Raw genomic sequence first — 56,309 nt, forward strand, 5'->3', positions numbered from 1 at the left:
GCAGACCGCCATGGATGAGCTTGGTGGCACCCGACGACGTGCCCGAGGCGAAGTCGTTCATCTCGGCCAGCGCCACCGAATAGCCGCGGCCAGCCGCATCCCGGGCGATCCCGCAGCCGTTGATACCGCCGCCGATCACGAATAGGTCGAAGATCTGCCCGCTCACACACGTTCTCCAATGATTTAGTGCTTAAAAACGAAATTTGTTAAGCGCTAAAACGAAAGAAAGTGAATGTCAAACGAACCTTTTGCGACGGTCAAAGATTTAATCTTTGGTGCTGTCATTCCGGTTGGTTTCGACCAGATTGATAGCGCCCTCGGAACAGATGCGACGGAGTGAATCCAAAGGGCATTCGTCGGTGACGAAGGTGTGGACCTGCGACAGATGGCCAATACGGACGGGCGCGGTGCGCTCGAACTTGGTGGAATCGGCCACCAGGACCACGTGCCGGGCGTTGGCCATGATTGCCTGGGCAACCTTGACTTCGCGGTAGTCGAAATCGAGCAGCGCGCCATCGGGATCGATCGCGGATGCGCCGATGACGGCATAATCCACTTTGAACTGCCGGATGAAATCGACGGCCGCCTCGCCGACGATGCCGCCATCGGAATGGCGCACGACACCGCCAGCGATCACCACCTCAATCGAGGGGAAGAGCCGCAAGCGGCTGGCGACGTTGATGTTATTGGTGATGACCATCAGCTCATGATGCTCGATCAGTGCTTCGCCAACGGCTTCGGTCGTCGTGCCGATATTGATGAACAGAGAGGCATTGTTGGGGATGAGGGCTGCGGTTGCCCGGCCGATCGCCGTCTTCTCGTTGGCGGCGATCGAGCGCCGTGCCTCGTATTTGACGTTCTCCGTGCCACCCGGAAAGATCGCGCCGCCATGGATGCGGGTCAGCACACGACTGTCGCAGAGATCGTTGAGATCCTTGCGGATGGTCTGCGGGGTCACCGAGAAACGGGCCGCCAGATCTTCTACCAGCACGCGGCCCTCGGACTTGGCGATATCGAGGATCTCGGTCTGCCGTCCGGACAGAAACATGCTGCGCCTCCCTTTCTTTCGTTTTTTGCGATCATATGTTAAAGCGAAAATTGCGCAATCGGCGACTGAAAGCCGACGCCGGGAGGGCCATCGCGTGTTTGATCCAAAGCTTTTCGAAAACCGCAATGTTGTTGTCACCGGCGCGGGCCGCGGCATCGGCCTCGAAGTCGTCCGGCAATTTCTTGATTGCGGTGCGCGCGTTGCCGTTCATACCGGCCGGGGCACCAAACGGCAGCTGCCAGACTTCCTGACGGCTGCGGAAGCGGACGGCCGTGCGGTGCTGATCGCTGGCGATTTTACCGCTTCCGGCGGTACCGCAAAATTTGCGGATCAGGTTCTTCGGGCGTTCGGCAGCGTCCACGTGCTGGTCAACAATGCGGGCACGATGGTTGGCCGGTTTCCGGCAGGCGAGCTGACCGACAGCGAATATGAAGCGATCACCCGGCTCAATCAGACATCCGTCGTCGAGGTGACGCGTGCGCTTATCCCGGCGTTGCGGGCCGCCAACGGCGCGGCGATCGTCAACACCGTGTCGATTTCGGCCCTGACCGGCGGCAGTCCGGGATCGGCGATCTATTCGGCTTCGAAAGCCTTCGTTTCCACCTATTCCAAGGCGTTGGCGCGCGAGCTTGCGCCCGATGCGATCCGTGTCAATTGCGTGTCGCCAGGGACGATCGAGACGGATTTCCACGAGCGTTATTCGTCGCGCGAAAAGCTGGAGCAGACCCGCAAAACCATTCCGCTGCAGCGGCTCGGAACCGCTGCGGACTGCGCCCCTGCCTATCTTTTCCTGGCGGCGCCCGAACTCTCCGGCTACATCACCGGCCAAGTCTTGGAAATTAATGGCGGCCAGCTTATCTGCTGATTTACTTGGACTATTTTTGGTATTTTAGTAAAATTGCGCAGTATAACGGTGCGAATATGCTATCGCTTGGGCCCGTCCTAACGCGTCCATCAGAGAATCCGAATGCCTTTGCCTACAACTGCGCCGGGAACAGCTGGTCAGGAATTGAAGAAGCTTGCTGAGAAAGCTCATGAAGCAAGCAGCCTCCTCAAGGCAATGGCGCACCAGACGCGGCTCCTCATTCTCTGCATTCTTGCCGAAGAGGAAAAGACCGTCAGCGAGATCGAAGAGCTGCTCGGCGTGCAGCAGGCGATGGTCTCGCAGCAGCTGGCGCGACTGCGGATGGAAGGTCTGGTCAATACCCGTCGTGAGGGACGTCTCGTCTATTACAGCCTCGGAAACGAGAGTGTCGCCTCCTTCCTGGATTCGCTTTTCGCGCTGTTTCCTGGAGCCGCAGCGGCCCGATAGCCGCTCTTGCTAAGCGTGTGTTCTCCGGCCAAAGATGCCTGAACAGGAAGTTCGGCGGGAGACCGGATGATCGATAAGCTGGAATTCTTCATAGCCCTTGCCAATGAAAAGCATTTCGGCCGCGCGGCCGAGGAATGCGGCGTTTCGCAGCCGACGCTCTCGGCGGCGATCCGCCAGCTGGAGGACCAGCTGGGCGTCATGCTGGTGCAGCGCGGTTCGCGCTTCCAGGGGCTGACACCCGAGGGGCAGCGGGTGCTGGAATGGGCGCGCCGCATCGTCGGCGACACGCGCACCATGCGCGAGGAGATGCGCACCGCCCGCAAGGGGCTTTCCGGTCATCTCCGGATCGCTTCCATTCCAACTGCGCTTGCGATGCTGCCGCGGATCACCACGCCATTTCAGGAGCGGCACCCCGACGTGACGTTTTCGATCGTGTCGCGCAACTCGCTCCAGGTTCTGAGCATGCTCGAAAATCTCGAGATCGATGCCGGGATCACCTATCTGGAGAACGAACCGCTTGGGCGGGTGACGACGGTTCCGCTTTACGCCGAGCGCTACAACCTGATTACCGCTGCCGGCAGTCCGCTTTCCGATCGCGAAACTGTGACGTGGCGCGAGGTGGGCCATCTTCGGCTTTGTCTATTGACTGCGGACATGCAGAACCGCCGCATCATCAACCGGCATCTGGCCGAGGCCGGTGCGACGGCGCATCCGACTTTGGAGTCAGGGTCGATGATCGTGTTGTTTTCTCACGTGCGCACCGGCCGCTGGGCAAGCATCATGCCGCGGAATGTGGCCGAATCCTTCGGTTTTCCGGCTGAAATCCGCATGATCCCGATTGTCGAGCCGGAGGCCGATCATCTTGTCGGTCTGGTCGCGACACATCGCGAGCCGTTCACGCCACTCGTCTCTGCGCTGTTGCATGAGGCAAGGATACTCGCGGAGAGCGAAGATCTTCGATAGGAAAAACCTATCAATCGACGGAACAGCTTTATTGATCGCCTGCATGTTCCCTGAGACACTTCCTGTCACAATGTCATACCAAGCTGGGGGAGGCTGGTGTGGCGGCTGAAACGGGAAGCCCTGGGAGGCCTGCCAAAATGAATGCCCATGTCGCCACCGGCGATATTGCCGCGCGTACGCGCGCGATCGTCTCGAGCCTTCGGTCTCTCGAAGGTCCGCTTCTTCCTATCTTGCATGAAGTCCAGGATGAGTTCGGTTATGTGCCGCAGGAAGCCCTTCCTGTCATCGCGCACGAACTGAACCTGTCGCGCGCCGAAGTGCATGGCGTGATGACCTTCTATCATGACTACCGGGATCATCCGGCCGGGCGCCATGTTCTGAAGCTCTGTCGGGCCGAGGCCTGTCAGTCGATGGGCGGAGATGCCATGGCTGAGCGGGTCAAGTCGCTTTTGGGTATCGATTTCCATCAGACGACGCTCGATGGCAACGTTACGCTGGAGCCGGTCTATTGTCTCGGGCTCTGCGCCTGCGCACCGGCGGCGATGCTGGACGGCGAGCTTTACGGTCGCGTCGATGACGAGACGGTTGCCGAATTCGTTGCGGACGTGCGGCGATGACCGTCAAGATTTTCGTTCCCCGCGATGCGGCGGCGCTTTCGCTCGGCGCCGACAAGGTTGCCAAGGAAGTGGCCGCGCAGATTGCGGCTCGCGGCCTCGATGTGAAGCTGGTGCGCAACGGTTCGCGCGGCATGCTGTGGCTGGAGCCGCTTGTCGAAGTCGAGATCGAAGGCAAGCGTATCGGCTATGGTCCGGTGAAGTCCAAGGACGTCGAGGGCTTGTTCGAGGCCGGTCTGGTCTCCGGCGGCGATCACGCGCTCTGTCTTGGGGAGGTCGAAAGCCTCCCATTCCTCAAGGAACAGACCCGATTGACCTTTGCCCGCTGCGGCATCACCGATCCTCTGTCACTCGAAGATTATGAAGCGCACGGCGGTCTTGCCGGGCTTAAGCGGGCTGTCGCCATAGCGCCTGCTGATATCGTCAAGGAAGTCACCGATTCAGGGTTGCGTGGCCGTGGTGGCGCTGGCTTTCCGACCGGTATCAAGTGGAAGACGGTTCTCGACGCTTCGGGTCCTCGCAAATATATCGTCTGCAATGCTGACGAAGGCGATAGCGGTACCTTTGCCGACCGGATGATCATGGAAGGCGATCCCTTCGTGCTGATCGAGGGGATGGCAATTGCCGGGCTTGCGACAGGCGCCACCAAGGGCTTTGTCTACACCCGCTCGGAATATCCGCATGCGATCGCGGCGATGACCGAGGCGGTCGAGATCGCCCGCAAGGCTGGGGTGCTCGGTCCGTCGGTCATGGGCTCTGGCAAGGCCTTCGATATCGAAGTGCGCATGGGCGCCGGTGCCTATGTGTGCGGCGAGGAAACGGCGCTGCTGAACAGCCTGGAAGGCAAGCGCGGTGTCGTACGCGCCAAACCGCCGCTGCCTGCTCACAAGGGCCTGTTTGCGTCTCCGACCGTCATTAACAACGTCATTTCGTTGGCATCGGTACCTGTCATTCTCGACAAGGGTGCAGCCTTCTACCGTGATTTCGGCATGGGCCGCTCGCGCGGCACGATCCCGCTGCAGATCGCCGGAAACGTCAAGCATGGCGGTCTCTACGAGACGGCCTTCGGCCTATCGCTCGGCGACATCATCGACAGGATCGGTGGCGGCACCGCGAGCGGACGCCCGGTCAAGGCGGTTCAGGTCGGCGGTCCCCTTGGGGCTTATTTCCCGCGGGCGCTGTTCGATACGCCGTTCGACTACGAAGCTTTCGCCGCCAGAGATGGTCTGATCGGCCATGCGGGTGTCGTCGTCTTTGACGACAGCGCCGACATGCTGAAGCAGGCGCGGTTCGCGATGGAGTTCTGCGCGGTCGAAAGCTGCGGCAAGTGCACGCCCTGTCGTATCGGCTCGACGCGCGGCGTCGAGACGGCAGACAAGATTGCCCAGGGGATCGAACCGGAGAAGAACCGGGCGCTGCTCACCGATCTCTGCAACACGATGAAATTCGGCTCGCTCTGTGCGCTGGGCGGCTTCACCCCATATCCGGTGATGAGTGCGATGACGCACTTCCCGGACGATTTCGCTCCAACACCCCTTATCGAAGCGGCGGAGTAAAGACCCATGTCTCTCGTTCATGAAATTGACTACGGAACGCCGGCTTCGAAATCCGAAGCGATGGTGACGCTGACCATCGATGGCCGCGAGATCACCGTGCCCGAGGGCACCTCGATCATGCGTGCGTCGATGGAGGCAGGGATCCAGGTTCCGAAGCTTTGCGCTACAGATATGGTCGATGCTTTCGGCTCCTGCCGTCTCTGTCTCGTCGAGATCGAAGGACGCAACGGCACGCCGGCCTCCTGTACGACGCCGGTTGCGTCGGGTCTCGTCGTTCATACGCAGACGGGGCGGCTCAAGGATATCCGCCGTGGGGTGATGGAGCTCTATATCTCCGACCACCCGCTCGACTGTCTCACCTGTGCCGCCAACGGCGATTGCGAATTGCAGGACATGGCGGGTGCCGTCGGCCTGCGTGACGTTCGCTATGGCTATGAAGGCGATAATCACGTCAAGGCGCGCAGCAATGGCGAGATCAATCTGAAATGGATGCCGAAGGACGAGTCGAACCCGTATTTCACCTATGACCCGTCGAAATGCATCGTCTGCTCGCGCTGTGTGCGGGCCTGCGAAGAGGTGCAAGGCACCTTCGCGCTGACGATCGAAGGCCGCGGTTTCGGCTCGCGCGTTTCGCCCGGCATGCATGAGCATTTCCTTGATTCGGAATGCGTCTCCTGCGGCGCCTGCGTGCAGGCCTGCCCGACGGCGACGCTGACGGAGAAGTCGGTCATCGAGATCGGCCAGCCGGAGCATTCGGCGGTCACCACCTGCGCCTATTGCGGCGTCGGCTGCTCGTTCAAGGCGGAAATGCGCGGCGAAGAGCTGGTGCGCATGGTGCCGTGGAAGGATGGTCAGGCAAACCGCGGGCATTCCTGCGTCAAGGGCCGCTTCGCCTATGGCTATTCGACCCACAAGGATCGCATCCTCAACCCTATGATCCGCGAGAAGGTCTCGGATCCGTGGCGGGAAGTCACCTGGGACGAGGCCTATGCGCATGTCGCTTCCGAGTTCAAGCGCATCCAATATCAGTATGGCCGCGAAGCGGTTGGCGGCATCACGTCGTCGCGCTGCACCAACGAGGAGACCTTCCTCGTTCAGAAGCTGATCCGGGCCGGCTTCGGCAATAACAATGTCGATACCTGTGCCCGCGTCTGCCATTCGCCGACCGGCTATGGTCTGGGACAGGCTTTCGGCACCTCGGCCGGTACGCAGAATTTCGACAGCGTCGAGCATTCCGACGTCGTGGTCGTCATTGGTGCGAACCCGACGGATGGTCATCCGGTCTTCGGCTCGCGGCTCAAGAAGCGGTTGCGTCAGGGTGCCAAGCTGATCGTCATCGATCCGCGCCGCATCGATCTGGTGCGCACGCCGCATGTCGAGGCGGCCTATCATCTGCCGCTGAGACCGGGCACCAACGTTGCCGTCATGACGGCGCTGGCGCATGTCATCGTCACCGAAGGTCTGTTCAACGAGCGATTCATTCGCGAGCGTTGCGACTGGTCGGAATTTGAGGATTGGGCGGCCTTCGTTTCGGAGCCGCAGCACAGCCCCGAGGAGACCGAGAAGTTCACCGGCGTTCCCGCTGCCGATCTGCGCGGCGCGGCCAGGCTTTATGCACTCGGCGGCAATGGCGCGATCTATTACGGCCTCGGCGTTACCGAACACAGCCAGGGTTCGACGACCGTGATGGCGATCGCCAACCTGGCGATGGTAACAGGCAATATCGGCCGCGAAGGGGTCGGCGTGAACCCGCTGCGCGGCCAGAACAATGTGCAGGGCTCCTGCGACATGGGATCGTTCCCGCACGAGCTGCCGGGCTATCGCCATATCTCCGACGATGCGACGCGCGATGTCTTCGAAAAGCTGTGGGGCGTAAAGCTCAACAACGAGCCGGGCCTGCGCATTCCGAACATGCTGGATGCGGCTGTGGATGGCACCTTCAAGGGGCTCTACATCCAGGGTGAGGACATCCTGCAATCGGATCCGGATACCAAGCATGTCGCGGCCGGTCTGGCGGCGATGGAATGTGTCGTCGTCCAGGATCTCTTCCTCAACGAGACTGCCAACTACGCGCATGTCTTCCTGCCGGGCTCGACCTTCCTGGAGAAGGACGGAACCTTCACCAATGCAGAGCGGCGCATCAACCGCGTGCGCAAGGTGATGACCCCTAAGAACGGCTATGCCGACTGGGAAGTGACGCAGAAGCTCGCCCAAGCGATGGGTCTGAACTGGAACTACAAGCATCCGTCCGAGATCATGGACGAGATCGCGGCGAGTACGCCGAGCTTCGCGATGGTGTCCTACGACTATCTGGAAAAGATGGGCTCGGTTCAGTGGCCGTGCAACGAGAAGCATCCCGAGGGATCGCCGATCATGCATGTCGATGGCTTCGTTCGCGGCAAGGGCAAGTTTATCCGCACGGAATATGTAGCGACCGACGAACGCACCGGCCCGCGCTTTCCGCTGCTGCTCACCACCGGCCGTATTCTCAGCCAGTATAATGTGGGAGCGCAGACGCGCCGCACCGAGAACGTTGCCTGGCACGCGGAAGACCGGCTGGAAATCCATCCGCACGATGCAGAACAGCGCGGCATCCGCGATGGCGACTGGATCAAGCTGCAGAGCCGCTCCGGTGATACGACACTGCGGTCGCTGATCACCGAGCGCGTTGCGCCCGGTGTCGTCTATACGACCTTCCATCACCCGACAACGCAGGCCAACGTTATCACCACCGATTTCTCCGACTGGGCGACCAACTGCCCGGAATACAAGGTGACGGCGGTGCAGGTTTCGCCCTCCAACGGGCCGACCGAGTGGCAGCTCGAATATGACGAGCAGGCCCGCCAGAGCCGCCGTATCTCCGGCAAGATGGAGGCCGCGGAATAATGTCCGAACGGCACACACGCCTCCCCGTCAGCCGCATCGCCCGCAAGGGCGGTGTGGTGATGCCGGGCGAGCGCATCGTGCCGGAGGAGGTGCCGATCGCCTTTTCCTATGGCGGCAGTTCGCATGCCGTTATGATGGCGACGCCCGATGATCTTGAGGATTTCGCCGTGGGCTTCAGCCTGACGGAGGGGATCATCAGTTCGATGGCGCAGATTTCCTCGATCGAGACCGTCGATAGCGAGATCGGCATCGATGTGCAGATCATGCTCGCGGATGATGTCGAAGACGCTCTGCGCGCCCGGCGCCGCAGCATGGCTGGACCCGTCGGGTGCGGGCTTTGCGGTATCGAATCGATCGAGCAGGCCGTTCGCAAGGTGCCGGATGTTTCCGGTTCTCTCTTGGCACTGACGCACGGCGATATTGTGCGCGCTGCAAACCTGCTAAACGAGGCGCAGCCGCTGCATCGCGAAACCCGTGCCGTCCATGGCGCAGGCTTCTATATTCCTGGGCAGGGGCTCTCGGCCGTTCGTGAGGATGTCGGGCGGCACAATGCGCTGGATAAGCTTTGCGGCGCCGTGATCCGGTCGGGCAATACCGGCATCGGCGGTGCCGTAGTCGTCACCAGCCGTATATCCGTCGAGATGGTGCAGAAGACGGCAATTCTGGGCGCATCGATCCTGATTGCGATTTCGGCGCCGACGGCACTCGCCATCCGCACGGCCGAGGACGCCGGCATGACGCTCGTTGCCCTGGTTCGTGGCGATGATTTCGAGATTTTCACCCATCCCCACCGCATTTCGCCGGAAAGCATCGCCGATGTCGCATGATACGCGTTCCAAGCTCGTCTACATGGCCAATCAGATAGCCACTTTTTTCAAGACCCAGCCCGCCAGCGAAGCTGTCGAGGGCGTCGCAACACATATCAATAAATTTTGGGAGCCGCGTATGCGGCGGCAGTTTTTTGAAATTCTGGAACAGGAAAACAATGGATTCGATCCCTTGGTGATCGAGGCCTCTTCCCTGATCCGCAAGCCCGAGCCGGCGGAGCCTATCCGGCACTAAACATCGTTTCGCGCGAGGGGGACGCAGGTTGTTTTTGCCTGTTCGAGCGCGATTCATGGCAGCAAGGTCAGATCCAGGAGGAACTCATTCATGACCGCAGCGGATACATCAGGAGCAGGGGTACTGGCGGGCGCTGGCCTGCTTGATCGTGAGCGAATTATTGCGCAGCCGGGCTTCAACCGGTGGCTCGTGCCGCCAGCCGCACTCGCCATTCATCTGTGCATCGGCATGGCATACGGCTTCAGCGTGTTCTGGCTGCCGCTGTCGAAATCGCTGGGGATCAGCACCTCGACGGCCTGCCCGGATCTGACGCTGGCTTCGGCCCTTTTCACCACGACCTGCGACTGGCGCGTTGCCGATCTCGGCTGGATCTATACGCTGTTCTTCGTGCTCCTCGGCTGCTCTGCGGCCATCTGGGGCGGCTGGCTTGAGCGGGTCGGTCCGCGCAAGGCCGGTTTCGTTTCCGCCTGCTGCTGGTGCGGCGGTATTCTCGTCGCTGCCGTCGGCGTCATGACCCATCAGCTCTGGCTGATGTGGCTCGGTGCCGGTGTGATCGGCGGTATCGGCCTCGGTCTCGGCTATATCTCGCCGGTTTCGACGCTGATCAAGTGGTTCCCGGACCGTCGCGGTATGGCGACCGGCATGGCGATCATGGGCTTCGGCGGCGGCGCGATGATCGGCGCTCCGCTCGCAAATCTGCTGATGAACTACTTCAAGACCGACACGTCGGTCGGTGTCTGGCAGACCTTCGTGGTCATGGCCGTCATCTACTTCGTCTTCATGATGGGCGGTGCCTTCGGCTACCGCATTCCGCCGGCCGGCTGGCGTCCTGAGGGCTGGACGGCCCCTGCTGCCAAGAGCAGCATGATCACCACCAAGCACGTGCACCTGCGCGATGCGCACAAGACCAAGCAGTTCTGGCTGATCTGGGCGGTTCTCTGCCTCAACGTCTCTGCTGGTATCGGCGTTATCGGCATGGCATCGCCGATGCTGCAGGAAATCTTTGCCGGTTCGCTGATCGGTCTGCCTGACGTCGGCTTCGCGCAACTCGATGCGGGCCAGAAAGCATCGATCGCAACGATCGCGGCGGGCTTTGCCGGTCTGCTCTCGCTCTTCAATATCGGCGGACGCTTCTTCTGGGCCTCTCTGTCGGACAAGATCGGCCGCAAGAACACCTATTATACGTTCTTCCTGCTTGGTATTGTTCTCTACGCTGTGGCGCCGACGCTCGCCGACATGGGCAACAAGGCACTCTTCGTTCTGGCCTTCGGCATCATCCTGTCGATGTATGGCGGCGGTTTCGCGACAATCCCGGCCTATCTCGCCGATATCTTCGGTACGCAGTTCGTCGGCGCCATACATGGCCGTCTGCTTACCGCATGGGCTACCGCCGGTATCGTCGGTCCTGTGGTCGTCAATTACATCCGCGAGGCGCAGATCTCGGCGGGCGTGGCGCCTGGACCGGCGCTCTATACCGGCACGATGTATATCCTGGCTGGTATGCTGGCACTCGGCCTGATCGCCAACCTCTTCGTCCGGCCGCTTGCCGACAAGTGGTTCATGTCGGACGCAGAAGTGGCATCGCTGCAGGCGAAATCGGCTGCCGCAAGCGCTGGACCGAGCGGCTCGTTCGGCATTGGCAGAGGCGGCTTCGATGGCAAGGCAGCTCTGGCCTGGGCCGTCGTCGGCATTCCGCTGCTGTGGGGCGTCTGGGTAACGTTGAAGGCGACGTTTGCCTTGTTCGGCTGATCGGAACCTTGGTGGATATAAGGAAAGGCACGCGTCTCAGCGCGTGCCTTTCTCATGAAAAAGGCGCCTCTGGGGAGAGGCGCGAATTCCGGAGTGGGGCGCTTTCACCACCAGGGCCGCATCCGGCCTCTCGCGCCGGACACGGTCCCGGGGGAGGAGGTCAGCGCATCGCGATGACCATGCGGCAGAGCTTGACGAGGCTTGCCTCGTAGCCGCCCGAGCCGAGAATGTCCCGGCAGCGAAGCTTTACCTTGGCACGCTCGGCTGCCGACATGTCATTGTAGGAGTAGGACGGCCCATTCAGACCACGAGGGCCATTGGGACCATTCGGCCCGTTCGGCCCATTGGGACCGTTAGGGCCAGTCGGATCATCCGGATCGATACCGGGCACACCGAGGGCGATATCGACCAGCGTGTTGCCGCCCAAACCAGCTTTCGCCCTGGCGCTGACGAGGCCGCTGCCGCCGACATTGGCATTGACGTCAGCATTCAGACCTTTGCTGCCGCCGACGCTTGCTGTCGTGCCGACTCCGAGCCCCTTTGTTCCGCCGCCGATGCTCGTCTTGCTATTGATGCCGCCGGATCCGCCAACGGATGCGTTGACGCCAAGCCCACCCTTCGATGTGCCGCCGACGCTGGCATTGACGCCGCTGGAGCCACCGATGGACGCGCTGAGGCCGCGCCCGCCATTGTTGCCGATGCTGACGCCGTTGCTACCGCCTATGCTAAGACCGCCGCCGCCACTGCTTTTGCTGCCGCTGCTTGTACTCCCGCTGCTCGTACTGCTCTTGGAGCCGCCGCTGAGGGCGTTTCCGAGGCCGCCGAGAAGGCCTTCGGTGCTAGCCTGGGACGGCATGATCAACGCTGCACAGCTGATGGCGAGTACAGTGATAGCCGATTTGTGATACTGCATTTCCAACCTCCAAAAGCGATTCCGCCAGGACCCCATGCCCAGGCTTGGAAATCAAAATCGGAAGCGCGCGCTTTCCGTATCGGATAGCAGCAACCAAAAGTGGTTATCAGGTCTCCGATCGATACAGTATCAGAATATACGTAGATTCTAATATTGTGTAGGAGTTTCGCGCTAAGGTTGGTTCTGACTACTTGTACAGCTAAGAATCTGTAAACGAAATCGGCAAGACTGCGTCTATAATATTTTCTATTGCGTAATTTCTGGAAAGTACCGAATTCTATAGTGATTGTTTTCATTGTGATTTCGGAGAATTTCCTTGCCTGAAAGCATATGTGGCTATTCTCGTAGAATAGGTGCGAAGGGCGAGGCGTCAAATCGATGCTTATCTATGATGATATTCTAATTCAATCAAAAATTAGGGGCGCCGGCTGATTTTGGCAGCACGCCTTGCTTGCAGAGATGCAAAGAAAAACCGGCCCTGCAAGCAGGGCCGGAGTGCAGGTGTGCCTGAGTGGAGATCAGAATTCTTCCCAGTTGTCGGCGGCCGGTGCGGCTGAACCGTGCGCTCTGGCAACACGGGAGACAAGCTGCAGAGCCGGAGAGGTATGTCTCGCAGCTGGACGATGCTGCATCTCGTTGCCGAGGCGGAACTGGCTGAGCAGGGCTCTGAGCACCTCTGCCTCGGAGGTCAGCTTGTGGCTTGCTGCGGTGCTTTCCTCGACCATGGCGGCATTCTGTTGTGTCGCCTGGTCCATCGAATTGACAGCCTGATTGATTTCCTTGATGCCTGTCGCTTGTTCGCGTGATCCTTCGACGATGGCCGCGACATTGGTATTGATGTCGGCCACCTGGCTGACGATCTCTTCGAGCGCCCGGCCAGTCTGGCCGACGAGATCGACGCCATTCTTGACGAACTCGCTGGACTGGTTGATCAGCGCCTTGATTTCCTTGGCAGCACTTGCCGAGCGCTGGGCGAGTTCGCGCACTTCCTGGGCGACGACGGCAAAGCCCTTGCCGGCTTCCCCGGCGCGTGCGGCCTCGACACCGGCATTCAGCGCCAGCAGATTGGTCTGGAAGGCGATATCGTCGATGACGCCGATGATGTTGGTGATCTCGCGGGACGACTGCTCGATCTGCCCCATCGCCGAGACTGCATTGCGCACGACGATACCGGATTGCTCGGCGCCATGCTTCGTCTTGGCCACGAGCTGACCGGCCTCGCCAGCGCGGTGGCTGGAGTCGTTGACGGTGGTGGTGATCTGCTCCAGTGCGGCGGCCGTCTCTTCAATGGACGCGGCCTGCTGTTCCGTGCGTTTCGAGAAGGAATCGGCTGCAGCACCGATCTCGTGAGACCCGGCGGCGATCGCGGCCGTGTTCTCGCCGATCGTCACCATCGTATCCCGCAGCTTTTCCAGCGCAGTGTTGAAATCGTGGCGCAATTGCTCCATCGATGGGACGAAGGCGGTATTGACCGTCTGCGTCAGGTCGCCCTCCGCGAGATGTTTCAAAGCGCTGCCGAGCTGGCTGATCGCGCTCATTCGCTCGGTCACGTCGGTGGCGAACTTGACGACCTTGTAGACACGGCCATCGGCGCCGATGATCGGGTTGTAGGCGGCCTGGATCCAGATTTCCTTGCCGCCCTTGCCATAACGAACGAACTCGTTGGCGATGAACTCGCCGCCTGCCAGCCGCCGCCAGAAATTGGCATAGTCTTCGGTGCGGGCATAGGCGGGATCGCAGAACATGCTGTGATGCCTTCCAGCGATTTCGGAGAGGCTGTAGCCCAGGCCTTTACAGAAATTCTCGTTGGCCGTCAGGATCTCGCCGTTCGGCTTGAATTCGATGACGGCCTGAGACCGGGAGATCGCATCGAGCTTGCCGGCGTCGTCGATCGCCTGACGCTTGGCCGCGGTGATGTCGGTGGCAAACTTGACGACCTTGAAGGGCTTTCCGCCCTTGAGCACGGGATTATAGGTTGCCTGGATCCAGATCTCACGGCCGCCCTTTGCCAGCCGCTTGTAAGCGCCAGCATCATGTTCGCCGCGGCCAAGCCGGGTCCAGAAATCGCGGTATTCCGCGGTTGCCACCAAGGCCGGATCGCAGAACATGCTGTGATGTTTGCCGGTGATCTCATCGAGACTGTAGCCGAGCGCCCGGCAGAAGTTCTCGTTGGCCTTCAGGACATTGCCTTTCAGATCAAATTCGATAACGGCTTGAGATTTCGAAATGGCATCAAGAATGTATTTTGCATCGGAAGATAAACCCAGCATCCCCGTTCCCCAATCATGTGCCGACGCCCTCGCCAGGCAAAGTTGATGAACTTACAGCTTTTGGATTTGAGGCCGGATTAATCGCGCTATACGCGAAAATCGCAACTATCAGAAATCGTAATACTGTCAGTTCGCAACCCATGATGATGGTGCGAAGGTTAATTTAGGGTATAAAAGAGATTGCTAATAAGATTTGTTTTTACGCCAAGTTCTTATGGGTGATTTCTACTGGGCACAAAAAAGCCGCCTCGACGGCGGCTTTGATTTCGTGTGGCGCTGCCTTCCGTTAGGCGGCAACGAGTTCTTCGGCTTCGCTTTCCTTGAACATTTTCGCGAGGTTCAGGAAGCAGATCATGCCGTTTTCGGAGGCGATGATACCTTCGCAATAGGCGCGATCGAAGGAGGCGGTGACCTCAGGAACGGGCTGAACCTGGCCGGAAGAAATCGTCAGGATGTCCGAGACGCGGTCGACGAGCATGCCGATGACCATGCTGTGGACTTCGGCAACAACGATGGCGCTGCGTTCATTGGCGACCGTGCTCTTCATACCAAGCTTGTAGGCAAGGTCGATGATCGGGATTACCGAGCCGCGCAGGTTCATCACTCCGATGACATCCGATGGTGCATGCGGGATCGGGGTGGAGGGCGCCCAGCCACGGATTTCGCGGATGGTCGTCGTCTTCACGCAGAATTCCTGATCGTGCAGCCGGAAGGCAATGATCTCGAGTGTGTCGCCACTGAAACTATTGGAATTAATGGTGCTCATTAGAAATCTTCCCAATTCTCGTAAGCCAGAGCGGCTGCGCCGCCATTGGCGCGAACATTCGTTACGCGTTGACCACGTGGCGTTGCGCGTGTGGCAGGCGCTTCTGTGGCTTTGGTGTTGAGCTTAGCGAAAGAGTGTTGCGCAAATCTAAATTGCGACAGCAGCACCCGGAGGTTTTCGGCTTCCTTCGAGAGTTTGCCGCTGGCAGCCGTGGTCTCCTCGACCATAGAGGCATTGTCCTGCGTGACCTGGTCCATTGCGTTGACGGCCTTGTTGATCTCCGTCAGCCCGGTGGACTGCTCGCGGGCAGCTGTAACGATCGCCACGACATTGCCGTCGATCTCGGTGACCTGCGAGACGATCTCTTCCAGAGCGCTGCCGGTTTCACCGACCAGCGTTACGCCGCTCTTGACGTGTTCGGACGAGGCGGTGATCAGCGTCTTGATCTCCTTTGCCGCGTTTGCCGAGCGTTGGGCGAGTTCGCGGACTTCCTGCGCGACAACAGCAAACCCCTTGCCAGCTTCGCCGGCACGGGCAGCCTCGACACCGGCATTCAGGGCCAAAAGATTGGTCTGGAACGCGATTTCGTCGATGACGCTGATGATGTTGCTGATCTCGCGCGACGAATTGGCGATCTGATCCATGGCGCCGATCGCCTTGCGGACGATGCTGCCGGAATGGCCGGCGCCAAGCTTCGTCTTGGCCACCAGGTCGCCAGCCTCACCGGCGCGCTTGGCGCTGTCGGCCACTGTCTGGGTGATCTGCTCAAGGGCGGCGGCTGTCTCCTCAACGGTTGCTGCCTGCCGCTCCGTCCGTCTGGACAATTCGCCGGCAGCGGTCGTCATTTCGCGGGAACCGTGCGCGATGGCATCGGTGTTTTCAGCAACGGTGCGCATGGCGCCGCTCAGACGTTCGACAGCGCTGTTGAAATCGACGCGAACCTTGTCGAGAGCCGGAAGGAATGGGGTCTCAATGGCGCCGGTCAGGTCGCCGGCGGCAAGGCGCGTCAGTCCTTCGCCGAGCTCATCGACGGCCTGCACGCGGCTGGTGATATCGGTCGCAAACTTGACAACCTTGAAGACGCGACCGTTCATGTCGAAGATCGGGTTGTAGGACGCCTGGATCCAGACGACTTTACCGCCCTTGCCGACCCGCTTGAACTCTTCGGCAACGAACTGGCCGGCGGCAAGCTTGGTCCAGAATTCGCGGTAGGCAGGCGAGGCCGTATAGGCCGTTTCGCAGAACATGCTGTGATGCTTTCCGCGGATTTCCTCCAGGCTGTAGCCGAGGACGGAAAGGAAGTTGCCGTTTGCGGTCAAGATCTCGCCGGACGGGGTAAACTCGATGACGGCCTGTGCCCGGGAGATCGCTTCGATCTTGCCGATGGCATTTGCCGAATCGAGCTTGGCCGCGGTCACGTCAGTTGCGAACTTGACGATCTTGTAAGGCTTGCCGTTGGAGAGCAGGGGATTGTAGGTCGCCTGAATCCAGACGTCCCGGCCGCCCTTGCCGATGCGGCGGTATTCGCCGGAATCGAACTGGCCCTTGCCGAGCTTGGCCCAGAAATCCTTGTAGGCCGCAGACGCGACATAGTCAGGATCGCAGAATATCCGGTGGTGTTTGCCGGCGATCTCCGAAAGGTCGTAGCCGAGCGTCCGGCAAAAGTTTTCGTTGGCCGTCAGAATATTGCCCTGCAGGTCGAATTCGATCACGGCCTGCGATTTGTTGAGCGCCGAGAACATGGCCTTGGCGTCGGAACCTGAAATAACTGAAAATAGCGGCATCGTCGTCCCTCTAAGGACTGCAGCACTCCAAAGCGGTGCGGGGCGAGGGCGATTGCCAAAAACAGGCACACAGATCGCCGCGCCTGCGGCGCATTCGATGCGGCAGGTCAGATCTCAAATAAAGCTGAAAACCCGGACGCTGCCCCCACAATACGCCCGGGTGTTTCTGCTGAAATAATATGATTAGTTAGATTAAAAATGAGTAACTGACTGAATATACTGATGTATATTAGCGTTTAATGCGTGAGTTCACGCAAACATACTTCGTGTTGGTTGCGGCCTCCGAAGAGGCCGCTCACCTCAGGTAATTGTCTTCTCGATTTCGGAGACGGCCCATTCGACCTGGTCCTTGGTGATGACCAGCGGCGGAGCGAGGCGGATCGTGTGCTCGTGTGTATCCTTGGCGAGCAGACCGCGCTCCTTGAGAGCGTAGCAATACTGACGCGCGCCACCTGCTTCGGGCTCGAGCTCGATCGCCAGCATCAGGCCGCGGCCACGTACGTCCTTGACGATGTTCGAGCGGATGGAGCGCAGACCTTCGAGGAAATAGTTACCCATCTTCTCGGCATTCTCAATCATGCCCTCCTCAGTGAGCACCTTGAGCGCGGTGCGGGCAACGGCGCAGGCGAGCGGATTGCCGCCAAAGGTGGAGCCGTGCTGACCGGGCTTAAGGACGCCAAGGACCTCGGTATTCGAAAGAACGGCGGACACCGGATAGAAACCACCGGAGAGCGCCTTGCCGATCAGCGTCACGTCGGCTTCGATGCCTTCGTGTTCTTCTGCAAGCAGCTTCCCGGTGCGGCCGAGACCGGTCTGGATCTCGTCGAGGATCAGCGTGACGTTGTGCGTAGTGCAGAGCTCGCGGACGCGCTTGAAATAACCGGCCGGAGGAATGATGACGCCGGCCTCGCCCTGGATCGGCTCGATCAGCGCGCCGACGGTGTTTTCGTTGATCGCCGCAGCAAAGGCATCGGCATCGCCGAAGGGAATGGTGCGGAAGCCCGGCGTATAGGGTCCGAAGCCGGTGCGTGCATCCGGGTCGGTGGAGAAGCTGATGATGCTGAGCGTCCGGCCGTGGAAATTGTCGGAGCAGACGATGATCTCTGCCTTGCCCTCCGGCACGCCCTTCACCTCGTAGCCCCATTTGCGCACAGCCTTGATCGCCGTCTCGACGGCTTCGGCACCGGAATTCATCGGCAGGATCTTGTGCGATCCGGTCAGTGCCGCGAGCTCTTCATAGAGATGGGCCAGCTGGTCGTTGCGGAAGGCGCGGGAGGTGAGTGTCAGCTTGCCGGCCTGTTCGACCATCGCGGCCAGGATCTTCGGATGGCAATGACCCTGGTTCACGGCGGAGTAGGCCGAGAGGCAATCGAGATAGCGGTTGCCGTCGGTATCCCAGACGTAAACGCCTTCTCCGCGGGTCAGCACGACGTCGAGCGGCTTGTAGTTATGGGCGCCAAGCCGCTGTTCGGTGGCGATCAGGTTTTCAGATGCGTTCATGGCTGGGTTCCCTCGGATTAGGCGGCGCGAGTCGGACGATCGAAGATACGGCGGCCGAAAAGGCTGGCGGTCAGTTCGACAAGAACGCGGGCGCTCTTGCCGCGATCGTCCAGAAACGGATTGAGTTCGACGAGATCGAGCGACGATACGAGGCCGCTGTCGCAGAGCATCTCCATGACGAGGTGCGCTTCGCGGAATGTCGCTCCGCCCGGCACAGTCGTTCCGACGCCCGGTGCAATATCGGGGTCGAGGAAATCGACATCAAGGCTGACATGCAGGAGGCCGTTGGCTTCTTCCACCGCAGCAAGGATCTGCCGCATGATCGGCGCGATACCCTGTTCGTCGATCGAGCGCATGTCGAAGACGTTGACGCCGTGCTTCTTGATCAGCTCGCGTTCGGGCGCATCGACCGAGCGGATGCCGACCTGAAAGACGTTGCGCGGATCGACCAGCGGCCGGGCCTTCGGAAGAACTTCGGAGAGATCTGCCTGACCGGTGAAAAACGCGACCGGCATGCCGTGAATATTGCCGGAGGGCGAGGTTTCCGGCGAGTTGAAATCCGAGTGAGCGTCGAGCCAGATGACGAAGAGCGGGCGGCCCTGTTCGGCGGCATAGCGTGCCATGCCGGATACGCTGCCCATAGACAGGGCGTGATCGCCGCCAAGGATCAGCGGAAGGCGGCCGGCAGCGGCCGCTTCATAGGTGCTCGCTTCCAGCGCCCGGGTGAACGCGCCGATGATCCGCAGATTGTGGGCTTTCGGATGATTGGGCAGGTCGCGAGCCGGCACGATCTGCAGGTCGCCGTCGTCCTTGACGTCATGACCAAGCTCGATGAGCGTCTGGTCGATCCCTGCGATGCGAAGTGCTGCCGGGCCCATTGCGGCGCCCCTGCGGCCGGAGCCTTCTTCCAACGGAACGCCAATGAGGGTGACTGCGCGCGATTGAACGTCCATTCCAAGCTCCGGATTTCGAGTTTCGAGCTGCATATTCGGCTATCGCCGCGGCGACAAAAAGATGGAAAATTGCCAAAATAAAATCCACATTGTACAAATTGCTCACGCCATTCGAGCAAAGTGAAAATCATGGACGACCTCGATCAGGAACTGCTCAGCGCTCTCAGACACAATGCAAGAACGCCGGTATCATCTCTGGCAGCGATGACGGGCGCTTCACGGGCGACCGTTGCCGCGCGGATCGACCGGCTTGTTGCCAATGGCACGATCGCGGCCTTCACAATCCGGACCGGGCACGAGGTGCGCTCGGCGGGCGTCCGGGCCATCATTCTCATCGAGGTTCTCGGCAAACTGGCCGACAAGGTGGCCGACCAGCTGCGCGGGTTGCCTCAGGTGCGCGCCTTGCACAGCACCAATGGCAAATGGGATTTCATCGCCGAACTCGAAGACCGGGATCTCGTGTCCTTCGACGAGACGCTGCGGCGCATCCGTCTGGTCGACGGCATCAACGTAACGGAAACCAATATCCTGCTGAAAACCAGCAAGACCATTTTCTAGGGCGCAAGCGTCAATACTCGCGCTCGTAGACGACGCCTGCTTCACCGGCGCCATTGCCGCCCGCTGCACCGCGAAGCTTCACACCGCGGCCGACATCGAGATTGATGATCGCCTTGGCACCGGCCGCGCCGCCTTGCTGCAGTTCGAAATAGGTGCGCTCGTTGAGATAGCGGCCGACGCTGACGCTGGTCTGGCCCTTTTCGTCGGTGCTGATGTCGAGATCATCGACGCCAAGCTGGTTGCGCAAGCCCTCGAAGAGCGAGGTCGACCGGCCACCGGCGAGCTGGCTGACTGCATCGGCAAGCTGAGCGATCTGCACCGGCGAAAGCTTTGACATCGACTGCCCGAAGATCAACTGCGCCAGGACTTCATCCTGCGGCAGGGCCGGTGACGATGAGAAGGTGATGGCCGGGTCGGTCGCCAGACCACCGACATCGACCGTCAGCGTCGTCGTGCCCGAGGTCGAGCTTGCCTCCATATCCAAAGCAGGGGTCAGGTTGCCTGCGAAAGTGATGCGGCTCTTGTCGGTGAAGTTCATGCGGCGGTTCAGGATCGTCAGGCGCCCACGCCGCATGGTGAAGCCGCCGGAGACGATCGGGGCTGCTGCCGTCCCCTTGATGGTCAGACTGCCGCCAAGCTCAGAATCGATGCCGCGGCCACGAACGAAGATCTGCGACGGCGCATTGAGCTGAAGATCGAGCGTGATCGTCGAGGACTTTTCGCCAGGCTTCGGCGGGCTTTCGTCGCGCAGTTGCTTGAGCACCGCGGCGGGCGCGTGGATGTGCCTGATGTCGATTTCGCGCAGCGAGGTCGGCAGCTTTTCCGGCACCGTGACGGAGGCCTTCTCCAGATCGAGGCGTCCGCTCAAGGTCGGGTTGGACAGCAGCGGACCACGCAGACCGACGGTGCCATCGACTGTCGCGACGACGAGTGTGCCGTCGACATAGACGGCCTTGTCCAGCTTGACGTCGATATCGACGGGATAACCGCCATTCGGCTGAATACCGATCGTTCCGGTGGCCGAGATCGCGCCGCCGCTTGCCAGATTGGCGCTGAAGCGCGAGATCGTCGCCTGCTGGCCGTTCATGGTAATGCTGGCCGTCAGGTTATTGAGAGCCAGGTTGCGGCGAACGTCGATCAGCTTGGCGCCGCTGGTGTTGACGCTGCCGTTGATCACCGGACCGCCGGCGTTTCCGGTAATGCGAAGATCGATATCCGCCGCGCCTTCGGCAACGAAGCCTTGCTGGGCGAGCTGCGAGCCGAGAATGGCAAAGGGCAGGTTTCCGCGGAACTGCAGGTCCAGCGCTTTCTGCCCGGTGATACCGACGCTGCCACCGCCCTTCATCGACAGGCCGCCGTCGCCGGAAAGGCCGGTATCGATGGTCAGCGTGTTGCTGGCGAGCTTTCCATTGGCGGTGATGCCGAGTGGCGCAAGGCCAGCGCTCTTTGTCTGACTGGTCTGCGCATTCTTCCAGTTGAGCTTGAAATCGACATCGGGGACAGGAAGCTTGCCCGCGGCATTGGCGCTGCCCGAAATCGCCCCTTCGGCATCAAGATTGGGAACGAAGGCGTTGGCGATGCCGGCTGGCAGATTATTGATGTCAGCGTCGGCGCGCAGCGAATTCGCCTGAGGGCCGGCAACCTCGAAGCTGCCCTTCGCCTTGACCGACAGCGAACCGCTGCCGTTGGCGTTGACGTTGAAATTCAGCGTATTGCCGGAAAGCCGGCCATCGGCCGTGACGCCAAGACCGGTAACATTAGCGGCCTTTGTGTGACTGGTCGCGGCGTTCTTCCACGCAAATTTGAAATCCGCGGCCGGATTGGGGAGCTTTCCGTAAGCTCTGGCGGTTCCGGAAATCAGTCCTTCGGCGCCAAGGCCCGGCACGAAGGGGTTGGCAAGGCCAGCTGGTACGTTGGTGATGTCGGCATCGACCGAAAGCGCGTTGGCATCGGGGCCGGAAACGGCGAAGTTGCCAGTTGCCTTCAGCGACAGGCTGTTCTTGCCGCTTGCCGCCGCGTCGAAATTGATGCGGTCGTCAGCGAACTTGCCCTTGGCGGTGACGTTGAAGCTGGCGAGCTTGGCTTTCTTCGTCTGATCCGTTGCGGCATCCGTCCATGTAAGGTCGAAGTCGGCATTCGGTCTCGGCAACTTGCCGGAGGCCTTGGCCGTTCCGGATATCAGACCCTCGGCGCCAAGGCCGGGAACGAAGGGATTTGCCAGCCCGGCCGGTACATTGCCGATCGTGGCATCGACGGAGAGGTTGTTCACATCGGGACCGGCAATCGTGAAGCTGCCCGCTGCTTTCAGCGATAGACTGTTCTTGCCGCTCGCTGCCGTATCGAAATCGAGCTTGCTATCGGCAAACTTGCCCTTGGCGGAAACGTCGAAACTCGCGAGCCCCGCCTTCCTGGTTTGGCCGGTCGCGGCATCGGTCCAGGTCAGGTCGAATTCGGCGCTAGGGCGTGGCAGCCTGCCGGAAGCCTTGCCTGTCCCTGAAATCAGTCCTTCGGCGCCAAGGCCCGGAACGAAGGCATTTGCCAGCGAAGCCGGGGCGTTGCTCATGTCGGCATCGACTGTCAACGTATTCGCTTCGAGTCCTGAAACGACGAAGTTGCCCTTGGCTTTCAGCGCCAGGTTCTTTGCGCCGGTGGCGTCGACGTCGAAGGCGAGCTTGTTGTCGGCAAAGGTGCCGGTTGCGCCGATAGCCAGTTTGGCAAGGCCGGCCTTCACAGTCTGGCTGGTTGCGGCGTCTTTCCATGACAGATCGAATTGCGCAGTGGGTTTGGGGAGCGTGCCGGAGGCTTTGGCGGTGCCGGATATGACGCCGGCGGCGCCGAGATCGGGAACGAAGGCGTTGGCGAGCCCCGCTGGCACGTTGGCGATTTCGGCATCGACCGACAGGGCCTGGGCATTGGCGCCGGCGACCATGTAGTTGCCCGAGGCCTTCAGGGATAGTCCCTTGCCGCCATCTGCGGTGGTTTCGAAATCCAGTCTGTTGTCAGCGAGCTTGCCGCTTGCGGCGATCGCGAAACCGGAGAGGCCGGCGGCCTTTGTCTGGCTTGTCGAAGCGTCCTTCCAGTCGAGCTTGAAGTTCGCGATCGGGGCCGCCGGGGTGCCGGTTACCGTGACCGTGCCGGAAATGCTGCCTGCCGCCTCAAGCTTCGGGACGAAGGTGTTGGCGAGGCTGGCGGGAAGGTCCTTGATCGTCGCATCGATATCGAGTGTTTCTCCGGCCGAGCCCGAAACGCTGACCGAACCCTCACCGGTGCGAATCGTCAGGCCATCCAGCTTTGCTGCTCCACCGGCGATCGTTACGGCGGTCGGCGCAGAAAGCTCGACGGCAATATTCCGCGGCTTTGCCGATAGCCGGTCGAGCTCGATCTTCATGCTGCCGTCGTTGGTCTCGACGGCACCGGCGGCGACCAGCGGATTGGCGTCGTAGACGGAGGTCAGATCGAAATTGGTGCGGTTCTGCTGCTGCGTGAAATTGACCGCCAGGCCGCTTATGGTGTTAGCGCCCGAAGAAATCTCGTCGGCTTTGATGATCCCGTTCGCCGCGAAGGCCTTCAGATCGCTGACGGTGATATCGATGTCCGGCTTCACCAGCGACAGGCCGTCGCGCCTGACGCCGCTGCCGCTGGCCTTCGCCTTGATGGAGATCTTGCCGCCGTCACTCGCGATGTCGAAGGCTCCCGTCAGGTCACCCTCGGCGCGCTGCCCTGCCAATGCCGCCAGCAGGCCGACATCCGGAAAATCGAAATTCAGCTTGCCGCTCGGCAGGAAGGATGGCGTCAGCTCGATATTGCCGTTCAGCTTGTTGCTGCCGGCATCGATGGAGATCGACGGAATGCTGGTCGTCCCGTCTTTCGACTGGACATTGGCATTGATCGCCAGCGGCTGGCCGTCGATCGCACCTTTGGCGCTGACCGTCGCCTGCGGCGCATCGGGATCGGCGGTTCCGGAGAGAGCGACGTCTAGACCCGAGAGCGTACGGCCCGCGGTCTGAAGCGCCGCAGATTTCAAGTTCGCCTTGATGGCGAGCGCGGTCAGTGGGCCACTGATATTGGCCGTGTAGGCCAATTCGCCGCCGGTATCCTGAACGAGCTTGCCGATATCGGGAAGCCGCCCGCTGAGATCGGCCGCCAGCGTGTCGCCGTCGAGGGTGACGTTGCCGTTGGTTTCCAGGCTGCCCGATTTCACCACGAGGTTCGACAGATTGATCTTCGAGGGGATCGTGCCTGCAACCTGTGTCTCGATCGAAATCGGCGTGTCGAAACGCGGCGCGATCGCCACCGGGAGGGCTGCCGGTTCGATTGTCAGCTTGGCATTGCCTGTCAGCGCCTGGCTTTCGAGCCTGTAAGTGCCGTTGACGCTGCCGCTGGCATTGGCGCTTTCGAATGTCGTGCCGTTGAAGCCAATGCTATCGGGCGCGATCTGAAGCGGGGCTGCCAGCGTGACCGGCCCCTGGACCGCCCGGTTGACGTCGGGATTGATGAAGGCCGTATCGCCGGCCACAAGACGGACCTGCACGCCGCCGCTTTTCTTGGCGATGTTGAAGGCATCGCTCTTGGCCGTCAGCTTGACGTTGCTTGCCGTGGCCTGAGGAACGGTGATCGCGTCCAGGGATGCGCTGGCATTCAGCCGGGCAGCCTTGGCGTCGCCGGTCAGGGCGACGTTGAGGCCGCTAACGAGCAGGCGCGCTTCACCCTTTTCAAGCGGCCAGCGGAAGTCGACCGGGCCGGATGTGCCAAGAACATTGGCATTCAGGCTGTTGTTGCCTGCCGGATCGAGCGTGCCGGAGGCGGCTATGACGACGCTTCCCGTGGCGATGTTGCCGGTCTGGATGTCGATCTTGCCCTTGTTATCGAAAGTGGCGGCCAGATCGATATTCGTCTGCCCTGCAAAGAGCGGGCGGAAGGGTGGGGGCAGGAGCGAGCTCAGATCGCCGCCGCCTTTCAGGTTGATCTGGTGAAGACCCTCCGGCGTCAGCACATGCTGGCCTTCGATCGAAGCGCGGGGCTGTCCATCGAGGGCCGCCAGCAGCTTGGCCTTCCAGTTCGAAATCGGCCCGTCGCCATCGATCGACAGATTGACGGATGGATCGCCCGGCAGCGACAGCAGAGTCGCCATCACGCCGCCCTTCGGTTCGGCAAGCTGAGCCTTGAGGCGAAGGTGGTTTTCCTCGGGCATGAAGGCAACGTCGGCGTTCAGCTTGGCGTCCGGCACCGACTGGCGATTGACGTTGAGAACCGCGTGGCCACCGTTCTGATCGGCCTGGAGATTGCCGCCCGCGACCAGCGTGAAGGCGCGGCCGACAAGCTGCTCGCTGAGATTGATCTGCGGCAGCGCAATGTTTTCGATGTCGATCTTGATAGGCAGCTTGAAGCCGCCTTCCTCGCCGGTATCCGGCGGCGACGGCAATGTGCGCACCGGTTTGCGGACGACGGTGATCGACTGGATGCCGATCTGCTTGGCATGGAATGTGCCGGTCAGCAGCGCCAAGGGATTCCAGTTGACGGAGATTCCTCTCGCTTCGGCGAAAACACCGCGGGTGTCCGATATCGTGATCTGTGCAGCATCGAGGCCGCCTGTCAGCAGACTGCCGGGCTCGCGGATCTGGATGTTCATGTCCCGGTTGGAGATGATCTCCGCGACCTTTTCGGTAACGATGCGCGAACCGAAGGAGGTGAAGCCGAAAATGACGATTGCAATCGCGGCAACGACAAGCACTAGGCCGAGGCCATAGCCCAGCAGCCTTGCAATCCAGTTCATGAGTTTCGTCAGTGCTTGCATGAAGGCGGACACTATCCCGTTCGCATGGCGGTGCAACGGGTTCATCCGCTGCGTCTCCCGCCGTTAGAATGATTGGCCTATGCCGGCGTAGATTCCATAGGCCGTGCCATTTTCGTACTTGTTCAGCGGTACGGCAAAATCAAGCCGCAGCGGACCGAAAGGCGTGGCATAGCGAATACCGACGCCGGCGCCGGCGCGGAAATCGCCGAAATCGGGGAAGGTTTCTGCCGAGACCGTGCCGACGTCGATGAAGGGGACGATGCCGATCGTATCGGTGATCCTGACGCGTGCTTCCAGCGAGGCGGTTACATAGGACTTGCCGCCGGTCGCCTCGTTGTCGGCGTCGTAGGGCGAGATCTCCTGATAGCCGTAGCCGCGCACCGAGCCACCACCGCCGGCAAAGAAGCGGCGGGTGGCGGGAATGTCCTGCAGCTCGCCGCCGACCAGGAAACCCGCGGCCACCTTACCGGCGAACACTACATTGTCCTCCTGGCCGATCGCCTGATAGCCCGAGATCGAGCCCTCGAAGGAGGAGAAGATGGTGCCGTTGAAGGCTTCATAGCTCGGCGTTGCCGCGAGTGTCGCGCGGTAGCCTTCCGTCGGATTGAACTTGTTGTCGCGGGCGTCGCGCTCGTATGTCAGTGGCAGAGCGAAGGTCAGATACTCGTTGTTGCCGAAGGCGTCGTCGTCTTTTTCGTAGCTGATCTCGGCTGCGGCCGACACGGTGTCCTGATCGCTGAGTTCGTAGGAGTAACCGAGCGAGCCGGTGATCAGCGAGGCATTGTAGGCGTCTGGATTTTCCGTCTTGGCAAGGATTGATGCCTTGAGCGTTCCCGCCGGGAAGAAGGCGCCAGGCTTGGTGAAGGAAATGCCGGTCGAATAGTCGAGATTGCTGATGTCGTTCTCGCCGAGCCGGCCGACTGTTCCTTCGATACGTAGCGATTCCGCCTCACCGAAAAGATTGCGATGGCCCCAATAGCCTTGCAGGCCGAAGCCGTCGATCGTGGAGTAGTTGGCGCCGAAGCCGAAGTAGCGCTGCTTGCCTTCCGACACCTCGATGGTCATTGGTAGTGTACCATCCGCAGCAAGCTCATTGGCTTCGTGAATGGTGACGCTCGAGAAGACGCCGAGTGCACGCAGACGGTCTCCGGCCTTCTTCAAAGCCTCTGGCGAATAGGCTTCGCCGCGGTTGAGCCGCGAATAGCGCTGGATGAAATCGGGTTTGACGGTCTTTTCACCGGTGACGCCAACGGTACCGACAGGGGCAACGGGGCCGCCATCCGTGGTGATGACGATATCGACGGTGCTTGTGCGATGATCGGCAACGACCTCGCGCTTCGTCAGCTTGGCAAGCGGCCGTCCTTCGCTCTTCAACTGCTCGACGATCTTGTCGCCGGCCTTGATGATGACGAGGGAGCCCGCCTCTTCGCCGGGCGCCAGATCGTAGTCTGCGGGATTGCGCATCGCTGCATCGCCGCCGAACTGGACGTCGCGTACGTGGAACACCGGCCCCGGATCGACATTGACGTTGACGGTGACCGGCTTTGACCGGTCGAAAACAGGATTGGGCGGCAGGTTGTCGATGTTCTTGCCATCGACGGTGATGGTCACCACGCCGCCATATCGGGCCTTTTCATACAGGGTGGCGATCAGCCGTTCGCGGTCGTCACGCGCCTTGACGACCACGCCGAGATCGCCGGAGACGGGCTTGTCCTTGTCGCCGACCAGCCGCGAGCTGTTTTGCAGGGCCTCCGTGAGATCAGGATCGGCCGTGCCCGACGTCAGATCGACGTCGTAGCGCACCGGATCAGGAACCTGTTCCGCTTCGCTGTCGTCCTTGCCGAATATCGTTATGCCAAACAGCTTAAAGGCGTATGCCTCATCGACCAATGCAGGCGAAAACGCGGCCGTTGCCGCGATCACCATCATGGTGCCTGTCCGCCGATACGCGAAACCCGCTTTCGGTGTCGTCCCTCTGATCTGCATCCGCCGCTTTTAGTTACATGGAAAATGAAGCTTCGCGTTGCCCAGCCGCGGGCACCTTAGCGGCAAAAATGCGAAACGTGTACCAATTTAAGTTGTTGGCGGGCTAATTTAGTACAGAAAATGAAAAATCCCGGCGCTGGCCGGGATTTTTTAGTCGGTGAATTTAACGCTTAGTAGCCGCCGCGCGGGCAGTCGTCGATGTAGCGATTGCCGTTTCGATCACGATAATAGCACTGCCCGGGCTGCTCGGCGACACGGCCGATCAGTGCGCCGGCAACGCCGCCGATCGCTGCGCCAACTGCGGCACCGCGGACATTGCCTGTAGCAACACCACCGATCACAGCGCCGGAAGCGGCGCCGATGCCGGCACCTTGCTGTGTCGGCGTGCAACTCGCGATCGAGAGGCCGACGAGTACGAATGCGATAATCTTCTTCATTTCCATCTCCAAAAGGTTCGCTGCCCCCTGGCAGCAGCCGTCCCTCACGTGTTTTTGTTTTTGTCACGTAGGCTGCAAACTATGTCGTAAACAAAGCGTGTCCAGCAATCTCCACAAAGTTTGCGGTCACGCTTCGTTTCATAACGTTTCAGGAGAGCCCCGTTCTATCGGACTTCGGCAGTGAAGCAAAATTGATACAACTCCCTAAAGTAGCGGTTGATCCTAAAGGGAAAAGGTCAAATGATGCCGCTTGTGCCTGGAGGAGGCACGAGGAGGACATCATGGCGAAAGTCAAACTGACGGTGAATGGCCGCGCGGTGAGCGGCGACTGTGAAGAAAGAACGCTTCTCGTCCATTTCATTCGCGAAAAGCTGGGGCTGACAGGCACCCATGTCGGCTGCGATACGACCCAGTGCGGTGCCTGCGTCGTCCACATGGACGGCAAGTCGGTGAAGAGCTGCACGATCCTGGCCGTCCAGGCCTCCGGCTCTTCGGTGACGACCATCGAGGGGCTTGCCGCAAATGGCGAGCTGCATCCCGTTCAGGCGGCTTTCAAGGAACATCACGGCCTTCAATGCGGCTTCTGTACGCCCGGCATGGTGATGGCCTCGGTCGATATGATCAACCGCCACGGCGGCCATCTCGACGAGGAAACCGTCCGCCACGAGCTAGAAGGCAATATCTGTCGTTGCACCGGCTATCACAACATCGTCAAGGCCGTGCTTTCCGCCAATGCCGAAATGCATGGCGGCGCCAAGCAGGCTGCCGAATAGCATCCCCTGAATTCGTCTGGCAGCTGCCGAACACAATTCTCTTTGGCGGAATGCCAGGCCCGAAACCCCATTGGAGGACATCATGGGTGTTGAAGGAATTGGTGCACGCGTCGCACGCAAGGAAGACAAGCGGTTTCTGACAGGTAAGGGCCGCTACACGGACGACATGGTCGTTCCGGGCATGAAATATGGCTATTTCATCCGCAGCCCGCATGCTCATGCAAAAATCACCAATATCGACGTCTCGGCCGCGAAAGCGATGCCCGGCGTTATCGACGTGCTCGATGGTAAGCAGCTGCTTGCCGATGGCATCGGCAATCTGATCTGCGGCTGGATGATCCATTCGCGCGATGGTTCTCCGATGAAGATGGGTGCGTGGCGGCCGCTGGCGGTCGATACGGTCCGCTATGTCGGCGATGCCGTGGCGATCGTCGTTGCCGATTCGCTCGGCGAAGCGCGGGATGCGGCCGAGGCCGTCAGCATCGACTATGAGGAGCTTCCTGTCGTCACCGAAGCCGTCGAGGCCCTGAAGCCGGGCGCGCCGCAGATCCATCCTGAATCATCGGACAATCTGATCTTCGATTGGGTGATCGGCGATGAAGGCGCGACCGATCAGGCAATTGCGGCGGCAGCGCATGTCACCGAGATCGAACTGACCAACAACCGTCTGTCGCCCAATCCGATGGAGCCGCGGGCGGCGCTCGGGATCTATGATTCCGCCGAAGATCACTACACCTGCTACACGACAAGCCAGAACCCGCATGTTGCGCGGCTTGTCATGAGCGCCTTTTACAACGTGGCGCCGGAGAACAAGCTCAGGGTCATCGCGCCCGATGTCGGCGGTGGTTTCGGATCGAAAATCTATATCTATCCGGAAGAGATCGTCTGTCTCTGGGCCTCGAAGAAAACCGGCGTTCCGGTGAAGTGGAACTCGGACCGCACTGAGGCCTTCCTGACCGACGCTCATGGCCGCGACCACGTGTCCAAGGTGAAGATGGCCTTCGACAAGGATCATCGCATCATCGGGCTCAAGGTCGATACGATCGCCAATCTCGGCGCGTATATGTCGCTCTTCTCTTCGGCGGTGCCGACCTATCTCTATGCGACGCTGCTGTCAGGGCAGTATGCGATCCCCGCGATCCACGCCAATGTCCGCACCGTCTACACTAATACGGCGCCCGTCGATGCCTATCGCGGGGCCGGGCGGCCGGAGGCGACCTATCTGCTGGAACGGACGATGGAGACCGCAGCGCGCGAGCTCGGCATTTCTCCGGCCGAGCTCCGGCGGAAGAATTTCATCCGCTCCTTCCCGCATCAGACGCCTGTGATCATGATGTATGATGCGGGCGACTACGATGCCTCCCTCGACGCGGCGATGCAGGCTGCCGACTGGAATGGCTTCGAAGCCCGTCGTGCGGAGGCCGCGAACCGCGGCATGAAGCGCGGGATCGGTATGAGTTGCTATATCGAAGCCTGCGGGATTGCGCCGTCTCAGGCGGTCGGCTCTCTCGGCGCCGGTGTCGGGCTGTGGGAATCGGCGGAAGTGCGCGTCAACGCCGTCGGTACGATCGAGGTGCTGACCGGCTCGCACAGCCATGGCCAGGGACATGAGACGACCTTTGCTCAGCTGGTGGCCGATCGTCTCGGTGTTCCGATCGACAGCGTTTCCATCGTCCATGGTGATACCGACAAGGTGCAGATGGGCATGGGCACCTACGGCTCGCGCTCCGGTGCCGTCGGCATGTCGGCTGTCGTCAAGGCGCTCGACAAGGTCGAGGCCAAGGCGAAGAAGATCGCCGCGCATCTGATGGAGGCTGACGAGAGCGACATCGTCATCGAAAACGGCGAGCTGAAGGTGGCCGGTACCGACAAGGTGCTGCCATGGTTCCAGGTGGCACTCGCTTCCTACACCGCCCACAATCTGCCGGCAGGTATGGAGCCGGGGCTGAAGGAAACGGCCTTCTACGATCCGTCGAACTTCACCTTCCCGGCCGGCTGCTACATCTGCGAAGTCGAGGTCGATCCGGAAACGGGTCATACCAAGATTATCCAGTTCGTCGCTGCCGATGACTTCGGCAATATCATCAACCCGATGATCGTTGAGGGACAGGTGCATGGCGGCATCGCGCAGGGCATCGGCCAGGCGCTGCTCGAAGGTGTGCACTATGACGAGAACGGGCAGCTGCTGACGGCGAGCTACATGGACTATGCCATGCCGCGCGCCGATGACCTGCCGTCCTTCAAGCTGTCACATCAGAACACGCCATGCCCCAGCAATCCCCTGGGCATCAAGGGCTGCGGCGAGGCGGGGGCGATCGGGTCTCCACCGGCGCTGATGAATGCGATCACCGATGCCATCGGCAATAACATGCTGACCATGCCTGCCACGCCACAGAAGGTGTGGATGGCGGCACGTGCGACCAATTGAGGAGGAACGGCCATGTACGAGTTGAACTATCACCGCGCCTCTTCGGTCGACGAGGCGGTCAAGTTGATCGCGGGCAAGCCGGAGGGCAAGTTCGTTTCCGGCGGCATGACGCTGATTGCGACGATGAAGCAGCAGCTCGCCGCGCCGAGCGACCTTGTCGATCTCCGGCATATCGATTCGATGAAGGGTATCAAGGTCGATGGCCGCAAAGTCACCATCGGCGGCGCGACGACGCATGCGGAAGTCGCCTCGTCCGCGGCGATTCGCAGCGTGCTTCCGGCCTTTTGCGAACTGGCGGGGCTGATCGGCGATCCGCATGTCCGGCATATGGGGACGATCGGCGGCTCGATCGCCAACAACGACCCGGCTGCCGACTATCCGGCGGCAATGCTGGCGCTCAACGCGACGATCGTGACAAGCAAGCGCCAGTTGCCAGCGGATCAGTTCTTTACCGGGCTGTTCGAGACGGCGCTTGAGGATGGCGAGATCGTCACCGGTGTCAGCTTCGACGCGCCCGAGAAAGCCGGCTATGCCAAGTTCCGCAATCCGGCTTCGCGCTATGCGATCACCAGCGTCCTGGTAACCAGGTCAGGCGGCACTGTGCGGGTGGGCGTTGCCGGTGCCGGGGCCAATGGTGCGTTCCGTCACAGCGGCCTCGAAGCTGCGCTCTCGGCCAACTGGTCGCCCGATGTCGCGATGGGGGTTCAGGTCGATGCCAGCGGCCTGCTTTCCGATCTGCATGCCAGCGCCGAATATCGCGCCAATTTGATAAAAGTCATGACGAAGCGAGCCGTTACCGCTGTAGGTTAGTCGCAACGAGCGGTATTCCGGATATGTCAACCCAGCCGCTTTATCGGCTGGGTTGAAGCTTTTTCGTCTGGAATGATTCAAAAATATGCGCCTTTTGCCGCAGTTGATGGTAAAGGAGGCGCCATGGGTTGACGCGCGGCGGTGTGCTTAGCAAAACGGTCGCGTGATACTGGAGCATATGCATGGATTTCGAAGCGTTTTTCAAAAGCGAGCTTGATGGTCTTCATTCTGAAGGCCGCTATCGCGTTTTTGCCGACCTTGAGCGCCACAGCGGACAGTTTCCGCGTGCGACGCGCCACACGGCCGACGGCCCGAAAGACGTAACGGTCTGGTGCTCCAACGACTATCTCGGCATGGGCCAGAATCCCAAGGTGATCGAGGCGATGAAAGCCGCCATCGACCACTGTGGCGCGGGTGCGGGAGGCACCCGGAATATCTCTGGCACTAACCACCACCACGTTCTGCTCGAGCGCGAACTTGCCGATCTGCATGGCAAGGAATCGGCGCTGACCTTCACGTCGGGCTATGTCTCGAACTGGGCGGCCCTTGGCACGCTCGGCGGCAAGATCCCCGGCATGATCATTTTCTCCGATGCGCTGAATCACGCCTCGATGATCGAAGGCATTCGCTACGCCAAGTGCGAGAAGGTGATCTGGAAGCACAACGATATCCATGACCTCGAAGCCAAGCTGGCGGCCGCCGATCCAAAGGCGCCGAAGCTGATCGCTTTCGAAAGCGTCTATTCGATGGATGGCGACATCGCTCCGATCAAGGAAATCTGCGACCTCGCCGACAAGTACGGCGCCATGACCTATCTGGACGAAGTCCATGCCGTCGGCATGTACGGCCCGCGCGGCGGCGGCATTGCCGAGCGCGAAGGCCTGATGGACCGGATCACCGTGATCGAGGGTACGCTTGCCAAGGCCTTCGGCGTCATGGGCGGCTATATTGCGGCCTCGACGGCGCTTTGCGACTTCATCCGCTCCTTCGCCTCGGGCTTTATCTTCACGACCTCGCTGCCGCCGGCGCTCGCTGCCGGTGCGGTCGCGTCGATCCAGCATTTGAAGGCCAGCCCCTTCGAGCGGGCCCGCCATCAGGACCGGGTGCGCAAGCTGCGCCAGCTGCTCGACCAACAGGGCATTCCGCATATGCCAAATCCGAGCCATATCGTGCCGGTCATGGTCGGGGATGCCGCGAAGTGCAAGTGGATCTCGGATCTACTGCTCGACAATTTCGGCGTCTATGTTCAGCCGATCAACTATCCGACGGTGCCGAAGAAGACCGAGCGCCTGCGCATCACGCCGACGCCGCAGCATTCCGATGCCGATATCGAGCATCTGGTCGGCGCGCTGCATTCGCTCTGGTCGCGCTGTGCGCTTGCAAGGCACGTCGCCTAAGAAAAAAGAAATAACGTAATAAAAATGGCCGCTTAAGCGGCCATTTCCTTTTGAGCGATGATTTCGCCGGCGCGGTGCCGTGCCTCGTCATCGACGGCGAAGACGTCTTCCATCGTCGTGGCGGCCTCGTGGCCGGTCATCATATCCATCACGCGCTCGGCAATATCGGCCATCTCAAGGAAGCCGATCCGGCCGTCGCAGAAGGCATGGAAGGCAATTTCTTCCGCAGCATTCATGACGGCGCCCTGCAGGCCGCCGCGTTCCAGCGCTGTGCGGGCCAGCCGCAGTGCCGGGAAGCGCACTTCATCCGGCGCCTCGAAATCCAGACGCGCGAGCTTGGCGAAGTCCAGCCGCTCGACATCGAGCTTCGAGCGGTTCGGATAGGTCAGCGCATAGCCGATCGCGGTGCGCATATCCGGGCAGCCGAGCTGCGCCAGCACCGATCCATCGACATAACCGACCATCGAATGGATAACCGACTGCGGGTGGACGATGACCTCGACCTGATCAGGACGAACGTCGAAGAGGTGCTTAGCCTCGATCATCTCCAGCGCCTTGTTGAACATCGAAGCGCTGCCGATTGAAATCTTCAGACCCATCGACCAGTTCGGATGGGCGCGGGCGATATCGGCGGTAACGCCTGCCATCTGCTCGCGCGTCCAGGTGCGGAACGGACCGCCCGAAGCGGTCAGAACGATGCGTTCGACGGCATGATGCTGGTCATCTTCCAGCGACTGGAAGATTGCGCTGTGTTCGCTATCGACGGGGATCAGCCGTCCGCCGCCTTCGGAAACGGCCTTGACGAAAAGCTCGCCTGCTGAGACCAGGCATTCCTTGTTGGCAAGGGCGATGTCCGCGCCGCGCTTGGCGGCCTCCAGCGTCGGCGCCAATCCCGCGGTGCCGACGATTGCCGCCATCACCAGGCCGGCATTGCGTGTGCCCGCTTCGATCAGGGCATCGCGGCCTGCGGCGACCTCGATACCACTGCCTGCAAGCGCGTCCTTGAGGGCGTCGTAGCTTGTTTCGTCGGCAGTGACGGCGAGTTCGGCGCCGCAGGCAATCGCCTGCTCGGCGAGCAGCGCTACATTGGCATTGCCGGTGATTGCGACCACCTCGAACGCATCGCGGCCACCAAGCTGCTTGACTACATCGAGCGTGTTGACGCCGATCGAGCCTGTCGAACCAAAGATGCTGAGGCGCCGCGGCGCGGTGAGGCCGGTCTTCATGCGCGTGTCTTATCCAGAGCCGTCATTTGCCTTCGGCTCTACAGGGCTTTGGGTGGTGCGGCAAGTGTGCAACGCAGCAGTTTTCTCTCGCAAAGGGGTTTACAGAGCGGCGTTCGGATGTGACTCTTGTAACATCCATGGAGGATGACGGGATGCGTGGCCTGGACGGCCAGAGCCGCATTCCAGCGCTTGGGCGCACCCGGCAAACGGCACTGCGGTGCCCTGCCACTTCAAAAATTGGGAGGAATGAACGGACGCGTTTCGCGATGCTTCCGCATGGTTCCTGCGTCTCGGCGCTCCAAAAGGCAGACTTTGATGACGTTGCTGAAGCTGACAATTCTATGCGCCGCCTGGCTTGCCCAAACGTTGCCGGCGCGGGCCGACAATCTGTTGATCTGGAACCCGGTGCAGGTATCCGATCAGGCCTACAAGGCAACGATGGGGTTTCGTCTGCCGTTCGAGTGGGAAACCAGCGCCGGTGCCGATTTCGGGTTATCGGCAACCGATGGCCATGCGATCCTCAAGGGATCGGGGCAGGCGACACTCTGGGGCAAGATCAGCAAGGTGAGGGCGACCCCGGCCGGACCGGCGCAGCAATCTGCCGGTATTCGCGTCGATACGCTGCGCGGCAGCGGCGCGCTGATGCTCAGCCGCTCGAAAAGCTTCATTCTCTCCGACTCGCTTGATCTCCAGACCAGCCGCTTCGTCAATATCGGCTTCGATCCGGTGGCCGCGCGCCAGACTTCGGTCACCGCCAGCCAGGCGATGAAGCTGATTTATCCCTGGACGGGAACAGCGCTGACCGCCAATGGCAGCGTTACCGGCCTCGGTCAGGATTTTTCGAGCTCAGTCGGCGTCAGCCAGAATATCCTGCCGAATCTCAATCTGAACGCTGCCGTCAATGATCCATTGTCCTCAAGCCGCTCGGCAAATGTGAACATCAACTACCGGGTCACTTGGTAGGATCTGAACCAACCGCTGCCTCCGGCGTTTCTCTGCCATTGCAAAAGGAGGAAGGGTCATGGTTTTCAAGGAAGCCACTTTTCACGGCAAGCAGCCGGAGATCGAAGCCGAGTTTGTCAATCACGCGACGCTGGAGATTGCGGCAGCCGAGGCGTTGGCCGTGGCCGGGAGCATCGATGCGTCCGATGTTCAGGTAACGGCCGAGAATGAAGAGATCGTATTGACGGGCACTGTCGGCACAGTCGAAGAGATCGAGCGGGCGACTGCGGTGGTCAGCTCGGTCAAAGGTGTCCACGGTGTCCGCAACCAGATTCTGCTCGGTTGACGCCCTGCGTTAACCATTAACAAAAGATTAACGTTCTGTAATTGGACGCTCCACGGGCAGCGGCATAGGTTAAAGCCAAATTTCCTGGTTTTACCGGAGGTGCCTATGCATCGCATGGAAGAGATCAACCGCAGAACATGGAGCAACCCCCTCGCCCGGCGTGATTACCGGTCGAGCACGGGCTTCATCAATGAGGGTGAACGTGTGGTTTTCGAGATCGCCCGCAATCGCGGCGCGGGCGCGCGCATCCTCGACATCGGTATAGGCGGCGGCCGCACCACTGGATTGTTTCAGCCGGTGGCCGCTGATTATGTCGGTATCGACTATACGCCCGAGATGGTGGCGCTAGCGCAGCGCAACTACCCTTCAGCCCAGCTGGAGCATATGGACGCGCGCGATCTCTCACGCTTTGCGAAGAGCAGCTTCGACATCGTGGTATTCAGCTATAACGGCATCGATTCCGTGGATGCGGATGGGCGCAAGGCAATTCTTGGCGAAGTGTCCCGAGTGCTTAAGGCTGGCGGCACCTTCGTGTTCTCGACCTTCAACCGCAATTGGCATGGGTTCGGGGAAAAGCGGGCGCGCTCGTCGATCGTCTGGTCGAACGATCCGCTGAAGCTCGGCTTTCGCCTTGTGAAGCATGCCGTCGGGCTGGTGCGCGAGCGTCGGTTTGCGCCGCTGGAACAGCGCGATGGCGAACATGCTATTCTGCTGCACCGCGCCCACGATTTCGGTATCATGGTCTATGCAACGACGCCGGAGCAGCTTCGGTCGCAACTCGGCGAGAGCGGCTTTGACAGCGATCCCATGCTGTTTTCAGTCGATGGGCAGTTATTGCGCGGCGAGACGTTGCCGGACGAGGAATATTTCCACGTCGTTGCCTACAAGCCGGCGCTCAGCTGATCAGCCGGCGAAGCGCTCCGCCAGGAAATGCGAACTGCTGGTCGCTCCGGCCAGGCGGTCGGTCTTCTGGGTGGTCGTCGTGCCGTGCGGCTGGTAGGCCAAGGCAACGATGACGGCGCTGATGGCGATATAGCCGATCGCAAGTAGCGTGAGTTTTTGACGCATGACGGGAACTCCTGTTCTGCCAGCTTAACGCCGCCCCAGCGGCAAAGTTCCAGCCCGGCAGAGCGCAAAGAAAAACCGGCCTCTGACGGCCGGTTCTCCAGTCTTGAAAAATAAGTCTTAGCGGCAGACGCGGGTCTTCTTGACGACCCAGTGGCCGTGTTCGTGGAAGCGGGCCGTCTTCACGTAGCAATGCGTCGCCACGTGGTGCATCGGCTTGTGCCAGCGGTGTGCCGGCGCGCGCTCGGTGGTGGTAACGGTTACGTTTGCCGCCTGTGACGGTGCGGTGGTCGAAACAATGGCGGCTGCTGCAAGCATGGATGCAAGAATAAGAGATTTCATGGTTTTGGCCTTTCGATTAACCGGACGATCAACTCGCCAATCGCACGCCTGGTTCCAACCTTACGAAATATTTAGGTTTTTCGCCCTGGAGCGGCTATGATCCTGCGTCACTCAATTTCTGCGTGGGGTGTGCGGAAAAGCAATTCCGGCATCGAGTGCGGCCAATAAGCAACGGTCCTGCCTTCGAATTGTCCCCTTTGCGATCAGAACGTTAAGAACGTTCTTCATTGCGCATGGAAACAATGAAGGCCGCTTGGATCGTTCTGCGATCCCATACGTTATTTGTGGCTGGGTTTGCTTGCCGGTGCGGTTTCGATCAGAAGCTGCCGGTGCCATTTGAGAAGGAGACCATGATGAAAAAGACCATTGCGATGGTAATTGCAGCAGCTTCGCTTACGCAGGCTTGCGTCACGGCGGCGAGCGCTGCCGATATGGTCCGGACCTACGAGGAACCGGATACGCGCGGCGGCGTCAAGATCGGCATGCTGACCTGCGATATCGGCGGCGGCCTCGGCTATGTTCTCGGCTCCGCGAAGGAAGCCGATTGCGTGTTCAGCTCGACGATCGGCAATGAAGTGACCGATCACTATACCGGCGATATCCGCAAGCTCGGCATCGACCTCGGCTTCACTACCCGCAGCCGCCTCGTCTGGGCCGTCTTCGCCCCGACCGCCGGCTATCACCGCGGCTCGCTCGGCGGCCTCTATGTCGGCGCATCTGCCGAAGCCACCGTCGGTGCCGGTGTCGGCGCCAACGTGCTGATTGGCGGCACGTCGGGATCGATTCACCTGCAGGCGCTCAGCGTGACGGGCCAGCTCGGCCTGAATGTTGCGGCCGGTAGCGCGTCGATGACGCTGACCCCGGGTTGATCAAGGTCTCGACACCCCTTCCGCGTCAGTGGGAGGGGTGTGCCTTCATGAGTGTAAGCTATTTCGCTGAGTGGCCCGTTGTGCCCGGAAAATTCCATCCCATGTAGGTCACGCTGCTAACTACAGCAGCTGCAAGCTTTGCAACGTGACTCTGAAGCTGCTTGAGATAATCGATGTCGATGGGGGTTTCGAAAATGGCTAGCCCGTTCTTGGCAACGTACAGTGGGACAGAGGCTCCGGCCGAGTTAGGCGGCTGCCATGAGCCGTGGCAGATAACATTTCTTAACTTCGCGGCCTCACGCAGATGGCTTACCAATTCATCAAAGTCGGGAATAGTCGCTTTGGGGTTTTCCTTCACGGCGCTGGCGTAGATGCCGATTAGCGGATTGAGGGTTTCAGATACCGCACGTTCAAGCAAAGTTTGCCAAGCCTTCATCGCTTGTGGGAGCTCTGCTTCAGGATAAGTACGTGCTCCGCTAAAGGCGAAGATAGCTTTGCCAAGGACTTCCTCAAGAAATCCATACGTTGCAACGGCTCGCCCGAGCCACTCCCAGAACTCGGTTTCGTGCATGTGCGTTGGGAATGACGTGGGGAGCGCCGAGGTATCGACTAAAGTGTGTTTGACGTCACCCGAAACCGGTATCTCTGACATGCCGCTTTCCTTTCCACTAACTCCGACGTTTTACCGTTATAGGAGGCTATCTTGAAATCGCCTCACACACGCGCGGCTTCGGCTGATGCCGTTTAGTGTTCTTGGGATAGATACTTGCAGCTTGACGTCAGTCGTCGAAGTGGTGATTCCGACGCGATTCGAACGCGTGACCCTCAGATTAGGAATCTGATGCTCTATCCTGCTGAGCTACGGAACCACTTGGGGCTCATGCATACAAAAGGCTTGGCGCGAAGCCAAGCCTTTTTCAGTCCGGTTTTCAGTATAGATCAGGCGCCGAGGCGCTGTTCGGCGAGGCGCACCCAGTAGGAGATGCCGTGGGTGATGACTTCGTCGTTGAAATCGTAGGCCGGGTTGTGGAGGCCTGCGGTGTCGCCGTTGCCGATGAAGATGAAGGCGCCCGGGCGGGCGTTCAGCATGTAGGAGAAATCCTCGCCTCCCATCATCGGGTCGATTTCCGGGTTGACGTTGGCCGCACCGGCGATGTCGGTTGCCGTTGCGATCGCGTGGCCGGTCTCGGCCGCATGGTTGACAGTCACCGGATAGTTGCGATGGAAGGCGATGTCGGCTTCGGCGCCGTGCGCTGCGGCAAGGCCGTTGATGACCTGCTTGAAGCGGCTTTCGGCGATGTCGCGCACTTCAGGGTCGAGCGTGCGGATCGTGCCGGCGATCTGGGCGTCGTTGGGAATGACGTTATGGGCGAAGCCGGCGTTGAATTTGGTGACGGAGACGACGACCGAGCGCAGCGGATCGACGGTGCGCGCGGCGATCATCTGCAGGTTGGCAACGATCTGGGCGCCGATGGCGATCGGGTCGATCGTGCGGTTCGGCTGGGCCGCATGGCCGCCGCGGCCCTTGATGGTGACGGTGAACTCGTCGGTGGCTGCCATGATCGGCCCCTTGCGGATGGCGAACTGGCCGACGGGCAAGCCCGGCAGGTTGTGCATACCATAGACTTCCTCGATGGAGAACCGCTCCATCATGCCGTCCTTTACCATCAGGTTGCCGCCGCCGCCGCCTTCTTCGGCGGGCTGGAAGATGACGGCGACGTTGCCGTTGAAATTGCGCGTCTCGGCCAGATATTTTGCGGCGCCGAGCAGCATGGCGGTGTGGCCGTCATGACCGCAGGCATGCATCTTGCCCGGCGTGGTCGAGGCCCAGGGCTTGCCCGAGATTTCGGTCAGCGGCAGGGCGTCCATGTCGGCGCGCAGGCCGATGGTGCGGCTGCCTCCGCCATTTCCCTTAATCAGGCCGACAACGCCGGTGCGGCCGATGCCGGTGACGATTTCGTCAACGCCGAATTCTTTCAGCTTTTCGGCGACAAAGGCTGCCGTGTTCTCCACCGCGAAAAGAAGCTCCGGACGGGCGTGGATGTGACGGCGCCATTCGGTCACTTCGTCCTGCAATTCAGCGGCTCTGTTCAAAATCGGCATGCTCAAATTCCTGTACCGGTAACGGGCTATTCCGCGGCAGAGATAGCGGCTGCCGCGAAAAGAACTTATTCAATGGCCTTTGCCATGTCATGGCCATATACGTTAAATAGTGAAGGTTTCGAGATTTTCCGGACATCTTAAGGACTAGACGTGTCGACGCGCCAGAATCGTTTGTTTGCCGCCCTGCGGCCGGTCTCTTTCGCCGTCAGTGCCACCGCCGCACTGCTTTCTTCGGTTCCGCTGGCGCAAGCCAATCCGCATATTCTCGTCGATGTCCAGACCGGCCGCGTGCTGGAGCACGAAGAAGCCTTCCGCAAATGGTATCCGGCCTCGCTGACCAAGCTGATGACCGTCTATACAACCTTCGATGCCATCCGCTCCGGCCAGATCAGCCTCGATACGCCGATCGTGATGAGCAAGCAGGCCGCAGCGCAGCCTGCCGCCAAGATGTATTACAAGCCAGGCCAGAAGCTGACGCTCGACAGCGCGCTGAAGATCCTGATGGTCAAGTCGGCCAATGATATCGCCGTTGCCGTCGCCGAAGCGGTGGCCGGAACGCAGGATGCCTTCGTGCTGCGCATGAATGCGGAAGCCCTGAAGCTCGGCATGACGGATTCGCATTTCGTCAATCCGAACGGACTTCCGGGCAAGGGCCAGTACACGACGGCGCGCGATCTTGCGGTCCTGACCGTCGCGCTGCGCCGCGATTTCCCGCAATATTCGGGCTATTTCGCGCTTGAAGGCTTTACCAACGGCAAGACCAATACGCCGAGCATCAATCTGCTGATCGGCCGTTTTGCCGGTGCCGACGGCATGAAGACCGGGTTCATCTGTGCTTCGGGCTTCAACCAGATCGGCTCTGCCACCCGGAACGGACGTACCGTGGTTTCGGTCGTGCTCGGTACCGACAGCCTCGCGGCGCGCGCCGATGCGACGGCCAATCTGCTGGAGAAGGGCTTTGCAACGCCCGCCGGATCAAGCGCAACGCTTGCCTCGCTGAAGCCCTACGGGCCGGGGCAGGATGCCGTCAGCGATATCAGCGCCGAAATCTGCAGCGCCAAGGGCGCCAAGGTGCGTAGCGAAACGCGCGACGAAGTGGGCCGCATGAAGGTGCAGTCGCCTTACATTCACGAGATGGACCACGAGCCGAATTTCGTCTTCGCCGGGCTAATCCCCGGGCAGGATACCCAGCCTGACAAGGGTGCCAAGGCAGATGCGATGGGCGATGCTGCCAATATCCCCGTGCCGCTGCCGCGTCCTACGTCGTTCTAAAGGCAAGATCCCATGAGCCTGCATGCAGACCGGATCCCGGTCACCATCCTGACCGGTTTTCTCGGTGCGGGAAAATCGACGCTCCTGAACCGGATCCTCAAGGATCCGGCGATGAAGGATGCGGCCGTCATCATCAATGAATTCGGCGATGTCGGCATCGACCACCTGCTGGTCGAGAGCTCTGGCGATGCGATCATCGAGCTTTCGGACGGCTGCCTGTGCTGCACGGTGCGCGGCGAGCTGGTCGATACGCTCGCCAATCTGATGGATGCGATCCAGACCGGCAAGGTGAAGGCAGTGAAGCGCATCGTGATCGAGACGACAGGGCTCGCCGATCCGGCGCCGGTCATGCAGGCGATCATGGGCAACCCAGTCATTGCCACGAATTTCCAGCTCGATGGCGTCGTGACCGTCGTCGATGCTGTCAACGGATTGCAGACGCTCGACAATCACGAGGAAGCCCGCAAGCAGGTGGCTGTTGCCGACCGGCTGATCGTCTCGAAGCGGCCGATGGTCGATGACGCAGGTCTTGGCGCGCTTAAAGCGCGGCTGCGCGATCTCAATCCGAGGGCGGCTCTGATGGATGCCGATGACGAAGAGACCGGCACTGCCGGCGTGCTCGTCAATGGCCTCTACGATCCGGAGACGAAGATTGCCGATGTCGGCCGGTGGCTGCGCGATGAAAACGCGCATGATCACCACCACCACGATCATCATCACCATCATGGTCACGGCCATCACCACCATCATGACCATCACCACGATGGCCAGGATCCGCATGATGTGAACCGTCACGACGCCTCGATCCGGTCTTTCTCGATCATCGAAGACAAGCCAATCGATCCGATGGCGCTCGAAATGTTCATCGATCTGCTGCGCTCGGCGCATGGCGAGAAGCTGCTCAGGATGAAGGCGATCGTTGCGGTGTCGGACCGGCCGGATAAGCCGCTGGTACTGCATGGCGTCCAGAATATCTTCCATCCGCCGGTGCGCCTGCCTGCCTGGCCCGATGAAAACGACCGGCGCACGCGCATGGTGCTGATCACCAAGGATCTGCCCGAGGACTTCGTCAAGACGCTGTTCGATGCCTTCCTCGGCAAGCCGCGCATCGACACGCCTGACCGTGCGGCGCTGGAATCCAATCCGCTTGCCATTCCCGGCATGAAGATCTGAGATTTATTTCCGGCGGATCAGGAAGCGGTGGCCGCTCTCGGTCTTCACCGTTTCCAGCAGCTCATGGCCGTCTTCATTGCAGAAATGCGGGATATCGATGCCGGCCAGCGGATCCGTCGTTTCGACGCGGATGAGCGCGCCGCTGGCCATCGAGGACATCTTGCGGCGCGTTTTCAGCACGGGCAGGGGACACTTCAGACCGCGAAGGTCATAGGCAACGGCGTCGGAACCGCTCAATTCTTGGACCAGAATTTCCAGAACGGCTTCTTCGAAGCGTCGGCTGTTTCCTGCGGCGGTTCCGGCGCGAAGGCGAGCGGGTTCTGCTGCGGAACCGGAACGTTTGCAGGCGAAGCCTCGGCAACAGCCGTGGCTGCGGGCTGAGCGGGCGCCGCAGTCGCCGGTGCGGCTACAGCAGCAGGCGCCGGGGTGGCCGCGGCAATCGCCGTTGCCGGAACCGTGGCGGGCACTGCTGGCTTCGACATCATGCCTTCGAGCTCGGCAACCTTGACCATGCGGCCGGCTTCCAGCGAGGTTCCGGTGGGCGCGTAGGCGAGATCGCGGCCCTTGCGGGTCTTGGCGACGACGGCCTTGCGTTCGGCTTCGGTCGGGTCATACCAGGCGAGGCCGTCGAACTTCTTCTCGGCCTTGGCATAATCCATGGCATAGGTCTTGTCGTAGGACGCCAGAGCCGATGCGAGCGCCGGGGGCGTCGACATGGCCGGGCACTTGCCTGCCGGATTGAAGCCGCCGCCGTCAGCCGTCTGCTGGTTGAAGAAGTATTTCTTCTCGCAGACATTGACCTCCGGCGGGCGCTTGGTGACTTCGAAATTGTCGTAGCCGACCTTCAGCATCTTCCAGAAGTCGTAGCTCGGGTCGAGCCGGTGCTTGTACATGTTTTCCGCGCTCATGCGGAACGGGAAGGCCTGCAGCTGAACCGAGGTCTGGCCGCCCTTGAAGGCGTCGCGTGCGAAGGCGTAAATCTCGAGAACCTGTTCGTCGGTCATCGAGTAGCAGCCCGAGGACGAGCAGGCGCCATGGATCATCAAGTCCGAACCGCTGCGGCCATTGACGGCGTCATACTTGTTCGGGAAGCCGGTGTTGATGGCGAGATAATATTTCGAATTCGGGTTCAGATTGGCTCGGGTCAGGTTGTAGAAACCTTCCGGAGCCTGCCGGTCACCGGTCTTCACCTTCGGGCCGAGACGGCCGGACCAAGCGCAGATCTTGTAGTCGGCGATCTTGTCGAAACGGTTGTCGGTCTTCGCCTTCCAGATCTCGAGCGCGCCTTCTTCCTTGAAGATGCGGATCAGGATCGGCGAATTGCGATCCATGCTCTTGGCGCTCATCTGCGCCAGGATGCGCGGCGGCAGTGGCTGCTCCACCTTGTTCTTGACGGTGGAGAGGTCGATCTTGCTTGCCGATTCCAGTGTGTCGTTGCAGCCCGCCAAGGCGAGTGCCATCAAGGAAACGTAGGCGAAATGACGAATGCGCATTCAGTTAGCCCAACTACCAGATTCAACCCGCTCCACACCGTAGAATCCGGGCAATACCGAGAATCATAGGCGGCTTATACTTTACAAATCCTTACGAGGATATGACCGGCCCGCGGCGCCCCCGCAAGCGCGAAAACTGGTAGATAACATTATTGTGGCCAAGATTTGGCCCTAATCGGGCCAATTTTTCTGTGGCTGCCTTAGAGGTTACGGCCCATCGACAGGAACTTCTGACGCCGGTCGTTGCGCAGCTGCTCGCCGGAACGCGGCGAAAGCTCGGCAAGCGAATTGGCAATCACGTCGCCTGCGGCGGCAATGACATGGTCCGGATCGCGATGGGCGCCGCCCAGCGGTTCCGGGATGATGCCGTCGATGATGCCAAGCGACTTCAGGTCTTCGGCGGTGATCTTCATGTTGGTCGCCGCTTCCTTGGCGCGGGTGGAATCGCGCCAGAGGATCGAGGCCGCACCTTCCGGCGAGATCACGCTGTAGATCGAATGCTCGAGCATGAAGACCTTATTGCCGGTGGCAATGGCGATCGCGCCACCCGAACCGCCTTCGCCGATAACGACGGAAACGATCGGAACCTTGACGCCAAGGCACATTTCCGTCGAACGGGCGATGGCTTCCGCCTGGCCGCGTTCTTCGGCGCCGACGCCCGGATAGGCACCTGCCGTATCGACCAGCGTGATGACAGGCAGGCCGAAACGGTCGGCCATTTCAAGCACACGGATCGCCTTGCGGTAACCTTCAGGGCGGGCACTGCCGAAATTGTGCTTCAGGCGGCTCTTGGTGTCGTTGCCCTTTTCCTGGCCGATGACGGCGACGGGCTGGCCGCGGAAGCGGGCGAGGCCCGCCTGGATGGCGGCGTCCTCGGAAAACTTGCGGTCGCCGGCGAGCGGCGTGAATTCCTGGAACAAGACCTTGGCGTAATCGACGAAATGCGGACGCTGCGGATGGCGCGCGACCTGCGTCTTCTGCCAGGCGTTGAGCTTGGAATAGATATCGACCATCGCTTCGCGAACGCGAACTTCGAGCCTGCCGACTTCATCCGACGTGTCGATGCTCTCGTCCTCGGACGCGAGCTTCTTCAGTTCGATGATCTTAGCTTCGAGGTCGGAGATCGGCTTTTCGAAGTCGAGATAATTGTGCATGAGGTGCGTTTCCGTTCCTTGTGCCCGGGGCAATTGCTGGCGTTGCCCCTTGTCGCCGGTCCTATTCGTGCTTTTTCGCCTGTTTTGCAAGAGGGTGATGCGTTTGCACCAGTTGTTGCAGGCGTTCTTCCAGGACGTGGGCGTAGATCTGCGTCGTCGAAATGTCCGAATGTCCGAGAAGTTCCTGGACAACACGCAGGTCCGCGCCGTTGGCCAGCAGGTGGCTGGCGAAGGCGTGGCGCATGACATGCGGCGAGATCATAGATGGGGTCAGCCCGGCGCGGATCGCAAGGTTCTTCAGGTCGCGGGCGAAGACCTGTCGTGGCAGATGGCCCTCTTTCGACGCTGCCGGGAATAGCCAGGGGCTCTCGGTGGGCTCCTTGGCGCTGGCGTTTTCCACAGCCATCGCGCTGCCGTAAGCCTTCAGCGCAGCGATCGCCGATTGCGAAAGCGGGACGAGACGTTCCTTGTTTCCCTTGCCGCGGATGATAAGGAAGCGTCCCTCCTGATCCAGGACCCGGGCCGGCAGCGATACAAGCTCGCTGACGCGCATGCCGGTGGCATATAACAATTCGAGAAGCGCCAGCATGCGACGGCGGTTCAGTTGCCCGGCGGCAGGATCGCCGGCCTCGTGCTCGGCCTGCGTCAGCAGCCGGGTCACTTCTTCGACGCCCATGGTTTTCGGCAGCGGCCGGCCCTTCTTCGGGGAGTCGAGCACACCCGTCGGGTCGTCCGTTCGCAGACCTTCGGCATAGAGAAACTTGTAGAATTGCCGCATCGAGGCCAGCCTTCGGGCCTGCGAAGAGGGCTTGAAGCCCTGGCCCGCAAGCGAGGCAAGGTAGGCGGTCAGGTCGGCGGAGGCCGCTTCCGTCAGGCGGACGCTGCGTCCGTTCAGAAAGGAGTGGAGATCGTCGAGATCGCGCTCATAAGATTGCAGCGTGTTCTCGGCCGCACCGCGTTCGGCGCTCATCATTTCCAGGAAGGATTCCACGTGAACGCGGCCGAGATCCCGCATCGGCCTACTTCTTCGCCGGGGCGATGGTGCCGGTTGCCGGCGGATTGATGCGCTCCGACGGAATGCGGATCGTCACGTCGCGCGGCTGAGGCTCGACGAAGGTCACCAGGGCCACCATGCCTCCGTAGATCGCCCCGGCGATAACCGCCAAGACAGCGAGGAAACGGAAGAGGGTCGGCATTTCTTGAACTCCATGAGCTTGGCCTCTTTTTAGGAAGAAGCGCGATTGCGTGCAAGAAGCCGCATTTGGAACATGTTTCCCTTGCCCGCGACTTGACGCTACACCTTCATTTGTCGATACCGTTTGCAAACAAAGTGTGAATGGACCGATGAGTGACCCAGTTCTGACAGTTGCAGACAGTCTGAAAGACAGAGCTCGCGCCGCGCTCGGGTCCCGTAATCTTATCCTCGTCGGCCTCATGGGTGCAGGAAAATCCTCTGTCGGGCGCCTTGTCGCCCAGCAGCTCGGAATTCCGTTCATTGATAGCGACGTCGAGATCGAGCGCGTTTCGCGCATGACGATCACCGAACTCTTCGCATCATACGGCGAAGAAGAATTCAGGGCGCTCGAAACGCGGGTGATGAAGCGGCTCTTGAAGAACGGGCCACGCGTGGTCTCGACCGGCGGCGGCGCCTTCATCAACGACCGCACCCGCAAGCATATCAAGAAGGGCGGCCTGTCGCTGTGGCTGAAGGCCGATCTGGATGTGCTCTGGGAGCGCGTCAACAAGCGCGATACGCGGCCGCTTCTGAAGACCGAAAACCCGATGCAGACGCTCGAAAACCTGATGAACGCGCGATACCCGATCTATGCGCAGGCCGACGTGACCGTTCTTTCGCGCGATGTGCGCAAGGAACTGATGGCCGACGAAGTGCTGAAGGCCGTGGTCGAACACCAAAGTGAAAGTGCAGTGCCATGAATGCGATCGCTTCCGTTGCCGCCGAAAAGAAGGTGCATGTGCCGCTTGGTGACCGCGCCTACGATATCCTGATTGGGCCGGGGCTGATTGCGCGCGCCGGTGCCGAAATCACCGCCCGCCTCAAGGGCCGCAAGGCGGCAATTGTCACCGACGCGAATGTGGCGCCCATCTATCTCGATGCACTGGTCGCGAGCCTGGAAGCATCCGGCATTGCGTGTTCGACGCTGGTGTTGCCGGCCGGCGAGAAGACCAAGAGCTTCGAACATCTGATAACCGTCTGCGACAAGGTGCTGGAAGCGCGGGTCGAGCGGAACGATTATGTCGTGGCGCTCGGCGGTGGCGTGATCGGTGACCTCGCAGGCTTTGCCGCCGGCATCGTGCGCCGCGGCGTGCGCTTCGTGCAGGTGCCGACCTCTCTGCTGTCGCAGGTCGATTCATCCGTCGGCGGCAAAACCGGCATCAACAGCCGCCATGGCAAGAACCTTATCGGCGTCTTCCATCAGCCAGATCTGGTGCTTGCCGATACCCATGCGCTGAACACGCTGACGGAGCGCGAATTCCGGGCGGGCTATGCCGAGGTGGCCAAATACGGCCTGATCGACAAGCCTGACTTCTTTGGTTGGCTGGAGACGAATTGGCAGGCCGTGTTTGCCGGCGGCGATGCCCGCATCCAGGCGATCGCCACCAGCTGTCAGGCGAAATCCGATGTGGTGGTGGCCGACGAGCGGGAAAATGGCCCGCGTGCCTTGCTCAACCTCGGCCACACTTTCGGTCACGCGCTGGAAGCGGCCACGGCCTACGACAGCGCCCGGCTGGTGCATGGTGAAGGCGTTTCGATCGGCATGGTGCTGGCGCATGAGTTTTCGGCGCGCATGAATCTTGCGAGCCCCGATGACGCCAAGCGCGTCGAGACGCATCTGAAGGCGGTTGGCCTGCCGACGCGCATGTCGGATATCCCGGGCGAGCTGCCGCCGGCCGAAAGGCTGATGGAAGCGATGGCGCAGGACAAGAAGGTCAAGAACGGCCAGTTCACCTTCATCCTGACGCGCGGGATCGGGCAATCCTTCATCGCCGATGACGTGCCGCAATCCGAAGTTTTGAGCTTCCTCAAGGAAAAGCGCCCGCAATGAGCATCGAAGGCACGCTGGCATTTCTTTCCGTCTACTGGCCAGAAATTGTCTCCATCGTGGCCCTCGTTCTCATGTCCGCTTTCTTCTCCGGATCGGAAACGGCGCTGACCGCCGTCTCGCGCAGCCGCATTCATACGCTCGAGGCCAATGGCGACGAGCGCGCCGGCGTGGTGCGGGAGCTGATCGAGCGGCGCGACCGGCTGATCGGTGCGCTGCTGATCGGCAACAATCTCGCCAACATCCTGTCGTCGGCGCTGGCGACGAGCCTGTTTCTCGGATTGTTCGGCAATTCCGGTGTGGCGCTCGCAACGCTGGCGATGACCGTCATCCTGGTCATCTTTGCAGAAGTTCTGCCGAAGAGCTGGGCGATCTCAACGCCTGACCGTTTCGCCTTGACGGTTGCCTTTGCCGTCAAGCTTTTCGTCGCCATCGTCGGCCCGGTCTCGTCCTTCATCAATGCGATCGTGCGCAAGATCCTCGGCGTCTTCGGCATAACGCTGTCGCGGGAAACATCGATGCTGACGGCGCATGAAGAGCTGCGCGGTGCGGTCGATCTGCTTCACCGGGAAGGCTCGGTCGTCAAGGCAGATCGCGACCGTCTCGGCGGCGTTCTCGATCTCAGCCAGCTCGAATTGTCTGACATCATGGTGCATCGCATGGCGATGCGGGCCATCAATGCCGACGACGCGCCGGAAGCGATCGTCCGCACCATCCTCGAAAGTCCCTATACGCGCATGCCGCTGTGGCGCGGCACGACCGACAACATCATCGGCGTCGTGCATGCGAAGGACCTGCTGCGGGCGCTGGCCGAGCCGAATGTCGAGCCTGAGAATCTTGATGTCGTCAGGATCGCGCAGAAGCCGTGGTTCGTGCCTGACAGCACCAATCTCGAAGATCAGCTGAACGCTTTCCTGCGCCGCAAGCAGCATTTCGCCGTCGTCGTCGATGAGTATGGCGAGGTGCAGGGCATCGTCACTCTCGAGGATATTCTGGAAGAGATCGTCGGCGATATTTCCGACGAACACGATATCGAGATGCAGGGTGTCCGTCAGGAGGCCGACGGTTCGGTTGTCGTCGATGGCGGCGTTCCGATCCGTGACCTGAACCGGGCGCTTGACTGGCAGCTTCCCGACGAGGAGGCGACGACGATTGCCGGCCTCGTTATTCACGAGTCGATGACAATCCCGGAAGAGCGCCAGGCCTTCACTTTCTACGGCAAGCGCTTCATCGTCATGAAGCGGGAAAAGAACCGCATCACCAAGCTGCGCATTCGCCCCGCCGAAGAAGACGCGCCCAAGGCCGTCTAAGCGGCTTTTGCTGTTGGATTGCGCGCCGCGAAGACTTATATGGGGCCGGTATCCACTACCAGCGGGTCGCTTCTCCTGGTGCCGAGGGTTCGACGGCGAGGGCATGAAGCCCGGCATCGAGCTCCGGTTTCAAGAGCTCGGTAATGGCCCGGTGGCGGGCGAGCCTCGTCATCCCTGAAAATTTTTCAGAGACGATGCGAACACGCATATGTGTTTCGCCTGTCCCTGTTATGTCAGGCTGGTGGCCAGCGTGGAGGTGGCTTTCGTTGATGACGCTCAAACGTTCGGGCACGAAAGCCTCGGTTAGTTTTTCTTCAATGCGGGCCTGAAGGGTCACGTTTTCGTCCAGTTGCTGGTGAAAAAAGGGGTTCCCACCAAGCCAGCAACATTCCCATTTGTCAATTCTTGTTGTCGCGCCGCGGCAGCTTCATAATTAGCGCCGTCATGAGACTTGATTCCAAATATTTCGATCGCATCCGCACCCGCCGCAAACGCGAGCAGGAACCCGAACAGGCTCCCCCGACCTGTCAGTGGGACGGCTGCGACAAGAAAGGTGCGCATCGCGCGCCCGTCGGACGCAATGCCGAGGGGCAGTTCTTCTTGTTCTGCTTCGAGCACGTCAAGGAATACAACAAGGGCTATAACTATTTCTCCGGCCTGTCTGATGGCGAGATCGCCCGTTACCAGAAGGAAGCGATCACCGGTCATCGCCCCACCTGGACGGTCGGCGTCAACAAGGCCGCCAAGAACAGCCCGCTGCAATCGGACGTCCGCTCAGGCTCCTATAACCGGGTGCGCGATCCGTTCGGCTTCGTCAGCGGCAGCAAGGGCAGCGGCCCGCGCTTTCCCGAGCAGCGCAAGCTGAAAAGCCTCGAAGCCAAGGCATTCGATACGATGGGCCTCGCCGCGGATGCGACGTCGGCCGAGATCAAGACGCGCTACAAGGAACTGGTGAAAAAGCACCACCCCGACGCCAATGGCGGCGACCGCGGATCCGAAGAGCGGTTCCGTGCCGTGATCCAGGCCTATCAATTGTTGAAGCAGAACGGTTTTTGTTAATTCCCGTCCTTGCTCTCCGTCTTCAATCGGGTATGGTCCAAATCGGCTAGGGCCGCAGGCAATCGCGGCATGCATTATTGCGTTTTGCTTCTGGCGCCTTTGCCTTCCTTCCGGACGCGGCGTTTCTTGTCCGGGACTTTGTTCTAGAATGCTCGGGGTCATCATCCCGCCGAGGTTTCATTTCAGTCCCGGAGAAGCATCGCCGACGTTCTCACCCTGGACGGCGTGGTAGAAAACTGCGGCGTCGCGGTTGCGAAATGGCCTGAGAGATATGGCCGGGCGCTATGCCCGCCTTGGAGACGTGATGAGCAAGATTGAGTTAGATATTCCCGCTCTGCCGGACACGACCGTTTCGGTCAGAGACGTTTTCGGCATCGATTCCGATATTCGCGTTCCCGCCTACAGCAAGGGCGACGCCTATGTTCCGGATCTCGATCCAGACTATCTTTTCGACCGCGAGACGACGCTCGCCATTCTTGCAGGCTTTGCGCATAACCGCCGCGTGATGATCTCCGGTTACCACGGTACCGGCAAGTCCTCGCATATCGAGCAGGTCGCCGCGCGTCTCAACTGGCCGTGCGTGCGTATCAACCTCGACAGCCATGTCAGCCGTATCGATCTGATCGGCAAGGACGCGATCGTCGTCAAGGATGGGCTGCAGGTCACCGAATTCAAGGACGGCATCCTGCCCTGGGCTTACCAGCATAACGTCGCGCTCGTCTTCGACGAATACGATGCCGGCCGCCCGGACGTGATGTTCGTCATCCAGCGCGTGCTGGAATCCGCCGGCCGCCTGACGCTGCTCGATCAAAGCCGCGTCATCCGTCCGCACCCGGCTTTCCGCCTGTTTGCGACCGCCAACACGGTCGGTCTCGGCGATACGACCGGCCTCTATCACGGCACGCAGCAGATCAACCAGGCGCAGATGGACCGTTGGTCGATCGTCACGACGCTGAACTATCTGCCGCATGAGCATGAAGTGAACATCATCGCCGCCAAGGTGAAGAGCTTCGGCAAGGACAAGGACGGCCGCGACACCGTTTCGAAGATGGTCCGCGTTGCCGATCTGACGCGCGCATCCTTCATGAACGGCGACCTGTCGACCGTCATGAGCCCGCGTACGGTCATCACCTGGGCCGAAAATGCCGAGATCTTCGGTGATCTCGCCTTCGCCTTCCGCGTCACCTTCCTCAACAAGTGCGACGAGCTTGAACGTGCGCTGGTTGCCGAACATTACCAGCGTGCCTTTGGCGTCGAGCTGAAGGAAAGCGCCGCCAACATCGTTCTGGAGGCCTAAGGCCGGTCGATCATGGCATCTCGTGGTGACAATTCGAAAGCCAAGCCCAACGGCCCCGTCGATATCGAGCCGTTGCGGCGCGCGATAACCGGCTGCGTACGCGCGATCGCCGGTAACGACGAGGTCGAAGTGACCTTCGCCAACGAACGTCCGGGAATGACGGCCGAGCGTATCCGGCTGCCCGAGCTTTCCAAGCGGCCGACGGCACATGAGCTGGCGGTGACCCGCGGTCTCGGCGATTCCATGGCGCTGCGACTTGCCTGCCACGACGAGAAGGTCCACACGACCATGGCGCCGCAGGGTTCTGACGCCCGCGCGGTGTTTGATGCGGTTGAACAGGCACGTGTCGAATCGATCGGCGCGCTGCGGATGGAGGGCATGGCTGCGAACCTGCGCTCCATGACCGACGAGAAATATTCCAAGGCAAATTTCAACGGTATCGAGCGCCAGGAAGACGCGCCGATCGGTGAAGCCGTGGCGATGATGGTGCGCGAGAAGCTCACCGGTCAGAAGCCGCCTGCCTCGGCAGGCAAGGTGCTCGACCTCTGGCGTCCTTTCATCGAGGACAAGGCCGGCGCCGAGCTCGATAATCTGTCTAACGTCATCAATGACCAGCAGGCCTTTTCCAAGGTCATCCGCAACATGCTGTCGGCCATGGAAATGGCCGAGGAGTATGGCGACGATGACAGCGAGCCGGAAACCGACGAGGACTCGGATCAGGACGACCAGCCGAGCGGCGACGAGCAGGATCAGGACGAGGTCGACGAAGACGCCGGTTCGGATGCTGCACCGGTCGAAGACAGTGAAGTCGCCGACGAACAGATGGAGGACGGCGAGACTGAAGGCGCCGAAATCTCCGACGACGACATGATGGAAGAGGGTGAGGACGATTCCGAGACGCCGGGCGAGACCCGCCGTCCGAATACGCCTTTCGCCGATTTCAATGAGAAGGTCGATTACCGGGTCTTTACCGAGGAATTCGACGAGATCATCACTGCCGAGGAACTCTGTGATGCCACGGAGCTCGAGCGGCTGCGCGCCTTCCTCGACAAACAGCTGGCGCATCTGCAGGGTGCCGTCGGCCGTCTGGCGAACCGTCTGCAGCGCCGCCTGATGGCGCAGCAGAACCGGTCCTGGGATTTCGACCTGGAAGAAGGTTATCTCGATCCGGCGCGCCTGACGCGCATGATCATCGATCCGATGCAGGCGCTGTCCTTCAAGATGGAGCGCGACACGCAGTTCCGCGACACCGTCGTGACGCTGCTGATCGACAATTCCGGCTCGATGCGCGGACGTCCGATCACGGTTGCTGCCACCTGCGCCGATATTCTGGCGCGCACGCTGGAGCGTTGCGGCGTCAAGGTCGAGATCCTCGGTTTCACCACCAAGGCCTGGAAGGGTGGACAGGCGCGCGAGAGCTGGCTGGCCGGTGGCAAGCCGCAGACGCCGGGCCGCCTCAACGATCTCCGCCATATCATCTACAAGTCTGCCGACGCTCCCTGGCGCCGCGCCCGCAGCAATCTCGGGCTGATGATGCGCGAGGGGCTGCTCAAAGAAAATATCGACGGCGAAGCGCTGATGTGGGCGCATAACCGCCTGATCGCGCGGCGTGAGCAGCGCAAGATCCTGATGATGATCTCGGATGGCGCGCCGGTCGACGACTCGACGCTATCGGTCAATCCGGGCAATTATCTGGAGCGCCACCTGCGCGCCGTCATCGAGCAGATCGAGACGCGTTCGCCGGTCGAGCTGCTCGCCATCGGTATCGGTCACGACGTCACGCGCTACTATCGGCGCGCCGTCACCATCGTCGATGCCGACGAGCTTGCAGGCGCGATGACCGAACAGCTGGCCTCTTTGTTCGAGGATCAGGCCGCACAGCCGCGTGGCGGCCACGCGCGCCGCGCCAGCTGACCCATATGATCGCTTTTTCCCGCGTGGCCATGCTTGCTGTCTGCCTTGCGGGACTGCCATCTGCGGTGCTTGCCGAGAGCGCTCCAATCGAGAGCCGGGTCATCACCACCTTCAAGATCGGTTCTGACGAAACCAGGTTCGGCCCGCTGGAATTCATCGGTGGCCTGGAAATGGTTTCGAGCCACCGGATCTTCGGCTCGTGGTCATCGATCAAAGTCGATCCGGATCGCAAGCATGTGGCGGGGGTGCTCGATACCGGCCATTGGCTGACCGGGACGCTGGTGCGCGATGCGAAGGGCCGTCTTTCCGGCCTTGCCGATGTCGATATCACTCCGATGAAGGACGCGACCGGGCGCAGTTTCGAAGGCAAGGGCCGCATGGATGCCGAAGGGCTCGCGCTCGACAAGCACAGGGCACTCGTTTCCTTCGAGGGTAACCATCGGGTCGATATCTATCCTCGTCAGGGTTTCGCGAATTCACCCGCCTTGGGCACGCTGCCCATCCTGATCCCACGCGATGAACTGCGCGGCAACCGGAGCCTCGAGACGGTGGCGATTGCACCCGCAGACAGCGCCCTGAAGGGCGCGGCGGTCATTGTTGCGGAAGAGAGCCTCGATGATGATGGAAACGTCTATGCGGCGATCCTCGAAGGGCCGCTGAAGGGCCGGTTTGCTATCAGCCGCTCCGGCGATTTTGATCCGACCGACGGGGCGTTTCTGCCCGACGGCGATCTCCTGCTTCTGGAGCGGCGCTTCAACATGGCAGATGGTATCGGCATGCGCATTCGCCGGATCGCTGCCGCCGAAATCCGGCCGGGCGCTGTCGCAACCGGTACGGTGCTGATGACCGCCGATTTCGGCTATCAGATCGACAATATGGAAGGGCTCGATGCCTTCCAGGCCGAGGATGGCTCGACCCATGTCATCCTCGTTTCGGATGATAACCATTCGATCCTGCAGCGGAACGTGATGCTGGAGTTCCGGCTCGCCGACTGAGTGCGTCGCCGAACAACTGTCACAACTCTCCGCTATCTGCTCTCTCCCTTCACCCAAATCGAGAGAGCCATGCTGAATATTCATGTCATGGGAGCGTCAGGCTCCGGCACCACCACGCTCGGTCAAGCCCTTGCCGGGAAGCTTGGGCTCCGGCACCTCGACACCGATCATTTCTTCTGGATGCCGACCGATCCGCCATTCACCACACAGCGGCCGGTTGAGGCGCGGGTCTCGATGCTGCGCGAGGCGATCCAAGGCGCCGATGGCTGGGTGCTCTCTGGTTCGGCGTTGAAATGGGCGGCCGAGTTCGAGCCACTTTATGATCTCATCGTCTTCCTCAGGATCGACCCCGTATTGCGCATGGCACGCATCCGGGAGCGCGAGGAGACCCGCTATGGCGACCGGATCAAGCCGGGTGGCGATATGGCAGAGAAGAGCCAGGAATTCCTGGAATGGGCCGAAAGCTACGATACGGCAGGGCCGGAACGGCGAAGCGCCGTTTCGCACGAGGAATGGCTGAAGGGCAGGGCAACGCCGTTGCTCAGGCTTAATTCCTCAGAGCCGGTCGATAGCCTCGTCGAGGAAGTATTGCGCCATACTGCCTTCAGAACGAAAGGGCCGCTGGCATAGCGCCAACGGCCTCATTTGCTTTTAGCGAGCTGCTGTCGCCTGCATCGGGCGCAGGGTGTTCATCAGAGCGCCGTAGGGCAGCAGCATGACGAGTCCAACCAGCATCTTCACCGTGAAGTCGCCGAGCGCCCAGGAGATCCAGCGCGGAGCTTCCATCGAGAATACGCCGAGGATCGGCGCCGATTCCAGCGCGAAGGGTTCGTTCGCGCCGAAGAAGACGAAGAAGGCTGCAAAAGCGAAGGAGAAGAAGATGATCGTATCCAGCGCCGAGCCGATCAACGAGCCGACCAGCGGCGCGCGCCACCAGGCCTGACGGCGAAGGCGGTTGAAGACGGCGATGTCGAGCAGCTGTCCGGCAAGATAGGCCGAGCCAGAGGCGATCGCGATGCGCGGAACGGCCGTGTAGAAGGACAGGCCGACGCCGACAACGAAGCCTGCAAAGACGACCTTGCGGGCGGTCTGCGGACCGAACTGGCGGTTCGTCAGATCGGTGATCAG

The 56,309-nt window shown here is 60.7% G+C and carries 51 protein-coding genes and 1 tRNA gene (1 of these 52 running past the window's edge); 28 read left to right on the top strand and 24 right to left on the bottom strand.

Going from position 1 to position 56,309, the window contains the following annotated elements:
• A partial coding sequence (locus AB4Z25_RS28070; protein ID WP_442210422.1) for an FAD-dependent oxidoreductase occupies positions 1 to 166 on the bottom strand: 166 nt, incomplete at its 3' end.
• A gap of 99 nt (positions 167 to 265) precedes the next feature.
• On the bottom strand, positions 266 to 1,048 hold the full coding sequence (locus tag AB4Z25_RS28075; protein WP_112539076.1) for a DeoR/GlpR family DNA-binding transcription regulator: 783 nt from the start codon (positions 1,046 to 1,048) through the stop codon (positions 266 to 268).
• A gap of 94 nt (positions 1,049 to 1,142) precedes the next feature.
• Between AB4Z25_RS28075 and AB4Z25_RS28080 the strand changes: the two genes are divergently transcribed.
• The 9 genes from AB4Z25_RS28080 to AB4Z25_RS28120 all read left to right on the top strand — a co-directional run bounded on the left by AB4Z25_RS28080 (position 1,143) and on the right by AB4Z25_RS28120 (position 11,190).
• On the top strand, positions 1,143 to 1,913 hold the full coding sequence (locus AB4Z25_RS28080; RefSeq protein ID WP_112539075.1) for an SDR family oxidoreductase: 771 nt from the start codon (positions 1,143 to 1,145) through the stop codon (positions 1,911 to 1,913).
• A 102-nt stretch (positions 1,914 to 2,015) separates the two neighbouring features.
• Positions 2,016 to 2,360: an ArsR/SmtB family transcription factor gene (locus AB4Z25_RS28085; protein ID WP_112385754.1), complete on the top strand. Its 345-nt coding sequence runs from the start codon at positions 2,016 to 2,018 to the stop codon at positions 2,358 to 2,360.
• Between the two features lie 66 nt (positions 2,361 to 2,426).
• Positions 2,427 to 3,323 carry a LysR family transcriptional regulator gene (locus tag AB4Z25_RS28090; RefSeq protein WP_112385753.1) on the top strand — a complete coding sequence of 299 codons (897 nt, stop codon included), beginning with the start codon at positions 2,427 to 2,429 and terminating at the stop codon, positions 3,321 to 3,323.
• A gap of 137 nt (positions 3,324 to 3,460) precedes the next feature.
• Complete coding sequence (locus tag AB4Z25_RS28095; protein ID WP_442210345.1) at positions 3,461 to 3,940, top strand: formate dehydrogenase subunit gamma; 480 nt, start codon at positions 3,461 to 3,463, stop codon at positions 3,938 to 3,940.
• Entirely contained in the window at positions 3,937 to 5,493 is a 1,557-nt protein-coding gene (locus tag AB4Z25_RS28100) for a formate dehydrogenase beta subunit (protein WP_112539073.1), read from the top strand. Before AB4Z25_RS28095 ends, AB4Z25_RS28100 begins: the two co-directional genes overlap by 4 nt.
• A gap of 6 nt (positions 5,494 to 5,499) precedes the next feature.
• Positions 5,500 to 8,379, top strand: coding sequence for a formate dehydrogenase subunit alpha (fdhF, locus tag AB4Z25_RS28105; protein WP_112539072.1), 2,880 nt, complete (start codon positions 5,500 to 5,502; stop codon positions 8,377 to 8,379).
• Between the two features lie 59 nt (positions 8,380 to 8,438).
• Positions 8,439 to 9,206, top strand: coding sequence for a formate dehydrogenase accessory sulfurtransferase FdhD (fdhD, locus tag AB4Z25_RS28110; protein WP_442210425.1), 768 nt, complete (start codon positions 8,439 to 8,441; stop codon positions 9,204 to 9,206).
• Positions 9,196 to 9,441 carry a formate dehydrogenase subunit delta gene (locus AB4Z25_RS28115; RefSeq protein WP_112517730.1) on the top strand — a complete coding sequence of 82 codons (246 nt, stop codon included), beginning with the start codon at positions 9,196 to 9,198 and terminating at the stop codon, positions 9,439 to 9,441. The genes fdhD and AB4Z25_RS28115 overlap by 11 nt, the downstream gene beginning before the upstream one ends.
• Positions 9,442 to 9,531: 90 nt before the next feature.
• Positions 9,532 to 11,190, top strand: coding sequence for an OFA family MFS transporter (locus AB4Z25_RS28120; protein WP_112539070.1), 1,659 nt, complete (start codon positions 9,532 to 9,534; stop codon positions 11,188 to 11,190).
• A gap of 160 nt (positions 11,191 to 11,350) precedes the next feature.
• Here the strand turns inward: AB4Z25_RS28120 and AB4Z25_RS28125 are convergent, their stop codons facing one another.
• The 6 genes from AB4Z25_RS28125 to rocF form a co-directional block, all read right to left on the bottom strand.
• Positions 11,351 to 12,103: a hypothetical protein gene (locus AB4Z25_RS28125; RefSeq protein WP_112539069.1), complete on the bottom strand. Its 753-nt coding sequence runs from the start codon at positions 12,101 to 12,103 to the stop codon at positions 11,351 to 11,353.
• A gap of 518 nt (positions 12,104 to 12,621) precedes the next feature.
• Positions 12,622 to 14,373: a methyl-accepting chemotaxis protein gene (locus AB4Z25_RS28130; protein ID WP_112539068.1), complete on the bottom strand. Its 1,752-nt coding sequence runs from the start codon at positions 14,371 to 14,373 to the stop codon at positions 12,622 to 12,624.
• A 286-nt stretch (positions 14,374 to 14,659) separates the two neighbouring features.
• Positions 14,660 to 15,139: a chemotaxis protein CheW gene (locus tag AB4Z25_RS28135; RefSeq protein ID WP_112385744.1), complete on the bottom strand. Its 480-nt coding sequence runs from the start codon at positions 15,137 to 15,139 to the stop codon at positions 14,660 to 14,662.
• The gene (locus AB4Z25_RS28140) at positions 15,139 to 16,923 is read right to left on the bottom strand and encodes a methyl-accepting chemotaxis protein (RefSeq protein WP_442210352.1); all 1,785 of its coding nucleotides are present in this window, start codon (positions 16,921 to 16,923) and stop codon (positions 15,139 to 15,141) included. The genes AB4Z25_RS28135 and AB4Z25_RS28140 overlap by 1 nt, the downstream gene beginning before the upstream one ends.
• A gap of 300 nt (positions 16,924 to 17,223) precedes the next feature.
• Positions 17,224 to 18,423 (bottom strand): ornithine--oxo-acid transaminase, encoded by a 1,200-nt coding sequence (rocD, locus tag AB4Z25_RS28145; RefSeq protein ID WP_112539066.1) that lies wholly within the window; start codon positions 18,421 to 18,423, stop codon positions 17,224 to 17,226.
• A gap of 17 nt (positions 18,424 to 18,440) precedes the next feature.
• Positions 18,441 to 19,376, bottom strand: a complete 936-nt coding sequence (rocF, locus tag AB4Z25_RS28150; protein ID WP_112517724.1) for an arginase — start codon at positions 19,374 to 19,376, stop codon at positions 18,441 to 18,443.
• Between the two features lie 129 nt (positions 19,377 to 19,505).
• Here rocF and AB4Z25_RS28155 point away from each other — a divergent pair, with 129 nt between their 5' ends.
• On the top strand, positions 19,506 to 19,934 hold the full coding sequence (locus tag AB4Z25_RS28155; RefSeq protein WP_112385740.1) for an Lrp/AsnC family transcriptional regulator: 429 nt from the start codon (positions 19,506 to 19,508) through the stop codon (positions 19,932 to 19,934).
• Between the two features lie 10 nt (positions 19,935 to 19,944).
• Here the strand turns inward: AB4Z25_RS28155 and AB4Z25_RS28160 are convergent, their stop codons facing one another.
• The 3 genes from AB4Z25_RS28160 to AB4Z25_RS28170 all read right to left on the bottom strand — a co-directional run bounded on the left by AB4Z25_RS28160 (position 19,945) and on the right by AB4Z25_RS28170 (position 28,151).
• Positions 19,945 to 25,728 carry a translocation/assembly module TamB domain-containing protein gene (locus AB4Z25_RS28160; RefSeq protein ID WP_442210428.1) on the bottom strand — a complete coding sequence of 1,928 codons (5,784 nt, stop codon included), beginning with the start codon at positions 25,726 to 25,728 and terminating at the stop codon, positions 19,945 to 19,947.
• 63 nt (positions 25,729 to 25,791) lie between these two features.
• Positions 25,792 to 27,714, bottom strand: a complete 1,923-nt coding sequence (locus AB4Z25_RS28165) for an autotransporter assembly complex protein TamA (protein WP_442210357.1) — start codon at positions 27,712 to 27,714, stop codon at positions 25,792 to 25,794.
• Between the two features lie 170 nt (positions 27,715 to 27,884).
• Positions 27,885 to 28,151 (bottom strand): YMGG-like glycine zipper-containing protein, encoded by a 267-nt coding sequence (locus tag AB4Z25_RS28170; protein WP_112385738.1) that lies wholly within the window; start codon positions 28,149 to 28,151, stop codon positions 27,885 to 27,887.
• 281 nt (positions 28,152 to 28,432) lie between these two features.
• Here AB4Z25_RS28170 and AB4Z25_RS28175 point away from each other — a divergent pair, with 281 nt between their 5' ends.
• The 4 genes from AB4Z25_RS28175 (at position 28,433) to hemA (ending at position 33,559) form a co-directional block, all read left to right on the top strand.
• On the top strand, positions 28,433 to 28,924 hold the full coding sequence (locus AB4Z25_RS28175) for a (2Fe-2S)-binding protein (protein WP_112539064.1): 492 nt from the start codon (positions 28,433 to 28,435) through the stop codon (positions 28,922 to 28,924).
• Positions 28,925 to 29,006: 82 nt separating this feature from the next.
• Positions 29,007 to 31,352 (top strand): xanthine dehydrogenase family protein molybdopterin-binding subunit, encoded by a 2,346-nt coding sequence (locus AB4Z25_RS28180; RefSeq protein ID WP_112539063.1) that lies wholly within the window; start codon positions 29,007 to 29,009, stop codon positions 31,350 to 31,352.
• 12 nt (positions 31,353 to 31,364) lie between these two features.
• Positions 31,365 to 32,162 carry an FAD binding domain-containing protein gene (locus tag AB4Z25_RS28185; protein WP_112539062.1) on the top strand — a complete coding sequence of 266 codons (798 nt, stop codon included), beginning with the start codon at positions 31,365 to 31,367 and terminating at the stop codon, positions 32,160 to 32,162.
• Positions 32,163 to 32,344: 182 nt separating this feature from the next.
• On the top strand, positions 32,345 to 33,559 hold the full coding sequence (gene hemA / locus AB4Z25_RS28190; RefSeq protein ID WP_112517719.1) for a 5-aminolevulinate synthase: 1,215 nt from the start codon (positions 32,345 to 32,347) through the stop codon (positions 33,557 to 33,559).
• 32 nt (positions 33,560 to 33,591) lie between these two features.
• On the opposite strand, the gene dxr is transcribed toward hemA, so the two are convergent.
• Positions 33,592 to 34,785, bottom strand: a complete 1,194-nt coding sequence (gene dxr / locus AB4Z25_RS28195) for a 1-deoxy-D-xylulose-5-phosphate reductoisomerase (protein ID WP_112539061.1) — start codon at positions 34,783 to 34,785, stop codon at positions 33,592 to 33,594.
• A gap of 315 nt (positions 34,786 to 35,100) precedes the next feature.
• Here dxr and AB4Z25_RS28200 point away from each other — a divergent pair, with 315 nt between their 5' ends.
• The 3 genes from AB4Z25_RS28200 (at position 35,101) to AB4Z25_RS28210 (ending at position 36,976) form a co-directional block, all read left to right on the top strand.
• Positions 35,101 to 35,748, top strand: a complete 648-nt coding sequence (locus AB4Z25_RS28200) for a hypothetical protein (protein ID WP_112539060.1) — start codon at positions 35,101 to 35,103, stop codon at positions 35,746 to 35,748.
• Positions 35,749 to 35,806: 58 nt separating this feature from the next.
• Positions 35,807 to 36,073: a BON domain-containing protein gene (locus tag AB4Z25_RS28205; RefSeq protein WP_112386161.1), complete on the top strand. Its 267-nt coding sequence runs from the start codon at positions 35,807 to 35,809 to the stop codon at positions 36,071 to 36,073.
• 105 nt (positions 36,074 to 36,178) lie between these two features.
• On the top strand, positions 36,179 to 36,976 hold the full coding sequence (locus AB4Z25_RS28210) for a class I SAM-dependent methyltransferase (RefSeq protein WP_112386160.1): 798 nt from the start codon (positions 36,179 to 36,181) through the stop codon (positions 36,974 to 36,976).
• Here AB4Z25_RS28210 and AB4Z25_RS28215 read toward each other — a convergent pair whose 3' ends face one another.
• Both AB4Z25_RS28215 and AB4Z25_RS28220 read right to left on the bottom strand, forming a co-directional pair.
• Positions 36,977 to 37,141 (bottom strand): hypothetical protein, encoded by a 165-nt coding sequence (locus AB4Z25_RS28215; protein WP_310296205.1) that lies wholly within the window; start codon positions 37,139 to 37,141, stop codon positions 36,977 to 36,979.
• A 117-nt stretch (positions 37,142 to 37,258) separates the two neighbouring features.
• On the bottom strand, positions 37,259 to 37,480 hold the full coding sequence (locus AB4Z25_RS28220; RefSeq protein ID WP_112386159.1) for a hypothetical protein: 222 nt from the start codon (positions 37,478 to 37,480) through the stop codon (positions 37,259 to 37,261).
• A gap of 353 nt (positions 37,481 to 37,833) precedes the next feature.
• Here AB4Z25_RS28220 and AB4Z25_RS28225 point away from each other — a divergent pair, with 353 nt between their 5' ends.
• Positions 37,834 to 38,349 carry a DUF992 domain-containing protein gene (locus AB4Z25_RS28225; protein ID WP_112386170.1) on the top strand — a complete coding sequence of 172 codons (516 nt, stop codon included), beginning with the start codon at positions 37,834 to 37,836 and terminating at the stop codon, positions 38,347 to 38,349.
• Between the two features lie 58 nt (positions 38,350 to 38,407).
• Here AB4Z25_RS28225 and AB4Z25_RS28230 read toward each other — a convergent pair whose 3' ends face one another.
• From AB4Z25_RS28230 to AB4Z25_RS28240, 3 genes are all read right to left on the bottom strand, one after another.
• Positions 38,408 to 39,001: a hypothetical protein gene (locus AB4Z25_RS28230; RefSeq protein WP_112539059.1), complete on the bottom strand. Its 594-nt coding sequence runs from the start codon at positions 38,999 to 39,001 to the stop codon at positions 38,408 to 38,410.
• Positions 39,002 to 39,141: 140 nt separating this feature from the next.
• A tRNA-Arg gene (locus tag AB4Z25_RS28235) sits at positions 39,142 to 39,218 on the bottom strand.
• A 70-nt stretch (positions 39,219 to 39,288) separates the two neighbouring features.
• On the bottom strand, positions 39,289 to 40,452 hold the full coding sequence (locus AB4Z25_RS28240) for a M20 aminoacylase family protein (RefSeq protein WP_112539058.1): 1,164 nt from the start codon (positions 40,450 to 40,452) through the stop codon (positions 39,289 to 39,291).
• Between the two features lie 150 nt (positions 40,453 to 40,602).
• On the opposite strand from AB4Z25_RS28240, the gene AB4Z25_RS28245 reads away from it, so the two are divergent.
• Together AB4Z25_RS28245 and AB4Z25_RS28250 are read left to right on the top strand one after the other, a co-directional pair.
• Positions 40,603 to 41,724: a D-alanyl-D-alanine carboxypeptidase family protein gene (locus AB4Z25_RS28245; protein WP_112539057.1), complete on the top strand. Its 1,122-nt coding sequence runs from the start codon at positions 40,603 to 40,605 to the stop codon at positions 41,722 to 41,724.
• Positions 41,725 to 41,736: 12 nt separating this feature from the next.
• A complete protein-coding gene (locus AB4Z25_RS28250) occupies positions 41,737 to 42,897 on the top strand; it encodes a CobW family GTP-binding protein (RefSeq protein ID WP_112539056.1) in 1,161 nt (386 codons plus the stop codon).
• A gap of 3 nt (positions 42,898 to 42,900) precedes the next feature.
• Here AB4Z25_RS28250 and AB4Z25_RS28255 read toward each other — a convergent pair whose 3' ends face one another.
• The 5 genes from AB4Z25_RS28255 to AB4Z25_RS28275 all read right to left on the bottom strand — a co-directional run bounded on the left by AB4Z25_RS28255 (position 42,901) and on the right by AB4Z25_RS28275 (position 46,740).
• Positions 42,901 to 43,134 carry a sulfurtransferase TusA family protein gene (locus AB4Z25_RS28255; RefSeq protein WP_112386155.1) on the bottom strand — a complete coding sequence of 78 codons (234 nt, stop codon included), beginning with the start codon at positions 43,132 to 43,134 and terminating at the stop codon, positions 42,901 to 42,903.
• Positions 43,131 to 44,390, bottom strand: a complete 1,260-nt coding sequence (locus AB4Z25_RS28260; RefSeq protein WP_112539055.1) for a L,D-transpeptidase family protein — start codon at positions 44,388 to 44,390, stop codon at positions 43,131 to 43,133. The genes AB4Z25_RS28255 and AB4Z25_RS28260 overlap by 4 nt, the downstream gene beginning before the upstream one ends.
• Before the next feature lie 200 nt (positions 44,391 to 44,590).
• The gene (locus tag AB4Z25_RS28265; protein ID WP_112539054.1) at positions 44,591 to 45,544 is read right to left on the bottom strand and encodes an acetyl-CoA carboxylase carboxyltransferase subunit alpha; all 954 of its coding nucleotides are present in this window, start codon (positions 45,542 to 45,544) and stop codon (positions 44,591 to 44,593) included.
• A gap of 61 nt (positions 45,545 to 45,605) precedes the next feature.
• A complete protein-coding gene (gene xerD / locus AB4Z25_RS28270; RefSeq protein WP_112539053.1) occupies positions 45,606 to 46,559 on the bottom strand; it encodes a site-specific tyrosine recombinase XerD in 954 nt (317 codons plus the stop codon).
• Between the two features lie 4 nt (positions 46,560 to 46,563).
• Positions 46,564 to 46,740: a hypothetical protein gene (locus AB4Z25_RS28275; RefSeq protein ID WP_310296189.1), complete on the bottom strand. Its 177-nt coding sequence runs from the start codon at positions 46,738 to 46,740 to the stop codon at positions 46,564 to 46,566.
• 148 nt (positions 46,741 to 46,888) lie between these two features.
• On the opposite strand from AB4Z25_RS28275, the gene AB4Z25_RS28280 reads away from it, so the two are divergent.
• Genes AB4Z25_RS28280 through AB4Z25_RS28290 form a run of 3 tightly spaced genes read left to right on the top strand, consistent with a single transcriptional unit; the run spans position 46,889 to position 49,916 of the window.
• The gene (locus AB4Z25_RS28280) at positions 46,889 to 47,479 is read left to right on the top strand and encodes a shikimate kinase (protein ID WP_112386151.1); all 591 of its coding nucleotides are present in this window, start codon (positions 46,889 to 46,891) and stop codon (positions 47,477 to 47,479) included.
• On the top strand, positions 47,476 to 48,609 hold the full coding sequence (gene aroB / locus AB4Z25_RS28285) for a 3-dehydroquinate synthase (RefSeq protein ID WP_112539052.1): 1,134 nt from the start codon (positions 47,476 to 47,478) through the stop codon (positions 48,607 to 48,609). Before AB4Z25_RS28280 ends, aroB begins: the two co-directional genes overlap by 4 nt.
• On the top strand, positions 48,606 to 49,916 hold the full coding sequence (locus AB4Z25_RS28290; protein ID WP_112539051.1) for an HlyC/CorC family transporter: 1,311 nt from the start codon (positions 48,606 to 48,608) through the stop codon (positions 49,914 to 49,916). The genes aroB and AB4Z25_RS28290 overlap by 4 nt, the downstream gene beginning before the upstream one ends.
• Before the next feature lie 55 nt (positions 49,917 to 49,971).
• Here the strand turns inward: AB4Z25_RS28290 and AB4Z25_RS28295 are convergent, their stop codons facing one another.
• Positions 49,972 to 50,253 (bottom strand): BolA family protein, encoded by a 282-nt coding sequence (locus tag AB4Z25_RS28295; protein ID WP_112386148.1) that lies wholly within the window; start codon positions 50,251 to 50,253, stop codon positions 49,972 to 49,974.
• Positions 50,254 to 50,360: 107 nt separating this feature from the next.
• On the opposite strand from AB4Z25_RS28295, the gene AB4Z25_RS28300 reads away from it, so the two are divergent.
• The 5 genes from AB4Z25_RS28300 (at position 50,361) to AB4Z25_RS28320 (ending at position 55,811) form a co-directional block, all read left to right on the top strand.
• Positions 50,361 to 50,975: a J domain-containing protein gene (locus AB4Z25_RS28300; RefSeq protein WP_112386147.1), complete on the top strand. Its 615-nt coding sequence runs from the start codon at positions 50,361 to 50,363 to the stop codon at positions 50,973 to 50,975.
• A 304-nt stretch (positions 50,976 to 51,279) separates the two neighbouring features.
• Entirely contained in the window at positions 51,280 to 52,272 is a 993-nt protein-coding gene (gene cobS / locus AB4Z25_RS28305) for a cobaltochelatase subunit CobS (protein ID WP_112517950.1), read from the top strand.
• Positions 52,273 to 52,284: 12 nt separating this feature from the next.
• On the top strand, positions 52,285 to 54,186 hold the full coding sequence (gene cobT / locus AB4Z25_RS28310) for a cobaltochelatase subunit CobT (protein ID WP_112539050.1): 1,902 nt from the start codon (positions 52,285 to 52,287) through the stop codon (positions 54,184 to 54,186).
• A 5-nt stretch (positions 54,187 to 54,191) separates the two neighbouring features.
• The gene (locus tag AB4Z25_RS28315; protein WP_112539049.1) at positions 54,192 to 55,181 is read left to right on the top strand and encodes an esterase-like activity of phytase family protein; all 990 of its coding nucleotides are present in this window, start codon (positions 54,192 to 54,194) and stop codon (positions 55,179 to 55,181) included.
• Positions 55,182 to 55,250: 69 nt separating this feature from the next.
• Positions 55,251 to 55,811: an ATP-binding protein gene (locus AB4Z25_RS28320; RefSeq protein ID WP_112539048.1), complete on the top strand. Its 561-nt coding sequence runs from the start codon at positions 55,251 to 55,253 to the stop codon at positions 55,809 to 55,811.
• Between the two features lie 21 nt (positions 55,812 to 55,832).
• Here the strand turns inward: AB4Z25_RS28320 and AB4Z25_RS28325 are convergent, their stop codons facing one another.
• A protein-coding gene (locus AB4Z25_RS28325) for a VUT family protein (protein ID WP_112539047.1) crosses the window boundary here: on the bottom strand, positions 55,833 to 56,309 show its 3' portion. The gene runs 159 nt beyond the window's last position; only the last 477 of its 636 coding nucleotides appear in the window; the start codon falls outside the window, past its right edge; it ends in the stop codon at positions 55,833 to 55,835.

The sequence above is a fragment of the Rhizobium sp. RAF36 genome (assembly GCF_052114105.1).
GTDB lineage: Bacteria > Pseudomonadota > Alphaproteobacteria > Rhizobiales > Rhizobiaceae > Rhizobium.

Excerpts from the sequence above, each read along its gene's own strand:
- AB4Z25_RS28280 (WP_112386151.1), top strand. The coding sequence starts at position 46,889 with ATGAGTGACCCAGTTCTGACAGTTGCAGACAGTCTGAAAGACAGAGCT.
- cobT (WP_112539050.1), top strand. The coding sequence starts at position 52,285 with ATGGCATCTCGTGGTGACAATTCGAAAGCCAAGCCCAACGGCCCCGTC.
- AB4Z25_RS28155 (WP_112385740.1), top strand. The coding sequence starts at position 19,506 with ATGGACGACCTCGATCAGGAACTGCTCAGCGCTCTCAGACACAATGCA.
- AB4Z25_RS28315 (WP_112539049.1), top strand. The coding sequence starts at position 54,192 with ATGATCGCTTTTTCCCGCGTGGCCATGCTTGCTGTCTGCCTTGCGGGA.
- AB4Z25_RS28165 (WP_442210357.1), bottom strand. The coding sequence starts at position 27,714 with ATGCAGATCAGAGGGACGACACCGAAAGCGGGTTTCGCGTATCGGCGG.
- AB4Z25_RS28135 (WP_112385744.1), bottom strand. The coding sequence starts at position 15,139 with ATGAGCACCATTAATTCCAATAGTTTCAGTGGCGACACACTCGAGATC.
- AB4Z25_RS28075 (WP_112539076.1), bottom strand. The coding sequence starts at position 1,048 with ATGTTTCTGTCCGGACGGCAGACCGAGATCCTCGATATCGCCAAGTCC.
- AB4Z25_RS28200 (WP_112539060.1), top strand. The coding sequence starts at position 35,101 with ATGACGTTGCTGAAGCTGACAATTCTATGCGCCGCCTGGCTTGCCCAA.
- AB4Z25_RS28125 (WP_112539069.1), bottom strand. The coding sequence starts at position 12,103 with ATGCAGTATCACAAATCGGCTATCACTGTACTCGCCATCAGCTGTGCA.
- cobS (WP_112517950.1), top strand. The coding sequence starts at position 51,280 with ATGAGCAAGATTGAGTTAGATATTCCCGCTCTGCCGGACACGACCGTT.
- xerD (WP_112539053.1), bottom strand. The coding sequence starts at position 46,559 with ATGCGGGATCTCGGCCGCGTTCACGTGGAATCCTTCCTGGAAATGATG.
- AB4Z25_RS28090 (WP_112385753.1), top strand. The coding sequence starts at position 2,427 with ATGATCGATAAGCTGGAATTCTTCATAGCCCTTGCCAATGAAAAGCAT.
- AB4Z25_RS28140 (WP_442210352.1), bottom strand. The coding sequence starts at position 16,923 with ATGCCGCTATTTTCAGTTATTTCAGGTTCCGACGCCAAGGCCATGTTC.
- AB4Z25_RS28230 (WP_112539059.1), bottom strand. The coding sequence starts at position 39,001 with ATGTCAGAGATACCGGTTTCGGGTGACGTCAAACACACTTTAGTCGAT.
- rocF (WP_112517724.1), bottom strand. The coding sequence starts at position 19,376 with ATGGACGTTCAATCGCGCGCAGTCACCCTCATTGGCGTTCCGTTGGAA.
- AB4Z25_RS28290 (WP_112539051.1), top strand. The coding sequence starts at position 48,606 with ATGAGCATCGAAGGCACGCTGGCATTTCTTTCCGTCTACTGGCCAGAA.
- aroB (WP_112539052.1), top strand. The coding sequence starts at position 47,476 with ATGAATGCGATCGCTTCCGTTGCCGCCGAAAAGAAGGTGCATGTGCCG.
- AB4Z25_RS28185 (WP_112539062.1), top strand. The coding sequence starts at position 31,365 with ATGTACGAGTTGAACTATCACCGCGCCTCTTCGGTCGACGAGGCGGTC.
- AB4Z25_RS28250 (WP_112539056.1), top strand. The coding sequence starts at position 41,737 with ATGAGCCTGCATGCAGACCGGATCCCGGTCACCATCCTGACCGGTTTT.
- AB4Z25_RS28225 (WP_112386170.1), top strand. The coding sequence starts at position 37,834 with ATGAAAAAGACCATTGCGATGGTAATTGCAGCAGCTTCGCTTACGCAG.
- AB4Z25_RS28175 (WP_112539064.1), top strand. The coding sequence starts at position 28,433 with ATGGCGAAAGTCAAACTGACGGTGAATGGCCGCGCGGTGAGCGGCGAC.
- rocD (WP_112539066.1), bottom strand. The coding sequence starts at position 18,423 with ATGAACGCATCTGAAAACCTGATCGCCACCGAACAGCGGCTTGGCGCC.
- AB4Z25_RS28275 (WP_310296189.1), bottom strand. The coding sequence starts at position 46,740 with ATGCCGACCCTCTTCCGTTTCCTCGCTGTCTTGGCGGTTATCGCCGGG.
- fdhF (WP_112539072.1), top strand. The coding sequence starts at position 5,500 with ATGTCTCTCGTTCATGAAATTGACTACGGAACGCCGGCTTCGAAATCC.
- AB4Z25_RS28220 (WP_112386159.1), bottom strand. The coding sequence starts at position 37,480 with ATGAAATCTCTTATTCTTGCATCCATGCTTGCAGCAGCCGCCATTGTT.
- AB4Z25_RS28300 (WP_112386147.1), top strand. The coding sequence starts at position 50,361 with ATGAGACTTGATTCCAAATATTTCGATCGCATCCGCACCCGCCGCAAA.
- AB4Z25_RS28160 (WP_442210428.1), bottom strand. The coding sequence starts at position 25,728 with ATGCAAGCACTGACGAAACTCATGAACTGGATTGCAAGGCTGCTGGGC.
- fdhD (WP_442210425.1), top strand. The coding sequence starts at position 8,439 with ATGCCGGGCGAGCGCATCGTGCCGGAGGAGGTGCCGATCGCCTTTTCC.
- AB4Z25_RS28170 (WP_112385738.1), bottom strand. The coding sequence starts at position 28,151 with ATGAAGAAGATTATCGCATTCGTACTCGTCGGCCTCTCGATCGCGAGT.
- AB4Z25_RS28265 (WP_112539054.1), bottom strand. The coding sequence starts at position 45,544 with ATGCACAATTATCTCGACTTCGAAAAGCCGATCTCCGACCTCGAAGCT.
- AB4Z25_RS28085 (WP_112385754.1), top strand. The coding sequence starts at position 2,016 with ATGCCTTTGCCTACAACTGCGCCGGGAACAGCTGGTCAGGAATTGAAG.
- dxr (WP_112539061.1), bottom strand. The coding sequence starts at position 34,785 with ATGAAGACCGGCCTCACCGCGCCGCGGCGCCTCAGCATCTTTGGTTCG.
- AB4Z25_RS28120 (WP_112539070.1), top strand. The coding sequence starts at position 9,532 with ATGACCGCAGCGGATACATCAGGAGCAGGGGTACTGGCGGGCGCTGGC.
- AB4Z25_RS28215 (WP_310296205.1), bottom strand. The coding sequence starts at position 37,141 with ATGCGTCAAAAACTCACGCTACTTGCGATCGGCTATATCGCCATCAGC.
- AB4Z25_RS28205 (WP_112386161.1), top strand. The coding sequence starts at position 35,807 with ATGGTTTTCAAGGAAGCCACTTTTCACGGCAAGCAGCCGGAGATCGAA.
- AB4Z25_RS28180 (WP_112539063.1), top strand. The coding sequence starts at position 29,007 with ATGGGTGTTGAAGGAATTGGTGCACGCGTCGCACGCAAGGAAGACAAG.
- AB4Z25_RS28130 (WP_112539068.1), bottom strand. The coding sequence starts at position 14,373 with ATGCTGGGTTTATCTTCCGATGCAAAATACATTCTTGATGCCATTTCG.
- AB4Z25_RS28095 (WP_442210345.1), top strand. The coding sequence starts at position 3,461 with ATGAATGCCCATGTCGCCACCGGCGATATTGCCGCGCGTACGCGCGCG.
- AB4Z25_RS28115 (WP_112517730.1), top strand. The coding sequence starts at position 9,196 with ATGTCGCATGATACGCGTTCCAAGCTCGTCTACATGGCCAATCAGATA.
- AB4Z25_RS28100 (WP_112539073.1), top strand. The coding sequence starts at position 3,937 with ATGACCGTCAAGATTTTCGTTCCCCGCGATGCGGCGGCGCTTTCGCTC.
- AB4Z25_RS28210 (WP_112386160.1), top strand. The coding sequence starts at position 36,179 with ATGCATCGCATGGAAGAGATCAACCGCAGAACATGGAGCAACCCCCTC.
- hemA (WP_112517719.1), top strand. The coding sequence starts at position 32,345 with ATGGATTTCGAAGCGTTTTTCAAAAGCGAGCTTGATGGTCTTCATTCT.
- AB4Z25_RS28240 (WP_112539058.1), bottom strand. The coding sequence starts at position 40,452 with ATGCCGATTTTGAACAGAGCCGCTGAATTGCAGGACGAAGTGACCGAA.
- AB4Z25_RS28260 (WP_112539055.1), bottom strand. The coding sequence starts at position 44,390 with ATGCGCATTCGTCATTTCGCCTACGTTTCCTTGATGGCACTCGCCTTG.
- AB4Z25_RS28320 (WP_112539048.1), top strand. The coding sequence starts at position 55,251 with ATGCTGAATATTCATGTCATGGGAGCGTCAGGCTCCGGCACCACCACG.